The sequence below is a fragment of the Jiella mangrovi genome (assembly GCF_017815135.1).
Lineage (GTDB): Bacteria > Pseudomonadota > Alphaproteobacteria > Rhizobiales > Rhizobiaceae > Jiella > Jiella mangrovi.
Map to the genome: position 1 here is coordinate 1 of NZ_JAGJCF010000022.1, position 55,183 is coordinate 55,183.

Genomic DNA, 55,183 nt, shown 5'->3' on the forward strand with positions numbered 1-55,183 from the left:
CAGCCTCATGCAACTGTTCAGGTTTCGAAGACGGCGCGGGAAGGGGCCATGCCAGGCACCGGTCTGCCTTGCGGACGACCAGGATTCTCTCGGCCTCCTTCCCGCCTCCCACCATACACCAATTCGAACACACAGGATTCTCGGGACGGGGCCCGAGAATGACGAAGCGTCGAATGCTGCGCCTTATCGATCAAGTCGTGGCCGGCCTTCGAGGATCGTGTCGTGCACACCGGCGTCCATTCGGACGCCCGCCTCGCTAGGCGGCGGCCGTTTCGGCCACGGACGTCTGCGCCTTCGCCGGCAACAGGACGCCGGCGAAGAAGCCGGCGAGCGCCTCGTGGGCGTTGAGCGGCAGGACATGCGCGACATACTGGTCGGGGCGCACGATAACGAGGCAGCCCTCCTGACGGGAGATGCCGCGCAGCGCGAAGATGTCCCGGCCGGGCGCGTCGTCCCGGCGGAAGGTCTTTTCGTAGTCGACGAGACCAAGCCGCCCCTTGTTCGGCAACAGGATCGGCGGCAGCGTCTCGAGGGCGAGGTCCTTCGCCGCCTGCTGGAAGACCACGCGCAGATCGATCACCGCATCGATGTCGGATCCCGGCGGGGTATGGCGAAGGATCGGGGAGGCGGGATCCGACGCGAGATAGCCGCACAGGGACCGGATCGCCGAGCCTTCCGCGGCCGGATCCGCGGTGGGGGCGAAGGCGAAGAGCCGCCAGCGCGCATCGGCCCGGACGGTCTCGCCGAGTTCCATCGCCTTGGCGTCCGCAAGGCGGATCACCGGGGCGGAATGCAGTCGCTCGCCGATGGGAAAGCCCGGAGCCAGTGACTGCCAGCTTGCATCACCCGTCAGCACCGACGGCTCGTAGGCGACGGACATGCCCGCGGTGTAACGGCCATGCTCGACGAAATAGCGCTGGAACTTCGGCGCTTCACCGGTGTCGGACGCGTCCGCGCTCGCCCGCTCGCTCATGATCTTCGACCATTCCCGGTCGAATTCAATGAGATCGCGCGCCACCGCCTGGCGCTCCTGCGAATAGCTCGAAAGCAGCTCCGGCGCCGAGCGGCCGGTCAGCACCGAGACGAGCTTCCAGCCGAGATTGAAGGCGTCGCCCATCGAGACGTTCATGCCCTGGCCGGCCTTGGGGCTGTGGGTATGGCAGGCGTCGCCGGCGATGAAGATGCGCGGAAGCCGCGCGTCGTCCTCGCTCGTATCGTCGAACCGGTCGGTCAGGCGCTGGCCGATCTCGTAGACCGACCACCAGGCGACCTCCTTCACCGCGAAGTCATAGGGCCGGAACGTCCGCTGTACGGCCTCGATGAGCCGATCGACGGTCACCTCGTCGCGGGCGAGCCGCTCACCCTTTCCGAGCGCGCCCAGCTCGACGTAGAACCGCAGGAGATAGCCGCCCTCGCGGGGAATGATGATGATGTTGCCGCCGCCCGAGGCCTGGATCAGCGTCTTGCAGCGGATGTCGGGAAAGTTCGTGACGGCAAGGACGTCCATCACGCCCCAGGCCTGATTGGCGGAGTCGCCCTTGAGTTCGAGGCCCATGGCACGGCGCACGCCGCTGCGGGCGCCGTCGCAGCCGACCACGTATCTGGCGCGCACGGTGACGGTCTCGTCGCGATCGGCGTCGCGGCCTTCAGCGGTCTCGGCGACCCGCTTCAGCGTGACCGTGACGGGATAGTCGCCGCCTTCCGGATCACGCGTCACGTCGACGACTTCGAGGCCGTAGTCCGGCACCAGCCGCGACGGCGATTTCGCCATCACCTGAAGATACATGTCGTGGACGCGCGCCTGGTTGAGGATCATGTGCGGCATCTCGGAGAGGCCGTCCTCGACGTCCTTGATGCGGCCCGAGCGCAGGATGTGCTCCGGCTTGTCGGGATCGGCCTTCCAGAAGGTCGTCTCGTTCACCCAGTAGCCCTGGCGCTTCACGGTGTCGGCGAAGCCGAAGGCCTCAAACATCTCCATCGAGCGGCACGAGATGCCGTCCGCCTGGCCCTTTTCCATCGGGCCGGGCTTTTGTTCGACGATCCGTGTCGTGATTTCAGGAAAGGCGGAGAGCTGCGCGGCGAGCGTCAGTCCGGCGGGCCCGCAGCCGACGATGAGAACGTCGACGTGGTCGGGAAGCTTTGATGCGGCGGGCCGGCCGGGCGCTGCGGGAGCCTTGTCCGGATCGCCGGGGCGAAAGCCGTCGAGATGGTATTGCATGGATCCTCCCAGAGTTAATATGTGTACTTACTATAGACCTTCGGCGTGGCCAGGGCAAGGTGATACGTGTACATATCATTGCGACAGGGGACATGAGCGAGGGGAATGAGAGTTGCCGGAAGAGAGGAAGGGCTCGGCGAGCCTGGCGTTGCCGGGCCATCTGATCCGCAGGCTGCATCAGGTGTCGACGATGGTGTTCCACAGCCGCGTCGAGGCGGCGGGATACGACATCACGCCGGTTCAGTTCTCCGCCCTCGACGCGCTCGCCCATAATCCGGAGATCGATCAGAAGGGGCTTGCCAAGCTCGTCGCAAAAGACCGCGCCACCCTCGGCTCGGTCCTCGAGCGGCTGGAGCAGAAGGGCCTCGTCGACCGCCGTGTCAGCCCACAGGACAAGCGGGCGAGGGTGCTTGCCTTGACGCCGGAGGGGGAGGCGGTCCTCGCCAAGCTGCTCCCGGTGGTCATGTCCCTGCAGAGGGACATTCTTCCGGGGCTCGACGAGGAGGAGTACCGGCAGTTCATCGCGCTGGCCGCGAAGGTTTCGTCCGTCGCAGCTGCAGGAGAGGGCTGATCGCGCCGGCTGCACATGGTGCGGCACGATGCGCAGATTCCATAGGGTAGAGCGTCCTCAGTGCGTCCATTCTGACGCACGGCGCTCCAGGCTACGGATTTCGGGCCGCAGGCCGCTCGTTCCAAAGGCTTCGCCCGCGCAGTCCCGTAAATCTCACGGCCTGTCGCCGGTCAGCTCTCGCAGGAGTGGATTGGGAAATTGGCGTTTGAGCGTCACGGCATAGAAGGTCTCGGACATCTGAGGGAACTGATCGACTTCCAGAAGCTCGCCGCGTTGCAATTCGTCTTTCACGACGATCGGCGGCACGATGGCAAGACCGACGCCCTCCCGCGCGAGGAGGCGGATCATGGCCATGTCGTCGACCTCGGCGGCGATGCGGGGGCGAATGTGCAGGCGATCGAACAGCGCGTCGAGCCCGGATCGGATGCTGCTGTCGATCGTCGGCAGGACGAGCGGTTGGCGTGAGAGCAGCTCTTCGAAGGTGGATCCGTTGCCGAGCCGTTCCGGTGTTCCGATGAGGCTGACGGGCTGTTCGGCGATCGCGTGGGAAATCCACGGTGTGGCCGCGTCGCGTGGTGGCGAGATCGTCGCGAGAACCACATCGAGCCGGTGTGCCTCAAGGTTCTTCAAAAGGTCGCCGAGGGCGCCCGAACGGATGACGATCTCGACGTCGTTGCGGCCGAGCAGCGGCTGGAGATATCCGATCTGGAAATTCCTGGAGAGCGTCGCCTGCGACCCGACCCGCAGCACCCGGCGCTGGTCGGACGTTCGCCCGCGAAGGGTGTTCACGAGCTCATCCCCGGCAGCGAAGATCGCGTCGGCATGGTCGAGGGCGATCTGCCCCGCCTCGGTCAGGACCAGCGAGCGTCCCTGCCGATCGAACAGATTCTGCCCCAGGCGTTCCTCGAGCTGGCGGATCTGCGTCGACACCGCCGACTGCGACACGTTCAGGCGCTCGGCCGCGCGGGTGAGATTGCCGTCGCGGGCGACGGTCCGGAAATAGCGGAGGTGGTGAAAGTTCAGTTCGCTCATACCGTTCTGTTAAACAGAACGATATCGCAATGACAATGTATTTTTCTTAAAGCGCAGCGGAGCTTACGACACCGGGCAGATCTCCGACTTTCAACAAAGCGAGCTGTCCATGACCTATGATCTGGCTTTGGCGATCGGCCCCGCCGCTCTCCTTCTGGCCGCAACTTTCGCCTTCTGTCTTCCGGGGCGCCGCCAACCCCTCGTCGCCAGAACCGCCGAGGCGGCGACGATCCTTGCCTTCGGCGCATCGGCCGTCTCGGCCATCCTGTTGATCGCCCATGGCGCAAACACCGGTCCGGTCATCGGCCTTGGCGGTATCGGATACTCGGCGCGGCTCGATCTGGTGAGCGCGACGATGTCGATGCTCGTCGCCTTCGTCGGCTGGATCGTGATCCGGTATTCGGCCTCCTATCTCGACGGCGAGGCGCGGCAGGGGGCTTTCCTCGGCTGGATGATGACGACGCTCGCCACCGTGCTGCTGCTCGTTCAGGCCGGCAATCTCGTTCACTTCGTCCTCGCCTGGATCGCCACCAGCATGTGCCTGCACCGGCTGCTCCTCTTCTACGGTGATCGCGTTCAGGCCCGGCGCGCCGCTCGCAAGAAATACATCATCGCGCGGATCGGTGACGTCGCTTTGATCGGCGCGGCCCTCCTGCTCTATGGCGGCTACGGCACGCTGGACATCGCGTCGATCCTGTCCGCTGCAAAGGCTGGCGATGCGCCTTCCGGCATCGTCTGGGCCGCGGGCTTGCTGGCGCTCGCGGCGGTGCTGAAATCGGCGCAGTTCCCATCCCATGGCTGGCTGACGGAGGTGATGGAAACGCCGACGCCGGTTTCGGCGCTGCTGCATGCCGGTGTCGTCAATGGCGGCGGGTTTCTGCTCATCCGCTTCGCCGACGTCATGCTGCTTTCTCCGGGCGTCCTGGCCGTGCTGGTCATGATCGGCGGCTTCACCGCGCTCTTCGGCGGCCTTGCGATGCTCTCGCAGTCGGGCGTGAAGAACTCGCTCGCCTGGTCGACGATCGCCCAGATGGGGTTCATGACGATGCAGTGCGGGCTCGGCCTGTTTCCGCTGGCGCTCCTGCACATCGTCGCGCACTCGCTCTACAAGGCCCATGCCTTCCTGACGTCGGGAACGGCCGTCGATCTGGTGGCTTCGCTTCGCCGGCCGGGCCCGATCGCCATCCCCAACGGCCGGGCGGTGCTGCGGGCCTTTGCGCTGGCGCTGGCGATCTATGCGGTGATCGGTTTCGCCTTCGGCTTCGATCACAAGTCACCGCAGGCGATCGCCCTCGGCGCCATCCTGATCTTCGGCGTCGCCTATCTGCTCGCCCAGGGTCTGGCCGATGCCGCGCCGCGGGTGCTGACCCGGCAGACCGCGCTCTATGCCGTCGGCGCCTCCGTCAGCTACTTCGCGCTGCAATCTGCCGCCGAGTGGCTGGCCAAGGGCGCGCTGCCGCCGACGCCGGCGCCCGGTGCCCTGGAATGGGGGCTGATCGTCCTCGCCGTTCTGAGCTTCGGCGTCGTCGCTGTGGCGCAGGCGATGTTCCCGCTCTGGTCGGATCATCCGGCGGCCGCGGGCCTGCGGGTGCATCTGACCAACGGCCTTTATGCCAATGCGCTCTTCGATCGGCTCATGGACAACTGGTCGACGGGCGATGCTCCCCTCGGCGCAAAAGAGGAGACCGCGCTGGACGAAGACCTCGTTCCGGCCGGTAAGATCGGCGACGGCGCGCTCGAAGCGGCCGCGGACGCAGCCGCGCGGCAGATCCCGCCGCTGTGGCCGCTGTCGTCGTCCGTCGCCGTCAACCCGTTCCTCGGGCAGACGACACAGACGCTCGCGGAGACCGGCGCGCGGCTTGCCCGCCTGGGCGACACCCCCGTCACGATGAAGCGGTCCTGGTATCGCGACAGGATCGCCGCGGGCACGATCGGGGAGGGGGACCTCGCCGCGGCGCTTCAAGCTTCACCGCATGCCAATGCTCCGGCGAACGTCATGGCGCTGAGGGCAGCCGCCGCCAAAGAGCGGCCCGAGCCCGGCGCGCTGCCGACGATCGCCGAACTCGCGGCGCGGGCGACGGCAGTCGACTGGCCGGGGATCATCTCGGACCGCTTCGGCCTCTGGGCCGGTGGCTATCTCGATCAGGGCCAGGCGTTGTGGGCGGCGCCGCGGGGCAGATCGGCCTGGGCGGCGTGGTGCGCCTACGCGACGCACGATCTGACGCCCGAGATCATGGGGCTGAAAGGCTTTGCGGCCTTCGTCGCCGATGCGCCGGAAAGACCCGGCGAAGCAGTGGCGCGGGCCGCCCGGCGGCTCGGCCTCACCGATGCGGCCCTCGACAGCTATTTCCACCAGTTGCTGCTGTCCCTCGGCGGATGGGCGCAATATGCCCGCTACGAGCTGTGGCGCGCCGAGCTGGCGGGAGGCACGGATTCGACGCTGCTGGACATGCTGGCGATCCGGCTTATGTGGGAAGAGGCGCTGCTGGCCCGGCACGAGGCGGCGATCGGCAGCGAATGGGCGGCCGTCCGCAGCGTTCACGAGACGCCGATCGTTCCCTCGCAGGACGACGTCGTCGACGAGATCCTGCAGGAGGCCGCCGAGCGCGCTGTCCAGCGTGAACTTGCCGGCACACTTGAAAGCGTCACCCCGATCGCTCGCGAAAGCCGCCCGGCGATGCAGGCCGCCTTCTGCATCGACGTTCGCTCCGAGGTCTTCCGGCGGGCGCTCGAGGCGGTGAGCCCATCGATCAGGACTCTGGGTTTCGCCGGTTTCTTCGGCGTCTCGACGAGCCACCGGCGCTTCGCCTCGGACGTGGTGGAACGGCGGTTCCCCGTCCTGCTCAACCCTGCCGTCGGCTCGGCGTCTGGCGGGCAGGACGACGCCGACGACGATCTCGCGACCCGTTACAGGGCGCGGGCGAAACGCGCCTGGGGCCGGTTCAAGCTGGCGGCCGTTTCGTCCTTTGCTTTCGTCGAGGCGACGGGGCCGGTCTATGTGGGCAAGCTGTTGCGCGATGGTCTGAACCTTCACCACCACGCGGCGCCGAACGATCCGGCGCCGCGTTTCGAGCCCGAACTCGACCTCGAAAGCCGCATCGCCGCGGCGGAGACCGTCTTGCGGGCTATGTCTTTGACCGACGGTTTCGCCCGGATCGTCCTCCTCGTCGGGCATGGCGCGCATGTCGTGAATAACCCTCATGCCAGCGGGCTGCATTGCGGGGCCTGCGGCGGCTATTCCGGCGACGTCAACGTGCGGCTGCTCGCGGGCCTATTGAACGATCCGAAGGTGCGCAGCGGCCTCGCCGCGCGGGGCCTCGTGCTGCCGGACGACACCCTGTTCGTCGGTGCGCTGCACGACACGACGACGGATCGGGTGACGATCTACGAAGCCGACGTCGCTGCCAACGACCATGCCGCCGATCTCGTCCAGATCCGCAAATGGCTCGACGAGGCCGGCAGGCTCGCACGCGGCGAGCGGGCTCTGCGGCTGCCGGGGGCGTGCCATGAGGGCGACATTGAGCTGCGCTCGCGCAACTGGGCGGAGGTGCGTCCCGAATGGGGGCTCGCGGGATGCAAGGCCTTCGTCGCCGCGCCCCGCAACCGGACCGTCGGTCGCAGCCTGGAGGGGCGCGCCTTCCTGCACGACTACGGCTGGCGTCAGGACAGTGAGCGCGGCTTCCCGGTGCTCGAGCTGATCATGACCGCGCCCGTCGTCGTGGCGAGCTGGATCAGCCTGCAATATTACGGCTCGACGGTCGCGCCCGAGACCTTCGGCGCGGGCAACAAGCTCCTCCACAACGTCGTCGGCGGCATCGGCGTCTTCGAAGGCAATGGCGGTCTTTTGCGGGCCGGATTGCCCTGGCAGTCGATCCATGACGGCGAGGCCTATGTCCACGACCCCTTGCGGCTTTCGGTCTGCATCGAAGCGCCGCGGGAGGCGATGAACGACATCCTGGCGCGCCACGAAGGCGTCCGGGCGCTCTTCGACAATCGCTGGCTCCACCTCTTTGCCCTCGACGAACGGGGACGGCTCGCATGGCGCTATGCTGGCGGGCTCGAATGGGAGCCGGTGGAGACTTCGGCAATGGCCGCTGATCTGGAGGACGTCGCATGACCATCCGTCAGACAGGATCCCGGCTTTCGCTTCTCGCCGGGCCGGGCGCCGGCGATCTCCCGTCGGTCGTCGACGTGACACTCCCCGCCCGGACGCGCGAGCGCCCGGGCAGGATCGCGGGCAGCGCCGATGCCGGCTCGCTGGAGCCGCAGCAGCGGCAAGGGAGCTTTTGAGATGGCGCCGCCGGCTCACTATTCGCTTCAGGGCAAGCGCGCCGCACTCGCCACCATGCATGGCAAGGAGCGGGTGATCGCGCCTTTGCTCGAAGGAGCACTGGGACTTCATGTCAGCGTGCCGCAAGGGGTCGACACGGATCGGTTCGGCACGTTCAGCCGCGAGATCGAGCGGACGGGAAGCCAGCTCGATGCGGCGCGCCGCAAGATCCTCGCCGCTTTCGATGCCGACCCCGATGCGGATGTCGCGATTGCCAGCGAGGGCAGCTTCGGCCCGCATCCCGTCTATTTCTTCGCGGCGCTGGGGAGCGAGATCGTGGTCCTTCAAGACCGCCGATCGGGCCTCGAACTGATCGGTCGCCAGGCCGACCTGAAGACCAATTTCGGCCATGTGACCACTCGCTCGGTTGACGACGCCGCAGCTTTTGCCGAGCGGATCGGGTTTCCTGAGCATGGGGTGATCGTGATCGGCACGTCGGGCGGCGACCCGGCACCCGAGCGATATCTTCGCAAGGACGTGTCGAGCCTCGAAGAACTGGCGGCGAGCGTGAACGAAGCCATCGCCGCATGCGGGGAGGCCCATGTCGAGGCCGATATGCGCGCCCATCGCAATCCGACGCGCATGCGCGCGATCAGACGGGCGACCGTCGACCTCGTCCGTGTTTGCCGGTCGCTCTGTCCCCGGTGCGCGCGCCCCGGCTTCGTCGTTACCGAGACGCTTGCCGGCCTGCCCTGCGACTGGTGCGGCACCGCGACGAATGCCGTTCGGGCAGAGGTCTCCGTTTGTGCCGGCTGCCGGTATCGCGCCGAGAATCCCGTCGCGGCGGCGGTGGCCGATCCAGGCCATTGCCCACGCTGCAATCCGTAGGATCTGTCGGAAGGAGACCGAGATGGAAACGCAGGATCCCCATGAACTGGTTTTGAAAGACGTCGACGATCAGATCGACTGGGTGCTGGAAAATCAAAGAATGAGCGCGTGGCTGCGACAATCGCTGCGAAGCGCAAGGGATCGCGATCCTGTCGATATTCTGAACGATCTGTATCTCCTCTCTTACCTCCTGAAACGAAGAGCCGATGCACAGATCGCGAAGAGCTTGTCGTTACAGGGTGCCGCAATGAGGAGGCACAAGGCGGGCTGAAGTCGGCGTACGGAGGAAACATAGCCTCGCAAGACGGCTAGGGTGCCCAAACGCCGCGCCGGGTGCTCGATGGATCAGCTTGCCGTGTGGCGCTCGACGAGGGAGGCGGTTCGAACGACGCTGGCCTCGTCGAACGCGGCGCCGGCGATCTGAAAGCCGATCGGGAGGCCTCCGTCATCGAAGCCGCAGGGGACCGTGATGGCGGGCAGACCCAGAAGGTTCCAGGGATAGGTGAAGCGCCAGGAGGTTTCGAGCACGGCCTCGGTCTTGCCGCCGAGAACGACTTCCTTCTGTCCGATCCGCCAAGCGGTGATCGGCATGGTCGGGCCCACGACGACATCGACATTTGCAAAGACTTCCCGGAACCTGCGGCCCAGCAGCGTCCGGTAGCGTTCGGCTTGCAGATAGTCCGAACCGGTCACCAGCCGGCCCATCTCGACCAGCAGCCGGACGTCCGGCGCATAGGCATCGACGCGGCCGGCGGAAAGATGCGGCAGATGGTAGGCGGTCGAAGAGGAGAGCTCGATCGCGAAGATCGCGCCGAGGCCATATTGGAGTTCGCGAACCTCAAATTCCACGACGGTGGCGCCGAGCCGGCCGAGCAGTGCGATGGTGTTTTCCACGGCGCGTTCGACCTGTGGATCGAGCGCCTCGAAGAAGTGGTTGCGGCACACACCGACGCGAAGGCCTTTGGCATCCTGCGTCAGAGCTGCGGAAAGATCGGTCGGGCCGGCTTCGGCAGAGCCGGCGTCCTTCGGATCGTGACCGGACATGATGTCGACGAGGAGGGCTGCGTCGGCGACGTTCCGGGCGAGAGGGCCTGCGTGATCCAGCGACCAGGAATGCGGCACGATGCCGGATCGCCCGATCCGCCCGAAGGTCGGTTTGAAGCCGACATTGCCGCAAAGGCTCGCCGGGATGCGGATCGAGCCGCCGGTGTCGGAGCCGGTGGCGGCGAGACAGAAGCCGGCGGTGACCGCCGCTCCCGAGCCGCCGCTCGACCCGCCGGGGACGCGTGTCTCGTCATAGGGATTGGTTGTCGGCGGTGTCTCCATGCCCCAGGCGAATTCGTGCATCCGCGTCTTGCCGATGAGGATCGCGCCGGCCGCCCGCAGCCTGGCAACCGCCGCCCCGTCCTCCAGCGGAAAGGCGATCTGCGCCGCTGTGCCGGCGGTCGTCGGCATGTCGGCTGTCAGGTAGTTGTCCTTGATGGCGATGGGGATGCCGTGCAGTGGACCGGTCGAAGCGCCGGAACGGGCGGCGTCGTCGCAGCGGCGTGCCTGATCGAGCGCATCGCCGGCGATGTGAACGAAGGCCTTGAGCGCTCCGTCGCGGGCTTCGATGTTTTCGATGCAGCGCGCGACGAGATCGGCCGACGACAGACGGCCGGCGCGAATGGCGGCGGCGACTTCGGTGATCGGAGCTTTCAGGGCGTCATCCGGCGTCATCGGTTAATTCCCTTCGAAGGACGGGCCGGAAGATGACCGACGGGTGCGTGTCCTCAAGGTCGAGCGTCCGCAGAAGGGCGATCTGTCGGCCGATGACCTCATAGGCCTGCCGCACCTCGCGCAGCCGGTCCGCGCGGATCAGGGTTTCGGGATCGCGGCCTGTCTGGTCGTCGCTCATCACGTCGTTTGCGTGGGTCGTGCCGGTCGGATCACTCATGGACGATCGCTCCCGCCGCCGCCCGGCCGCTCGGGCGGCGATTTCAAAAGCAGCTCCATGACGCTCGAAGGAAAGGCGCTGGGCGACGTTCGCTTCGGCATTCCCTCGACGAAAGGCATCAGCTGCGAGCGGGCGACCTCAAAGACCTTGCGCAGGCGCGCGACCGGATCGGGATCCTCGTCGACCCGGAGATCGACGGTCGCATAGACCTCTTCGCCGAAGACGATCAGGCCGGCTGCCTGCTTGCCGCGCTTGTCGCCGCCGACGGCCTGCGCCGCCTCGAGACATGTCATCAGCCGCTCGGCGAGACTGTCGGCGGGGTGCGCCTCGAAGGTCTTCGCGAGGGCGTCGATCACCTGCGGACCCGTCAGCATGTTGCCCTGGGCGCTGAAGTTCGTCCCGTTCCGCGAACCATGCCACGCGGTGCAACTCGCGCCGGTCCACACGGCCGATCGACCATTCGCGTCGACGACGCCGACCTGGCGCAGGTCGGCCTCCGGATCGCTCTCCAACGCGCCTGCCAGCGCCGCTTCTGCAGACGAACCGGCAGCAAGGGCGTCGAGGATCGTCGTCGCCAGATAGGGATTGACCCAGGACTGGGTGGTGACCGCGCCGATGCCCGGCCGGACATAGGGGCAGATCGCCCCGACGGCGGGAACAGCCGATGCCACCGCGACGCCGAGTTCTCCCGTGCGATCACATCGCGCGACGATCGAGAAGGTGTTGGCTTGGATGCCTGTCATGCCGCGTCTCCCGGTGCAAAAAATCTAGATCCGCAGGTGCTCTTCGAGGGTTGCGGCCGTATCGGCATGGGCCGCATCCCCGCGCGCGACGATCTCGCCGATCTTGAGGATGGCATAGCGATCGGCGACGGACAGCGCGAAGGGCAGGTTCTGCTCGACGAGAAGCACGGCGACACCGTTCTTTTGCTTGGTGGCCTTCAGGACCTCCGCCATCTTGGCCACCATGGTCGGCTGCAGGCCCTCTGAAATCTCGTCGATCAGCATGATCTTCGGCCGGGCGATCAGCCCGCGCGACAGGAGCAGCATCTTCTGCTCGCCGCCCGACAGCGTGCCGGCGCGCTGACGCAGGCGCTCCACGATCCGCGGGAAGGCGGCTTCGACGTCTCCCATCCGGTCCTCAAGCAGATCGTCGCTCTCGACGCCGAGCCGCAGATTTTCGGCGACGGTGAGGTCCTGGAAGATCGCGTATTCCTGTGGCGTATAGGCGACGGCTCGCCGGGCGATCAGATGCGGCGGACCGTTGGTGATGTCCGCCCCGTCGAGCGCCACCGTTCCGCTGGAAGCGCGCACGAAGCCCATGATGGTCTTCAAAAGCGTCGATTTGCCCATGCCATTCTTGCCGAGGATGACCAGGATCTCGCCGGGGTCGATCGAAAAGGACACGTCCCTGACGACGGGCGCGGCGTCGTAGCCGCTGGTGAGGCCAGCGACTTCGAGGACGCTGTGGGAGGAACCGTTCAGTAAAGCGCTCATGCCGGCGCCTCCGTCTCCTGGCCCGAATAGACCGCCTTGACGAGATCGGAGGAGACGACCTCCTCGACGCTGCCGTCGAGCAGCATCTTGCCCTGATGAAGGACGACGATCCGGCTGGAGATCTCGCGAACGAAATCGAGATCGTGCTCGATCAGGAAGACGCAAAGCCCGTAATCCTCGACGAGCCGGGTCAAGACGCTGCCGATCGCGGTGCGCTCGGCCTTGGTCAGGCCCGCCGTCGGCTCGTCGAGCAGAAGGACGCGCGGTTCGGTGGCGAGCACCATGGCCAGCTCAAGGCCTCGCTTCATGCCATGGGAAAGGTAGCGGGTCTCGAGGCCGAGCTGCCGGTCGAGCCCGGTCGCCTTGAGGATGTCGAGGGCAGGCTCGGGCAGGGCGACCTTGTCGCTGCGCTCGAAATAGCGGGCGCCGTCGATGCGGTAGCGGGCCAGGCGCAGGCAGTCGCCGACAGTCAGGCTGTCGAACAGGCTGGTGTTCTGGAAGCTGCGGCCGACGCCGAGCGCAACGATCTTCTGCGGCGATTTCCGCCCGATGGTCTCGCCGCCGATCGTGACCTCGCCGCCGCTGCGCTCGCTGCCATTGCTGATGCAGCGCATCAGCGTGGTCTTGCCGGCGCCGTTCGGCCCGACGATCGACAAAAGCTCGCCCCTCCTGCCCTCGACCTCGATCCCGTCGAGAACCGTGAGGCTGCCATAGCGGCAGGTCAGCGCCTCGATCCTGATCGGGGACGTGTCGGCCGCAAGGTTTTCTTCCAGCCCGCGTCCCTTGGCCGGGACGAGGGTGACGGTTTCCCGGTGCATGTGCGCCGCGGCGCCGTCCTTGCCGTGTCGCTTGTAGCGGCGCCAGGCACCGGTGACGAGCGAGGCGATGCCGTTTGGCAGGAGGATGATCACCACGACGAATGCGACGCCGACGATGAATTTCCACAGGAAGGGAAGGCTGCCCGACAGATAGGAGGAGGTGACGTCGATGCCGATGGCGCCGAGGATCGGCCCGATCAGCGTCGCCCGGCCGCCGAGCGCGACCCAGATCAGCGATTCCGTTCCGAGCAGAAAGCCGGCAAGTTCCGGCGCGACGACGTCCGTGAAGGCCGCGTAGCCGAAGCCGGCGACCGCTCCGATCGCTCCGCAGACGACGAAAAGCCCCGTCTTGATGCGCGAGACGGGGATGCCGAGATAGGCGCAGCGGTCCTCGTTCTCGCGGATCGCGATGAGAATGCGGCCGAAGTCGCCGCGCACGAAGAGCCAGGCGAATGCGGCGACGACGACGAGAAGCGCGCCGGCAATGACGAACCATGTGGCGAGCGACCAGTAATAGGTCGGAAAGCCCGAAAGCCCGCTGCTCGATCCGGTGAAGGTGCCGCCGGCAAAGATGATCTGGACGAGGACGATCGGCAGCGCCAGGGTCATGATCGAGGAGTAGAGCGGTGAGGCGCCGTGATAGAAGGACAGAAGTCCCACCAGCCACGCCACCAGCGCCGCCGAAACGATCGCGATGACGAGCGCTGCGGCGAACCATCCCGGGCCGAAGCCCCAATGGGTGAACACCAGTGCGCAGGCATAGGCGCCGATGCCGTAAAAGGCGGACTGGCCGAACGTCAGGATCCCGGTGTAGCCCCAGACGAGATCGACCGTCAGTGCGAGCACGCCCAGAAAAAGGGCGCGGATCATGACGTTGGTCAGGTAGATGCCGAGGAAGTGCGGTGCCGCCACGACGACGGCTAGTGCGAGCGCGGCCACGATCGCCGTCGCCCAATAGGACGAAAGCGAGCGCCCTGCGCGTTCGGAGGCGATGTCAACCACGCGACAGACCTCCTGGCCTGATCCGCAAAATCACCGCCGCGAGGACGACGATCGTGATTCCGCCGATGATCGGGCTGACGAAGGTCGATACCAGAACCTGCGCGCCTCCAAGCAGAAGGGAGGCGAGTGCGAGACCCGGGATGGCGACGCCGGAGACGAGCACCAGCATGAAGGAGTTCACCAGCCAGGGAAGGCCCATGTTCGGATCGATGGAAAGAAGCGGGGTGATCAGCGCGCCTGCGGCGCAGGCGAGCGCGGCGCCGAGGCCGAAGGTGACGGCACGCACCCTGACGCTGTCGATGCCAAGGCCGCGCGCAAGGTTCTCATTCATGATCACAGCGCGGGCGTTCAGTCCGAAACGGGTATAGTAGAGAAGCGCGGTGAGGGCGGCTCCGAGCGCCAGCGCGACGACGACGAGGACGAGACGCCAGGACGAATAACCGACGGAGAGAAGATCGGTGGTCCCCGAGATCGGGCTTTCGGCGAACTGCACGCCGCGCCCGAAGATGAAAGTTATGATCTGTGCGATAACGATGCCGAGCCCCCAGGTGGCGAGGATCGCGTCGAGCGGCCGGTCGTAGAGCGGGCGCAGGATGACGCGTTCGACGACGATGCCGAGGAGGAAGCCGACGACGGCTGCCGCCGGGATCGTCAGCCAGGCGTTGAAGCCGGCATTCGTGACGACGTGGGCGGAGTAGCCGCCGACCGTCAGAAAGGCGCCGTGGGCGAAATTGATCAGCTTCATCACGCCGAGAATGATCATCAGACCGGCCGCGATGATGAAGAGCATCGACGACGTCGTGACGATGTCGAGCAGCAGGGTCGCCATGGTGGGTTCGATCCTTGCGCGAAGGGGGGCGGGCAGGTTGTCGAGGCGAGGCGGGAACGTTCTCCCGCCTCGCCCTTCTTCGGCATCAAAGGTTCGGGCACTGGTCGCCCGGATCGACGTCCTTGAAGGTGTTGATGACCTTCACGCTGCCATCGTCCTTGACCTGGCCGAGATACATGGTCAGCGGCGTGTGGTGCTGCTTGTCCATCTTGATGACGCCGCGCGGCCCCTTGAAGGAGACTTCGGGCAGCGCGTCGACGACGGCCTGTGGATCGGTGGAGCCGGCCTTCTCGACCGCCGCCTTGTAGAGATAGATCGCCTCGTATTGCGGCACCGAGAGGTCGTTCGGCGTCTTCAGGCCGGAGCCGAACTTCTTTTCCATCGCGGCGAGGAACTTCTTGTTCTCCTTGCTGGAGATGCCTGTCAGGTAGGACTGCGAGATGAAGATGCCGGAGGCATCCGAGCCCATGCTCTTCGCGGTGCCCTCGTCGACGGCGAGGTTGCCGTAGGGAATGGTGACGCCGGCATTGCGCAGCTGCTTGGTCAGCGTGACGTTCGGGGCGCCGCCGGCCGTCGAGGTGATCAGCGCGTCAGGGTTCTTCGACTTCAGATCGGAGATGATCGCGGTCCAGTCCGAGCCGTCCATGGGCAGATATTCTTCGCCGAGGACCTTGCCGCCGCTTTTCTCGATGTACTGACGGGTGAACTCCAGCATGCCGCGGCCGAAGGCGTAATCGGAGCCGATGAGGTAGAAGCTCTTGGCGCCTTCCTCCTTCATGAAGTGATCGACGATCGGGGTGACCTGCTGCTCGGGGACCCAGGCATCGACATACATCCACGGGCTGCAGGAATGACCCTCGTAGAACGAGGTGTAGATGTAAGGCTTGCCGGCGCGGTTGACGATCGGCAGGCCGGCATTGCGGGCGGCGCTCGTCTCCATCGAGATCAGCACGTCGACGTCGTCCTGGAACACCAGCGAGTTGAAGGCGCTCTGGGCGCCTTGCGCGCCGCTGCCGTCGTCGGCGACGACGAGTTTGACCTTGCGGCCGAGAATGCCGCCATTGGCATTGATCTCTTCGGCCGCCAGTTCGCTCGACTGGACGACGGAGGGCGCGACGACGCTGTTTGCGCCGCTGAGGCCGACCGGGATGCCGATCTTGATCGGATCTTCCTGCGCCGCAGCGCCGGAGGTCATCGCTGCGAGCAGCAAAACGCTGCCTGCCAGATGGGTGAGTTTCATGACGTCGTTCCCTGTTTGCGAACCGCTCGTTGTCAGTGCCAGTCGGGGCGAGCCTCGGTTCCCAACATTTCCCCGTAAAGATCCGTCCGGCGATCGCGGACGACCTGGTTGAAGGCGTTCCAGTTGCGCTGCCGGCGCGCCTGCGAAAGGTCGATCCGGGCCGTGATCTCTTCCGGCTCGTCCTTGCTGGCTGGACCCGCGACGGGCCAGCCATTGTGATCGACGATCAGGCTCTGGCCGATGAAGGGCTGGCCGCGCTCGGTGCCGACGCGGTCGCAGGCGGCGACGACCATCGAGTTGGAATGCGCCGCGCCCATGCAAAGGATGTTGGCCATAGCCGGAAGATGGCCCGGCTGCTTTTCCATGGGCACCCAGTTGGTCGGGACGCAGACGATGTCGGCGCCCTGCATGGCGAGGAGGCGCCAGGCTTCGGGAAACCAGCCATCGTAGCAGATCAGCACGCCGAGCCGGCCAAAGCGCGTGTGGAAGACAGGAAAGCCGAGATCGCCGCGTTCGAAGAAGAGGGCCTCGGCATTCCACAAATGGGTCTTGCGATAGGTGCCGATGATGCCGTCCGGCCCGATGACAACGGCGCTGTTGTAGAGCTTCACGCCCTCACGTTCGAGAAAGCCGGCGACGAGGGTGACGTTGGTTTCGGCGGCAAGTTTCGTCCAGGCGGCGATGGTCTCGCCCGTCGCGACTTCCTCGGAAAGTTCGTAGGCCTCAGCCCGGCTTTCCAGGACGTAGCCGGAATTGCAGAGCTCCGGCAGGACGATCAGTTGCGAGCCTTTCGCGGCGAGCGTTTCGACGAGCGCGATGCTCGCCGCGAGGTTCCGCTTCTTTTCGCCGATGCGCGGCTCGAACTGCGCGCATGAAATCTGGATCTGCGCTTCCTGCACCATGGACACCCGCACTCCCGATGTCTGCGCCACGGGGGTCGTCGCAAGCCGCTCCGGCTGCTCTGCGCGACGGCGCTCACATCCGGAACCTACCCGATCTTTCCCGCCATTCAAGTGACTTGAATGAATTTGTGAAAAGAATCTGAGCGAGCCTAATTTTTGCGCAAAATGGCCGCCATGTGCTCATCAAAAGGTGGATGGCCCGGATTGCGGGCAACCGTCGCTCTGGCCGACCATACTCGATGGCCATTTGGGGAGGTCAAAAGGTCGGGGGCGTGTTGACCCACAGTATCCGCGCCACCTGATCGCCATCGTTGCGATACTCGTGGGCTTTCTCGGAGCGGAAGGCGAAAGAATCGCCGGCAGAAAGCTCGTAGGCCGTCCCTTCGACGGTGAGAACCACCTGTCCTTCAAGAACGAAACCCATTTCCTCGCCGACATGGCTGAAGGCGCCATCGGTCGATCCACCGGGATTGACGATGTGGATGTTCGCCTCGAGGAGGTTCTGGCGCGACGAGGGCGGGAGGCGCTCGAGCATGATGCCGGCCCCGAAGCGCGACTGGCCGATGCCGATCAACGGACGCTCGCCGGCACGATGGACGACGGTCTCGCGGTCGTCCTCCTCGCTGAACAGGAAGGTGATGTTGATCCCGAGCGTGTCGACGAGCTTGCGCAGCATCGTCATGGTCGGGTTGACCTTGCCGGTCTCGATCTTCGACAGCATGCTTTCCGAGCAGCCGACGGTCTGGGCGAGCTGCTTGAGGGAAAGACTGTGGAGTGTCCGCATATGGCGGAGCTTCATTCCGAGATCGGCCGGTAAGGTGCCGCTGCTTTCATTCATTCGATCGTAAGCCCTGGTCGGTGCCGGCTAGATGGCTGCGGCGCCTCATCCCACGCCGCCACATGGACGAGGCCCCGAAACGCACCGAGGTCGTCCGGAGAGCCTGTCGAGCATATCTCAGCTTGCATAGAGGAGAAACAACCCCGTCGGGATTGATGTCGATCAACATCCCTGTCGGCGCAACGCGTGCGGTGCCGACGGGGGCTGTCATCGGGATGGTGCGATCATCGCCGCAGAAGGTTCTCCTTTGCCAGATCCACCACCTCGTCGCCGCGTCCGCTCATCACCGCGCGGATCATCCACAGGCCGAAGCCTTTGACCTGTTCGGCGCCGATCGTCGGCGGTATCGACAGTTCCTGCGTCGCCGTGACGACGTCGAGCACCGCTGGCCCGTCATGGGCGAGGAACGTCTCGACGGCCCCCGGCAGATCGCCCGGATCCTCGACGCGCGCACCATGTATGCCGATGGCCCGGGCCATCGCCGCGAAGTCGGGATTGTCGAGCCTGGTGCCGAGTTCGACGAAGCCGGCCGCCTTCATTTCCAAAGCCACGAAGCCGAGCGTGCCGTTGTTGTAGATGACGATCTTTACGGGGAGCTTTTCCTGGGAAAGGGTCAGGAGGTCGCCCATTAGCATGGCAAAGCCGCCGTCGCCGGAGAGCGAGATCACCTGACGCCTCGGCTCGCTCGCAGCAATGCCGATCGCCTGTGCCATGGCATTGGCCATCGAGCCATGGATCAGCGAGCCGATCAGCCGGCGCTTGCCGTTCATCTTGAGATAGCGCGCTGCCCAGATCGTCGGCGTGCCGACATCGAAGGTGAAGACGGCATCGTCGGCCGCCTGCTCGTCGAGAAGGCGAGTCAGATATTGCGGATGGATCGGCTTGCGGCCGGGCGTTCCCTCGGCAAGCTCGTCGAGCGAGGCGCGGACCTTCTTGTAGCGTTTGACGCTGTCGTCGAGATGTTTGCGGTCGGTCTTTTCGTCGAGCTTCGGCAAAAGGGCGGCGATGGTTTCGCCGACGTCGCCGACCACGCCGACATCGAGCCGCGCCCGCCGGCCGAGCTGCTCCGGCGTGATGTCGATCTGGGCGATCCTGATGCCCTTCGGAATGAACTGCTTGTACGGAAAATCGGTGCCGAGCATCAGAAGGGCGTCGCAGTCGTGCATCGCCTCATAGCCCGAGGAAAAGCCGATGAAACCGGTCAGTCCGACGTCATAGGGATTGTCGTATTCGACATGCTCCTTGCCGCCGAGGGCATGGACGATGGGGCTCTTCAGCGTCTCGGCGAGGCGCATCAGCCCGGCATGGGCACCGGCGCAGCCCCGGCCGCAGAACAGCGTGACCTTGCCGGCGCCGTTCAGAAGATCGGCCAGTCGCTCGACGGTCTCCTCGCTCGGCACGACCTGCGGCGCCACCGGCAAAAGGCCGGCCAGAGGTGACATGGCCCGCTCGGGCGCGGGCTTCAGCGCGACGTCTCCGGGAATGACGACGACCGCGACACCCCGCTTACCGACGGCTGCGCGGATGGCGTTTTCCAGCACATAGGGCATCTGGCTCGTTTCGGAGACCATCTCGCAATAGACGCTGCACTCCTGAAACAGGTTCTGCGGATGGGTTTCCTGGAAATAGCCGCCGCCGATCTCGGAGGAGGGGATCTGCGCCGCGATGGCGAGCACCGGAGTGCGGCTGCGCTGGGCATCGAAGAGGCCGTTGACGAGGTGCAGGTTGCCCGGCCCGCAGGATCCGGCGCAGACTGCCAGCTCGCCGGTCAGCTGGGATTCCGCCGAGGCGGCGAAGGCCGCGACCTCTTCGTGGCGCACATGCACCCAGCGGATCGTCTCACGCTGACGCAGCGCCTCGGTCAGGGCATTCAGACTGTCGCCGACGACCCCGTAAATTCTCTTCACGCCGACTTCGTGAAGCGTATCGACGATCAGATCCGCCACGTTGCCCTTGGTCATCCCGGTTCTCCAGAAAAGCGCGTGCCGCCGCCGCGACATTTGATCTGGACGTCAAACTAGGAGCGGCGGCGATGAGAGCAATTCGGGCGGGTAAAGGCAGGGATGTCAACCGAAGCGGCCTTCCTGTCGAGGGCAGGGAGCGGTTTGCATGGCCGATGATGAAGGCCGGCGGCGGCCATGCCGCCACCGTCGCCGGGTTCACTTCACGGCGAGGCGGTCCGAGGATTTATCCACGAACTCGACGGTGGTGACCGAGGGCTGGACGAGCTTTGCCAGGGCGGCCGCGTCCCAGTTGGTCAGGCGCACGCAGCCATGGCTGCGGCTCTTGTCGATGCGGCTTGGATAGGGCGTGCCGTGAATGCCGAAGGTCGGCTTCGACAGCGCGATCCAAGTCGAGCCGACCGGTCCGTTCGGGCCTGCCGGGATGGTCAGCGGGCCTGTATTGTCGCCCTGGGTGAAGTTCCTGGCCGGATTGTAGCTGTAGGTCGGGTTTTCCGCGACGCCGGTGACCGTCAGATGCCCGCTCGGCGATGGCGTATCGTCCGAGCCGATCGTCGCGGGGTCGAGCAGGACAATGTTGCCGTTTGCATCGTAGGCGATGAGTTCGCCGCGCTCCTTGTCGATCACGATGCGGGCGACCTTCGTCGTCGGGGCCTGCCCCACATCGGCGACGAGGATCCTGGTCCCGGCCGCGCGTAGATCAGCATTCGGGTTCATGGCGAGGAGCAGATCCTCATCCATGTGAAAGCGCTCGCCGAACATTTCTGCGGGGGACTGGTAGCCCAGCCATTCCATCTTCGCCAGCTCGCCGTAGTCATCGGGGATACGGTCGACATAGCGCGTCGCCGCGTCCTCTTCGGTGATGGTGTAGGTCTTGATCGCCTTGCCCTGATCGACGGTCAGGATGACCCAGAGATCGGCGTCGATCTCGCCGTCCTCGGGAAGACCACGCATCGCCTCATAGGCCGCGATCGCCTTGCGGGTGTTCTCGCCGTTGAAACCGTCGATGACACCGGGGGAGGCGTGCGCGCGATCGAGAAGGATCTGCAAGCGGATCAGGAACGGGTCCGGATGCTTTTGCTCGTCCGCGGTCTCGAGACTGGCCTCGTCGGGAAGATCCGTCGAATAGGACGGCGACGTGATCTCAAGATCGGGAGCGTCCGATACGGGAACGTCCTCACTTGTCAGCATGGCCGCGGCCGCGCTCGGCGGTGCGTCTGTGGAGCCGGTCCGCGTCTGGTCGAGCGTGTCCAGCGGGCTCTCGTCGGCGGCATGGACATCGGGGACCGTGTCGTCGCGTCTGGCGGTGGCGGCCACGGCGTTCGCCTCACGAACCGACGCCTGCCAGGACTGGAACGTGGCGGCCTCGATCGCTTCTTGCGAAAGGGGGCGCCACTCGCCTGCAAGCGAGACATGGGGCATCGTTGCCGCAAGCAGGCCTGCTGCGGCGAGGGACTTGATTTTCATGGAGATGCGCCTCGAAAAGGAGTAGAACCCGTACTCGCAGACCGTGTGAGACGACGTTTTGTCTCGCAAATTCAAGAATATAAGAATATGCTTAAAATAATATGAACGGATGTGTTTCGACAATTGGCCGGGAACCTGTCAGATGCGCTCGGAGGAAGGCTACGCCAAGCGGGGTCGCTCGAAGCTAGGGCCTCAGTTCGTTCTCCTTTTTCTATTTTTGATCGTGATCGCCGGCGCCGTCTGGATCTCCAGTGACGATACCGAGGTCTCGTCGCCGGAAGTCCCGCGTCCCATCGCGCCGACGCAGTAGATGAGCTCCACCGGATTGCGCTGATCGGCGGTCCCTGCGCTCGCCGAAACGTTTGTGACGCGGCGTCTGGCGCGATGGTCTTTGCCGAAAACGGGCGGCCGCAAGGGGCGGTCTGTCAGCGTCGTCCTTCTCGCAATGGCGATCTGTGAGAGGAACCGGGAAGCGCACCGAGAAATCCGTCACCACAGCCATACGACGACGGCTGCCATGGAGCCCGTCAGCGCGGCGCCCAGAACCGTTCTGTCCAGCCAGATGGGACGTTCCCACTGGCCGAAGATCTGAAGCGCATCCTGCCGGTCCCAGACGAGGTCGCCGATATTTTCCTTGGCGGGACGGCGTGTCGCGGCGCTGATCGCAAAGTGAAGCGCGATGGCGGCAAGCATGATGATGCTCGACATGATCGTATAGTGAATGTCCGGCAGTCCAAGACCCGACCACACGTCCGTCACTTCCTTGGCAATGAAGATCGGAACACCGACGAGGAGGCCGAGGACAATCGTCCAGAAGGCGCCGTTGCCATTCAGCCATGGAACGAACAGGCCGAGAATATAGACGACGATGATCGGCGGCACGACGTAGCTGAGCGACGACTGGAAATAGCCGAATAGGCTTTCGAACCCGGCGATCGAGGGCGCGTAGATCGCGCCGATGACCATGGCAACGCCCGTCACGATCCGCCCGAGCTTGACCATTGTCTCTTCGGAAATCTCAGCCGACGGGAAATAGATGCATTTGCCGCAATGCCTCCGCTGCGACGATGCCGGCCGAGACGGCGAGGTTCAGCGAGCGGGTGGCCGGTGCCATCGGAATCTTGAGGCGCGCATCGACGACGTCGTGAACGTCCTGAGGAACGCCGGCACTTTCCCGGCCGAAGACGAGCCGATCCGTCGCCTGGAAGGTGAAATCGGTGTAGATGGTCTCGGCCTTCGTGGTCAGGAGGACGAGACGGCCCGGCCGGTTTTCGAGATCGCGCAGGAATGCGGTCCAGTCGTCGTGACGCCTGAGGGCTGCCATCGCCGCATAGTCCATCCCGGCTCGCTTCAAGGCGCGATCAGACGAATCGAAGCCGGCGGGCTCGACCAGTTCGACGGTCAGGCCGAAGCAGGCGGCAAGGCGCAGGATCGCACCGGTGTTGCCGGCGATGTCGGGCTGAAAGAGGACGAGGGAGGGGCGCTGATGGCCCGCCGGCGGGTTGCCTTCGTTTTCCATGTATCTTGCCATATTGTGCCGTCGGAGCGTACGGCGCGGTTTCGGACGGACGAGTGATCATTCGACATGCCCTTCCAGGCCTTTCCCGACAAGGCACGACGGTTTCTGGCACGCGCGCGGCGGGTGGCGACCGGCAGATCGATGCGTGCGTTCGGCGGCCGGCCGAAATCGGCTCGCCTGGCGCCAGGCCGGCTTTCAGCGCGGCTTGGTGCGCGAACGAGCGGTCTCGTGGAAGGGGGCGCAGAGCGGCTTCCGCGCCTGCGGCTGTTTGCGAGGATCAGATCGAAGCTCCCGAGATTTTCGGGCAGGGCAGCACTGACGAGGGTTTCGGACAACGTTCGGTCAGCACTCGGCGCTTTCGCCGCCAAGGCCCGTCTTGCCGGGTTGAGAGCTCGCGCTGGCGTCCTGAAAGGAGCTGCCAGACTCAAGGGTCGCGGAGGTGCAGCCCAAGCCGAAGTGCCGACACGCAGACCCGGCAATGCGTCGTCGGAGGCGAAGCCGGCGGGACCTCCCTCCCGCAGTCCTGCATGGGATGCCCCGACGATCGCGGGGGCCGCGCCAGCCGCGCGGCGGTTCGACGGTCTTGCGGTCCTTGGTCCGGCGACGCGCCTCATCTTTGTTGCGCTGCTGATCGCCATGGGCTTGTTCGTGCTGTTCCTCAATACGGATCGGGGTGTTTCTATCGGCGAGCGGCTGAAGCGCGCCGCGGAGACCGGAGCCGTCTTCAGCGAGCCGGCCGCAAGCTCTTCCGCAAACCGCAGCGCCCTTGATGCCCTGCAGCCTTCGCCGGAGGGCGAGGCGGGGGAGGGCCCGAAGGTCGCCCCGCTTGCCTCGGACCGCCTGCTCATGCCGCCAGCGACGAAAATCGCGGAGGATTTCGTGCGCCTTGCCACCGTCAGTCCCAAGCGGATCTGCCGGGCGATCGATCCGGGCCAGCGGCTCATGAAATGGAGCGAAAGCCCGCTGATGCGCGGCCAGTGGGAATGCTACGCGACCGCGACGGCGGACGGGGAGCGCGTGACGAGCGAGAGGGATCTCGAAGATGAGCCCGCGACGGAAGATCCCGATACGGTGATCGAGCCGTCACTGCCGACAGAGCCGCAGCTCTTCGTGATGGCGCGCGGGGTTGCGCGCGACACACTCACGAGCATTCGCATCAAACTGGTTGCCGACAGCGGCGCGAAGGCGAAACGGGGCGCCAAGCGGTTGGCGGAACTCACCGCGGCCCTGTTCGACGTTCTGCAATGGAGCCCGCCGGGCGGGCTTCTGGAGAAGCTGCGCAACCTTCAGGATTTCGAGATCGACCAGGCGGGCACGCGACTGCGGTTCAAGCGCGAGCTGAGCGCTGGATGGCAGTACAATCTGATCGTGATCTTTCCCAACGCGATCAAATACCGAAAAGGATCAGCGTTTCAGGGGCCTCAGCCGGAACCCAGTCCCCTCCCGCAGCCGCCCGGCGATCCGTCAGTCGACGCGCCTGCCGGCGACCGCTGACGGCAACTGGCGCCGCCGGCCGAAGGTCGTTTTCCTGGTGGCCGTGCCCTTGCGGAGGCCTGCGCCTTCCACATGCAACGGCTGGTGCTGGCCTTTGTCGCGCTTGACCGGCACGTCGATTGGAGTGGCAGCCTCGAGGCCGAGAAGCTCGCGCGCGGCCGGCTTCGTCAATCCGTCGTAGACGCGTCTGAGGGCGGCGAAGGCCGTGGCATCGTGGCCGGCGGTCCGGTGGACCATCAGGACGAGCGTCATGGCGTCGGCGGTCGTCAGGTCGAGAAGTTTGAGGGCGGCGGCAAGGAACGTGCCATCCTCGCCCTCGACGAGAGTGACGGCCGTTTGCGCCGGGAGCTTCAGGGTCGAGGCGATCGCCCGGGCGGCGCCTCCGGGATTGCCGTTGCGGGCTTCGTGCAGCAGGGCTGGGAATGGCGGTGTGCCGGGTTCCAGCCGAAACACCGCCGTTTCGCTCGTCTGCGCGCCGGGCTGCGCGGGGCGTGGCTTTGCGCGGACAAGCGCTCTCAATGCATCGCGGGCGGCGGCAGCATTCTTCAGGGGTGGTGGGGCTGTTTCCTTGCCGGCCCCATCAGAGCGCTGGACGTTCGGCTCCACGCTTTGACGTGGGAGATGAACGCGGGCCGCCTCGGCCGGCGGCACGGCTTCTTCCGCCGCTTGCAGCGAAAGGACATCCGTCTCAGTCAGGCAGGGGCTCGAAAACAGGAAGGGCGCTGCGATCTCCGCAGGTTCGTTCAGGAAAAGCTCGACGACGGGACGCGGCACATCGGGAGACTTCGCCAGCGAGATGGCGATCTGGCGCTTCGTTTCGGTGGACAGTTTCGGCCATGTCGAGGCGATGAGCCGAGCAAAATCCGCAGCATGGGCGGGGCCCGGCCGACGCATATCGAGAAACCCCGCGACGGCAGCCGTCGCGATGGTATCAAAGGCGCTCCGGCCCTGACGGGTTTCGAGTGAACGGAAGAGGCGCGGCATCTTGTCGACCATGTCGCTCCAGCGAAGCTGCGTTTCCCGATCGGCGCCCGAACCGCTCCATCGCCAGATCGAAGCCAGCCGGGGCTGGCGCCAATTGATCACAGCTAGAGATGGAAAGTGCCCTTGGCATCACGAAACGGCAATTTGAAAGTCTTTGGATAGGTTTACGCAAGATTTCTTAGCAAGTTGTTAACCCTCGGGATGTGTTCTCTGAGCTTGTAGAGGCAGGTTCATTTTCGCGGCGGCGCGACGACGCCAGAGGAAGGGGGATTGGGGAAAAATGGGCGCTATTTTGAGCTTCGAACGAAAGAAATTCGGTGACGACCCATCGCCGCCGACAAGGAATCAGCAGGGCGGTACCGCCGAGATCGTGATCTTGCCCTGTATTCGCTACGAACGCCGCGCGGCATCCGAGGCCCATCGCGACGTCCATGGCAAAGGCACTCGCTCCGCAATGTCCGGCGAGCGGTGCTCGAATTCGATCAGCCGCGACCCAACCGCCGCCTGAGGCGACGCGGGCACTTTTTCGCGCTTCGAGCATCCGGCTCGTCGTGCTGGCATGTCGCCCCGGGGACAGGCTCTCGGATGTGTCCGGCAAATCCCCTGATCGTCAGCCTCCGCTGGCGGCCGGCGACTTGCGGCGGATCGAATTCGTCGAGATCGCGTCGTCGGTCGGCGAGGGATCGCATCCGATCGAAGAGACGAAGGCATCGACGCTCGGTCGTTTGCTCTCCTCGTCGACGAGGACGCGGATCGTCATGTATCCCTCGCTCATTTCGACCTCGACGGGGATCTGCGCTTCCGGCGCATCCTGGACGGCTGCCTTGTCGACGAGCTGTTCCGGCGTTCCCACCATCAGATCGAAGGCATTGTCGACCGCCGAGCGGTCGTTGATGCTGTAGAGATTGTCCCCCCGGCGGTCGTAGATCGAGGCCGACCAGAAGGCGGGATCGTTTTGCAAGGCGTGAATCCTGACCGGGCCGTCGACCAGGGAAAAGCGACAGCCGGCCGTGATGAAGGCCGGATCGACAAAGGCGAACTCGCCGTTGGTCGAGCCGCCGGATTCTCCAGGCTCAGCAGGGCTTTCCAGCGCCTCGACGCGCACGAGCCGATCCGTTTCGCCAAGCTCTGCCAACCGGCTCCAGCCGTTGCGACTGGCAACGTCCGGCATCGAGAATATGACGGCGATATGCACGAGACCGGCCCCGACCAGTCCGACCATGACAGCCAGAAGGAGCTTACCCATCGGCGCAACCCTCCTGCCGAATCGTCGGCAAGGACAGGCTGGAGGCGCCGCTCGCCGCGCTCGCGGGGGTGTCGTAAAGGGCCAGAACGAAAATCATCGGACCCTTGCCGGAGGTTGCCAGCCAGTTGCCCGCTCTCGCTGTCGGTCCGATGGCGATCTCGAAGGAGTTGTCGTCCCGTCGCATGAGATTGTTGGAGGTCAGCCAGCCCGATCGACCCGCGCCCGGGCGCACGAGCCGGCCGTCCGGGAGATAGGTCGCGAGGGTGAAGATGCGGGCGGGCGGCGTCGAGCCAGCGATCCTGTAGGTGCATTCGCGCCGCAGCGGCCGTCCCTGGTCGTCGCTGTCGCTGCGAAACTGGATGCCTTCGCCGATGCCGAGGGTGAGGTTGCCGACCATGGCGAGACGGGCCTTGGAATAGGGGTCGGCGTCGGGCGCCCCGGCAGAAGGGGTTGCCCGCCACTGACCGACCGAGACGGTGCCGATCTCGCCGGAGTGATCGACCGCCCATTTGGCCGACCAACCCCCAAGAGAAAGGGCGATGCCAAGCGCAATCATGACGAGGACGGTGAAACGCATCGGTTCGATTATATCAAGGATTGGAGTGGGGCTGCTATCGGACGGGAGCCGCGGCGGCGGTATCGACGCTGGTCGTTTCTGCGGCCGAGGCGAGCTGTTCGGGGGCCAGCGGCTTCATCGTCTCGAGGCGGTCCGCGATGTCGGACAGGACATGCTGGGCCTTCTTGCTGAGGACTTCGGTGCTATTCGCTCGCGATCCATCCTCTTCGGTCGTCGCCACCTTGCCGCTCGATGCGGGGAAAGGATCGTCGATATAGGGGATGGGCTTCAAGTCGATGTTCTTGTGCGCCGCCTCCATGAACCGCTGCCACGTCAGGGCCGGAAGCGAGCCGCCGGTGAGCTTGTTGGTCGGCTTGAAGCTGTCGTTGCCGAACCAGACGGCGCCGACATAGTTGCCGGTGAAGCCGACGAACCAGCCGTCGCGATAGGACTGGGTGGTGCCCGTCTTGCCGCCGACGCGGGTCATCGTCAGCTGGGCCTTGCGCGCGGTGCCGCGTTCGGTGACGCCGACGAGCATCTCGTTCATGTAGCCGGTCGCCTTTTCCGACAGAATGCGCTTGCGCGCGGGCATGTCGCGCCGCGCATCCCACACGACCTCGCCGGTCGGACCGAGCAGCTGTTCGATCGCGTGACGATTGGAGTTCATCCCGCCATTGGCAAAGACGGTGTAGGCGGTCGCCTGATCCATGACGGTCACCTCGCTGGTGCCCAGCGCCATGGTCTTGTCGCCTCTCAGCGGCGATTCGATCCCCATGGCCTTGGCGGTCTTGACCGTGTTGTCGAAGCCGACCTTCTGGTAGAGCTTCACCGCCGGGACATTGAGCGAGCGGGCGAGCGCGTTGGCGAGGGTGACGCGGCCGGAGAAGGAGCGGCCGTAGTTCTGCGGCGACCATTTGCCGATGGTGATCGGGCTGTCGACGATCGTATCGGACGGCTTCATGCCCTCCTGCATGGCCGTCGCATAGACATAGACCTTGAAGGACGAACCGGGCTGGCGCAAAGCCCTGGTCGCGCGGTTGAACTGGGAGACGCCGTAGTCGCGGCCGCCGACGATCGCCCTGACGCTGCCGTCGGAGGCGAGCACCACCATTGCCGCCTCGCCGACGTCGTAAGTCTTGCCGTACTGGCGAAGATTGTATTCGACCGATTCGTCGGCGAGCTTCTGAAGATCGAGGTCGATGGTCGTGCGGGCCGTGAAATTGCGCTGCTTCAGGCCCTTTTCCTTGGCGATGCGCTGAACCTCGTCGAAGGCATAGTCGAGGAAATAGTCGGGCGAGGGGGTGGAGGAGCGGTCGATCGCGGTCGCGGGATTGCGCCTGGCGGCGATCACCTGGCCTTCGGTGAGGAAGTTCGCCTGGACCATATTGGTCAGGACTTCGTTGGCTCTGGCCCTGGCCGCGGGAAGGTTGATGTGCGGCGCGTATTTGGCCGGCGCCTTGAAGAGGCCGGCCAGCATCGCCGCCTCGGCCAGCGACACGTCACGGATATTCTTGCCGAAATAGAACTCGGACGCCGCCGCCGCGCCGAAGGTGCCGCCGCCCATATAGGCCCGGTCGAGATACATCGCGAGGATCTGGCGCTTGGAGTAATGCGACTCCAGCCACAGCGAGAGAAAGGCTTCCTTGATCTTGCGATCGAGGCTGCGTTCATTGGTGAGGAAGAGGTTCTTCGCCAGCTGCTGGGTCAGCGTCGAGCCGCCCTGGACGACGCCGCCGGCCTGGGCATTGACCGTCAGGGCGCGGACGAGGCCGAGAAAGTCGATGCCGAAATGATCGAAGAAGCGGCGATCCTCGGTGGCAAGCAGCGCCTTGATGAAGCTGTCGGGCATCTCGTCGATGGGGACGGCGGCTGCGCGAAGGATGCCGCGCCGTCCAATCTCGTCGCCATGCTTGTCGAGGAAGAGGACGGAATAGTCGCTCTCCTGGGGCAGACCGTTTTTCGTCATCTTGATCGCGGGCTGGGCCAGGGCAAAGAGGAGGATGAAGCCGGCAAGGCCGAGCGTCAGACCCTCGCAGGCGACCTCCACCAGTGCCCGGTTGAGACCGCGTACCCGGAACTTTCTGAAGAAGATCGTGACGCCTTCCCACCAGGCGAGGAAGGAATGAAAGGCGCGCCAGAGGCTCGAATCGATCCAGGCGTCGACCTCGATAAGGCGCGAGGGCTGCCGGCGCTTCCGGGGTTTGGTCTCGTCGTTCTGCAAGGCTCGGCCCATGATCGCGCGCCACGCCCGCAGGGGGACCGGCCCTCGCGGCCTACCCTCCCACGATCGTCGTGGCAATTCCCGGCCGCGACTTGTGCGGCCATCGATGACATCTTACGTCGTCCCCAACGCCCCTTATAGTTCGATGGCACGAAAAAATCTGCAAAAACAAAGCATGGTTTCCGGATGAACGATCGCAGCCCTGATCACGATGACGTGCCCTACTGGAAGGCGAAGTCGCTCGAAGAGATGCCGCCACAGGAGTGGGAGCGGCTGTGCGACGGCTGCGGACGCTGCTGCCTGAACAAGCTGGAAGACTGGGACACCGGCGAGATCGCCTGGACGAACGTCGCCTGCCAGCTTCTCGACGGGCACGCCTGCCGCTGCCGGCAATACGAGACGCGGCACGAGGTCGTGCCGGACTGCGTCGGATTGTCGCCCGACGCGGTGCGCACGCTCACCTGGCTGCCGCCGAGCTGCGCCTACCGGCTGATCGCCGAGGGGCGCGAGCTCTATTGGTGGCACCATCTCGTCTCGGGCGATCGCGAGACCGTGCACCAGGCGGGCGTCTCGGTGCAGGATCGGACGGTCAGCGAAGTGGGGATGGAGCTCGAGGATTACGAGGACCATCTGGTGGAATGGCCGGGGCAGGATGTGGATGTCGCGGAGGCCGACAGGAAATATGAAAAAATTCCTTGACTGCGTGACGGTGATCCAGTAGGGTTCAGTCATCATCAAAAATCTGTCGGCGGCACCGGGCAACTGGGGCCGTTTTTTCGTTTCTGGTGCCGGGTCGCGTTGGAGGCCGCCGGGCACGGGAGCGAACACGGGGCGAGGGGCGAATGGCGGAACTCTTGTCGGACCGGCTCTTCATGCTTCTCCTGCGCGAGGTGGAACGTCTCGAAGACGAGATTGGAGAAAATAGTCCTAACAAGAATTCGACCGAACCTTTCGGCGGCGAAGGCGCCGGGAAGATTGGCGTCTCTGCGGGGCGAACGAGCGCGAAGCCGGCATCGGCAGGCACGAAGGCAGCGTCGACCCGCGCCGGCTTCAAGGAGCGGGCCGATGCGCTGATCCTTTTGACGCGCACCCTCGAGAAGCTTCTGGAACTGCGCGCCGAGGAGTCGGCGGCGGGCCAGGACGACGAAGCCGAAACGCTGCGGCTGCGCGACGAATTCATGCGCCGGCTGCGGGCGCTCGACGCCAGGCGCGCCGGCGGCGCACGCTTGTTTGCGGACGGGGCGGCCAAGGCGGGCAAGCCGGCGACGAAGGGCAGGCGCCGGGCGAAGGGGCCCGCGCCAAAGCCCAGGGATCGGGACCCCGATGGCGGCGCCTGACGAGGAGCCTCTCGCCGGCGCAAAGGGCGCGCCGCTGAGCGAGGCCGACTTCTGGAGCGAAACGGACGATCTGATTGCGCGGCAGAAGGCGCCGGTGCTCATGCAAGCGAGGCTTCCCTGGGCGAGCCTCGCTCGGGCCTCGCAACTGCCGCCGCCGGGCGACTGGCGGCAATGGCTGATCGTCGGCGGGCGAGGCTCGGGCAAGACGCGGGCGGGCGCCGAATGGGTGCGGGCGATGGCGACGGGCGAGCCGCCCTTTGCCGAGAGGGCCCATGGGCGGATCGGGCTGCTCGCCGAGACGCTGGCCGATGCCCGCGAGGTGATGATCGACGGGGAGAGCGGGCTTCTGGCGATCAGCGGGCGTCCGCGCCCGGTCTTCGAGGCAAGCCGGCGACGGGTGGTCTTCGCCAACGGGGCCATCGCGCAGATCTTTTCGTCGGAGGATCCGGACGCGCTGCGGGGCTATCAGTTCGATCTCGCCTGGGGCGACGAGCTGGCGAAATGGGTGCATGGCGAGGCGTGTTTCGACAATCTGCAACTGGCGTTGCGACTGGGCGGGAACCCGCGGGCGCTGTTTACGACGACGCCGCGGCCGATCCCCTTGTTGAAGCGGCTGATGGCCGATCCGCAGACCGCAACGACCCACATGACGACGGCGGAAAACGCCGGCAATCTGGCGCCGGGTTTTCTCGCCGCGATGACCGAACGCTACGGCGGCACGCGGCTCGGACGGCAGGAGCTCGACGGGCAGATTCTTTCGGCAAGGGAGGACGCGCTGTTCGACCTTGCGAAGATCGAGCGGGAGCGCTGCGAGCCGCCGGAAGAGCTGCAGCGGATCGTCGTTGCGGTCGATCCGCCGGCAACGGCGACCGCGCGCTCCGACGCTTGCGGCATCATCGCGGCCGGCCGGGGCGCGGACGGGACGATCTACATTCTGGCGGACAGGAGCCGGCGGCGGGCCAAGCCGCATGAATGGGCGGGCTCTGCGATCTCGCTCTATCAGGCGCTGGGTGCCGACCGGATCGTCGCCGAGGTGAATCAGGGCGGCGACATGGTCGAGGCGGTGATCCGGGCGGCACAGCCCGATACGCCGTTTCAGGCGGTGCGGGCGAGCCGGGGCAAATGGCTGCGGGCCGAGCCCGTCGCCGCGCTCTACGAACGCGGACGAGTGCGCCATGCCGGGCGGTTTCCCGAACTGGAAGACGAGATGGCCGATTTCGGCCCGGATGGATTGTCCGGCGGCCGCTCGCCGGACCGGCTCGACGCGCTGGTCTGGGCGGTGAACGCGCTGACGGGGGGACGTGAGGCGCCGCGGATACGAGGGCTTTGAGGGGCGTTTGCGCGGTTGGCGAGCTTCTTTTGGGGCGGGGTGCAGGCGGAGGCGTTACCCCCCTCTGCCCTGCCGGGCATCTCCCCCACAAGGGGGGAGATCGAGCTCGCTCGGGTCGATCCGCCTCATTGTCGGTCGTTTCGGATCGCGTGGCCGGCGGAGTGGCGGGCGAGGGCGGCGAAATTTCTGATCTCACCCCTGTTGGGGGAGATGCCGGCAGGCAGAGGGGGGCGCCGTAGGGCGAAGCCTTCGAAAGCCGGAGGGCGACCGCAGGCGGCTTGCAGAATTCCAAACACATCGGAGCATTGGCAATGGGACTTGCGCGATCGATGGCCGGCTGGCTCGGCGCGGGCCGGCGGCCGGCCGAGACGGCGGCTGCCGACGGTGGAGCAGGGGAGGCGAAATCCGCCGCGACCGTCTCGGGAACGCTGGTGTTCACCGGCGGGGGCGACGGCATCTGGGCCGAGCGCTCCTATGCCGCTTTGTCGCGGGCCGGCTTCATGCAGAACCCGGTCGCTTATCGCTCTGTCCGGATGATCAGCGAGGCGGCGGCGGCGATCCCGCTCGTCCTTTATGATGGCGCGGAGGAGGTGAGCGAGCATCGCTTGCTCGATCTCTTGAGGCGACCCAACGGGATGACGGACGGCGCCGCCTTCGTCGAGGCGATCTGCGGGCATCTGCTGTTGTCCGGCAACGCCTATGTCGAGGCGGCGCTGATCGAGGGCGAGGTGAGGGCGCTGCACTTGCTGCGGCCGGACCGGGTGCGGCTGATCGAGGGCGCGGACGGTTGGCCGGAAGCCTACGAGTACCGCGCGGGAACGCGGGTGAGGCGGATTGCGGCCGAAGGGCCGGGCGGCGAGCCGGCGACGCTGTTGCAGCTTCAGCTCTTCCATCCGCTCGCCGACCATTCCGGCTATGCGCCGCTCGGCGCCGCGCAGAACGCGCTCGATCTTCACAACGCCGCCGCGCGCTGGAACCGGGCGCTGCTCGACAATTCGGCAAGGCCGTCGGGCGCGCTGATCTACAAGGCGGAAGGCGGTGGCAATCTCTCGCCCGATCAGTTCGACCGGCTGAAGGCCGAACTCGAGAGCGGCTATGCCGGCGCGGCCCGGGCCGGGCGTCCGCTGCTTCTGGAAGGCGGCCTCGACTGGAAGGCGATGGCGCTGACGCCGAAGGACATGGACTTCATCGAGGCACGGAACGGCGCGGCGCGGGATATCGCGCTCGCCTTCGGCGTGCCGCCGATGCTGCTCGGCATCCCGGGCGACGCGACCTATTCCAACTATGCCGAGGCGAACCGGGCGCTCTACCGACTGACCGTCCTGCCGATCGTCAAGCGCATCTGCGGGGCGCTGGGCGGCTGGCTCGGCGGCCATCTCGGCGAGTCGGGCCTGACGCTCTCGATCGATCTCGACCAGGTGGAAGGACTTTCGGCCGAGCGCGAGGCGCTGTGGGCGCGGGTCGGCGCGGCGGACTTCCTGACGAGAAGCGAAAAGCGGGAGGCGGTCGGCTATGGCAGGGATGGCGACGATGCTTGAGACGCGCGGCGTTGCGGCGGCGACCCTTGCGGACGCGCGACCGGTTGCGGCGGGGGCGATCCGGGCAGGGGCGATGGCGCCGCCGGCGCGATTTTCCGGCTATGCGGCGATCTTTGGGGCGACCGATCTCGCGGGCGACCGGATCGAGCCCGGCGCCTTCGCCGCCTCTCTGATCGGCCGGCGCGCGAGCGAGGTACGCATGCTCTGGCAGCACGATCCGGCCCGGCCGATCGGCCGCTGGCTGGAGATCTTCGAGGATCGTGTGGGCCTGAAGGTCGCCGGCGAGTTCGCCCTCGAAACCGAGGGCGGGCGGGAGGCCGCAGCGCTTGCCGCCGCCGGGGCGATCGACGGGCTGTCGATCGGCTTTCGCACCAAGCTCGCAAGACGCGATCCGGGCGGCGCCAAGCGCCGGCTGGTGACGATCGACCTGTGGGAAATCTCGCTGGTCACCTTCCCGATGCAGGACCGGGCCCGGCTGACGGTCATCGCCTGACTTCGACGCGGTCCGCTCGCCGACCTTTCGGCGAAACGCCAGGGGCATTTCGAAAACCAGACGCAACACCAGGAGAAAGACATGGACGAGACCGCGCTTGCCGGCTTCGAGACGAAGACGGTCACCCCCGAAATCCGCGGGCTGCAGGACGAGATGCAGCGGACCTTCGAGAGCTTTCGCGAGGCCAACGACATGCGCCTCGACGAGCTCGAAAGGCGCATGACGGGCGACGTCGTGACGAGTGATAAGGTCGACCGCATCGCGGCGGCGCTCGACGCCCAGAACCAGAGGATCGAGCGCCTTGCGCTGAAGGAAATGCGCCCGGCGCTCGGCCAGGACAGGGCCCGGCGCGGCGAGCCGGCGAGCGAGCACAAGAGCGCCTTCGAGCGCTATGTCCGCGGCGGCGACGAGACGGCGCTTCGGCGCTTTGAAGAAAAGGCGATGTCGAATCTGACCGGTGCCGATGGCGGCTTCCTCGTCCCCGACGAGACCGAAACCGAGATCGGCCGCAGGCTGGCGTCGATCTCGCCGATCCGCTCGATTGCCGCGGTGCGGACCGTCTCCAGCGCGGTTCTGAAGAAGCCCTTCGCGATTTCCGGCGCCGAGAGCGGCTGGGTGAGCGAAGCCGCCGATCGCGAGCAGACCGCCGCGCCGCAGCTCGCCGAACTCTCCTTCCCGACCATGGAACTCTACGCCATGCCGGCGGCGACGGCGACGCTTCTCGACGATGCCGCGGTCGATATCGATCGCTGGATCGGCGAGGAGGTCGAGCAGGCCTTCGCAGCCCAGGAGGGCTCGGCCTTCGTCAATGGCGACGGCGTCAGCAAGCCGAAAGGCTTCATGACCTACGCCAAGGCCGACGAAAGCGCCTGGGCCTGGGGCAAGGTCGGCACGATCTCCACCGGCGCAAACGGGGCGTTTGCCGAGGGAGAGGCCGCCGACGCGCTGATCGACCTCGTCTATGCGCTGAAGGCGGGCTACCGCCAGAACGCCAGCTTCGTGATGAACAGGAAGACGCAAGGATCGGTTCGCAAGCTGAAGGACGAGGACGGCAACTATCTGTGGCTGCCGCCGGCTTCGGCGGGCGCGCGGGCGACGCTGATGGGCTTTCCGATCGTCGAGGCGGAAGACATGCCGAACATCGCGACGGGCAATTGCGCCATCGCCTTCGGCGACTTCCAGCGCTTCTACCTCGTCGTCGACCGGCAGGGCGTGCGCGTGCTGCGCGACCCCTATTCCGCCAAGCCCTACGTCCTGTTCTATACGACGAAGCGCGTCGGCGGTGGCATCCAGGACTTCGACGCGGCCAAGCTGCTCGATTTCTCCGCCTGATCGCAAGACGAGCGATCGCCACCCATTCGAAAGCCCGGCCACGTGCCGGGCTTTTGGCTCTTTCGGAGACAATTCATGACGACGATCGATCTTGGCGTGACCGCCGAGCCGCTGACGCTCGAAGCCGCCAAGGCCTGGGCACGCATCGAGCGGGACGACGAGGACGCGCTGATCGCCGATCTCATTCGCGCCGGGCGCGAGGCGATCGAGCGCGAGACCGGCCTGTCGCTGATCGCCCGCAGCTTTCGTCTTTCTCTCGACCCGGTACCCCGAAACGGCTGGGTCGAGGCGACGCGGCGACCGCTGGTCTCGATCGATGCGGTCACGGCCTTTGATGGGGCGGGCAGTCCGGTCGTGTTCACCGCGGCCGAGGCGATCGTCGAGCGGCCGCGCGGATCAGACGGATACCGGCTTTCGGGCGCCGCCGTCGATCAGGCTGTGAACGGCGTCGAGATCGAATTTTCCGCCGGCTTTGCGGTCGGGAAATGCCCGGCCGATCTCGTGCTGGCCCTGAAGGCCATCGTCGCTGCCAGCTACGAGGCGCGGGCGCTGGTCGAGCCGGGGATGCAGCCGGCGCTGCGCCCGGCGATCGCCGATCGGCTGCTCGCGCCCTATCGGCCGGTGAGGCTGTGATGGCGCCCCTGTTTCTCGATCCGGGCCTTTTCAACCGCCGCGTCGCGCTGGACGAGCCCGTCGTCGTTCCGGATGGGGCAGGCGGCGGCGAGACGAGCTGGCAGGAGATCCGCGAGCTTTCCGTGCGGATCGAGCCGCTTTCCGTCCGCTCGCGCGAACGCTTCGATCAGCGCGAGGCGAAAGTGACGCACCGGGTTCTCGTTCGAACGAACCCGGTCGTCGCGCGCGGTCTGTCGTTTCGGACAAGCGGCCGGCGGCTCGTCATCCACTCGGTGCACGACCCGGACGAAAGCGGGCGCTACCTCGTCTGCCGCTGCGAAGAGGAGCGTTGAGGAATGAGGCTGCAGGTCACGGTGGCGAAGGGCACGCTGCAACGCAGTCTGCGGGCATTCGTCGAGCGGCGGGCCGCGCAGCGCGATAGGCGCGAACCGACGTCTGGGCCGACGCGATTTCCTGCCACTTCCGGGTTCAAAAATTCGCGGGAGATCCAGGACATGATCGACGATCCCTTCGAGGATGGGGTCCCGTTGCGGAGGCCGGACGCAACGAAAACGTAAGGTAGCGAAAAAGTTAAAATTGCCGGCGTTGACCGGAGCGACAGCGCAACCATTTCAGGTTATGTTTCATGGCGTCGTTCAAAGTGAACGCTGGCTTTTACGGAAATGGCATCGTGAACAGGGGCGAGAACCATGGCGCATCCGAGCGCTGAACTCCAGCAGTCGATCTTTTCCACTCTGACGTCCGACCCTGCGCTGACGGCGTTGCTCGGCGGGCCGAAGGTCTTTGACCGGCGGCCGGAGCGGGCGAACTTCCCCTATCTGACGCTCGGCCGGACGGCGGTCGTCGACTGGTCGACCGGCACCGAGGACGGGGCCGAGCATATCCTCACCCTGCATGTCTGGGCGAAGGGTGGCGGCAAGGCCGAGACCTACGCGATCATGGACAAGGTGGCCGAAAAGCTGAACGACACGGCGCTGGCGCTGGAGGGGCACCATCTGGTGAACCTTCGGCTGCAATTTGCCGAGGCGCGGCGGGAGGAAGACTCCTCGACCTATCACGGCATTCTGCGGTTTCGCGCGGTGACCGAGCCCTTGGCCTGAGCCGAGGCCGGGCCGACCACGAGGCTCAGGGCGTTTTTCCGGCCTCGCTGCTGCGAGCATTCTTGATGACATCACTTCAGGGCGGTCCTTCGGGGCCGCCCTTTTTCGTTGCCGCTGCGAGATGACGGCGGATGAACGCGAAGATGGGACGAACCGATGAGCGCGCAAAAAGGCAAGGACCTCCTTCTCAAGATCGACGAGGAGGGGGACGGCAGTTTCACGACGATCGCCGGGCTTCGCAGCCGGCGGATCGCCTTCAATGCCCAGACCGTCGACATCACCGATTCTGAAAGTGCCGGACGCTGGCGCGAGTTGCTCGGCGGCGCCGGCGTGCAGCGGGCGGCGCTTTCGGGCTCAGGCATCTTCAAGGATGCGGCGTCGGACGCGACGCTTCGGCACGTGTTCTTCGAATCGCGGGTTGCCGCGTTTCAGGCGGTGATCCCCGATTTCGGCAGGGTGACCGGGCCGTTCCAGGTGACGGCGCTGGAATATGGCGGCGAGCACGATGGCGAGGTCACCTTCGAGGCGACGCTGGAATCGGCCGGCGCGCTCTCCTTCGAGGCGATCTGACCATGGCGGTGAACCGAAAACGCGGCGAGGTATCCGCCACCATCGACGGCGAGGAGCGGCGGCTCTGCCTGACGCTTGGAGCGCTGGCCGAACTGGAGGACGCGTTTGCCGCCGACAATCTCGGCGAACTCGCCGACCGGTTTCGCGGGGGGCGGCTCTCGGCGCGGGATCTGACGCGGATCATCGGCGCCGGCTTGCGCGGCGCGGGCGCCGAGGTGAGCGATGCCGAGGTCGGCGCCATGCATATCGATGGCGGGGCCGCGGGGGCGGCGGCGACCGCCGTCGAACTCCTGGCCGCGGCTTTCGGCAGCGATCAGGAGGTGGCCGGAACGGGCGCTGCAAACCCTCGCGAAGCGGCGCTCTGAGCGCCGAACGTCGGGCCGAGGGCGAAGCCGTCGCGTTGCCGGTCGCCTTTCCTTGGGACGAGGCGATGGCCATCGGTTTCGGCGTGTTGCGGTTGTCGTCCCGGGATTTCTGGAGGCTGACGCCGCGCGAGCTGGCGGCCGTCTTGGGCCCGCGCTCGCCTGCCAGTGCGCCATCAGCCGGAGAACTCGCGGGTTTGATGCGGCGGTTTCCCGATCGACGGCGAGGTGATCGCGTCTGATCGAACCGCCGGCGCGAGAGGCTCGCTCTCCGTGCTGCCGGACAGCTCGCCCCAAGGGGCGAGACCGATTTCCGTAGACCTTTCAAGTACAGGACGAGACCATGGAAGAGGACGAGACCTTCACCGTCGCGATCCGCGCCGATACGTCCGGGCTCGACCGGGCGCTGTCGGATCTTTCAAGCCGCGCCGAACGGTTCGGCTCCGCGCTGACAACTGCCCTTGCCGGCGCAGTCACCGGCAGCCGCTCGCTCGACGGCGTTCTGAAGCAGCTGGCCGCGAGGCTCTCGACCATTGCGCTCGATGCCGCGCTGAAGCCGCTCGGCGAGCTGGCTTCGAGCGCCATCGGCCAGATCACCTCGGTGTTCGGCGGCGGGACGGGAGGTGGCGATGGCAGCGTCCTGCCTTTCGCCAAGGGCGGGGTCGTCGCATCGCCGAGCTTCTTTCCGGTCGGCGGCAAGACAGGGCTGATGGGGGAGGCGGGGGCGGAGGCGATCCTGCCGTTGTCGCGGGGCGCGGACGGCACGCTCGGCGTCGCGGCGCCGCAGGGGCGTGACGGCTCGACGATCGTCTTCAACGTATCGACGCCGGATGCGCCGAGCTTCAAGCGGGCCGAGGCGCAGATCCAGGCAATGCTGGCGCGCGCTGCGACACGTGGGCGAAGGGGCCTTTGACCATGGCGATCATCGCCTTCAGCGAAGAGCGGTTTCCGCTGCGGATCGCGTTCGGCACCAGCGGCGGGCCGGAGCGCAGGACGGACATCGTCCGGCTTTCGACCGGTTTCGAAAAGCGCAATCAGCGCTTTGCCCGCTCGGTCCGACGCTACGACGCGGGCTCGGGGTTGAAGAGCCTTGCCGATCTTGCCGCGGTGCTCGAATTCTTCGAGGCGATGCGCGGGCGGATGACGGGGTTTAGGTTTCGCGACCCGCTCGACCACGCCTCGGCGCGGCTCGGCCTTCCGGTCTCGCCGCTCGACCAGGCGATCGGAACCGGCGATGGCGAAGGGCGGGAGTTTGCGCTGATCAAGGCCTATGGCAGCGGCGAGGGCGCCTATATGCGGTCGATCGAAAAGCCGGTCGGCGGCAGTGTGCGCGTCGCGGTTGGCGGCGTCGAGACCGCTGCGGGCGTTGTCGTCGATCCATCGAAAGGCGTGGTCATCTTCGATGCGCCACCCGCCGAAGGGGCAACGATTACGGCCGGCTTCGAGTTCGACGTCCCGGTCCGCTTCGACACCGACCAGCTGGCCATCAACATCGCCGCCTTCGAGGCCGGTGACATTCCGACCATCCCGCTGATCGAGGTGCGGCCATGAGAACGCTGTCTCCAGATCTCGCTGCCGCGATCGAGCAGCCGGTCACGACGCTTGCCAATTGCTGGCGACTGACGCGGACGGACGGCGTCGTCCTCGGCTTTACCGATCACGACGAAGCGCTGACCTTCGAAGGGACGACGTTCGAGGCCGCGACCGGGCTCACGGCCTCCGAGGCAGAAGCGACGCTCGGCCTCGGCGCGGCGACCGCCGAGGTCGAGGGGGCGCTGTCCTCGGCTGCGATCGAGGAAACGGATATCGCCGCCGGCCGCTTCGACGGCGCGCGCATCGAGACCTTCGTCGTCGACTGGCAGAATGTCGACCGGCATGTGCGCATCGACGTTTCGGATCTCGGCGAGGTCAAATGGGGCGAGATCGCCTTCACGGCGGAATTGCGAAGCATCGCGGCCAGGCTGGAGGCCGTGCGCGGCCGCCTCTATCGAAGGCGCTGCGATGCCGTTCTGGGTGACGAGCGCTGTCGCTTCGACCTGTCGCAGCCGCCCCATAGGGTGGAATGCGCAGTTCACTCCGTGGGCGACGGCTGGATCGAGATCGACGGGGCGCTCGGCGCCGATCCCGATCGCTACGCTTCGGGACGGTTGACGATGATCGATGGCGATGCCGGCGGGCTTGGCTCTGATGTCGCTTCGGCGGCTGCGATGGCCACCGGACGTGTGCGAATATTCCTGGCCGAAACCATCGTCCCCGCGATCGGCGCAGGCGACCGGCTGAGCCTCGTGCAAGGCTGCGACAAGCGCTTTCAGACCTGCAAGGAACGCTTCGGCAATCATCTGAATTTCCGGGGTTTCCCGCACATTCCCGGCAGCGATGCCACTCTGCAGGTCGCAAGGACGGGGAGTTTCCACGACGGCTCGCCGGTCGTGCCATGAGCGAGGAAACGCGTAGACGCGCGCTCGCCATCGCCCGGCGCTGGCTCGGGACGCCCTATCGGCACCAGGGCTCGACGCAGGGCGTCGGCTGCGACTGCCTCGGCCTTCTGCGCGGCATCTGGCGCGAGCTGCATGACAGCGAGCCCGAAGAGCCGGGCGCCTATGCCATCACATGGAGCTTGCGGGCCGGGCCGGACCGGCTGTTGGCGGCGGCGGAGCGGCATCTCGTGCCGATCGAACCGGCCGAGGCCCTGGAAGGCGACGTCCTGCTGTTTCGCTGGCGCACCGGCGCGCCGGCCACGCATTGCGCCCTCGTCGACGGGGGCGGGCGCATCATCCATGCCTATCAGGGCAGCGCCGTCGTTTCGACGGCCTTGCCGAGAAGCTGGCGCGCGCGCATCGCCGGCGCCTTCCGTTTTCCGGAGTGAACCGTGGCGACCATCGTTTTTCAGGCGGCCGGGGCCGCGTTCGGCACCATTCTCGGTGGCCCGCTCGGCGCCGTGATCGGCCGTGCGGCCGGCGCGTTGGCCGGGTCCATCTTCGACGGACAGCTGTTTTCCGAGACGAAGCGCTACGAGGGGCCGCGGCTCGAGGCCGGGCGCGTCATGACCGCCGACGAGGGCGGCGGCGTGGCGCGCGTCTACGGCGCGGCACGGGTTGCCGGGCAGGTGATCTGGACGACGCGTTTCGAGGAGAAGAGCGAAACCGAGCGGCAGGGCGGCAAGGGCGGTGCGCCGACCAGCGAGGTCACCACCTACAGCTATTTCGGCAATGTCGCCGTCGGGCTTTGCGAAGGGCCGATCGCGGCGATCCGCAGGGTCTGGGCCGATGGTGAGGAAATGGACCTGTCGGAGATCGACGTCAGGGTCTATCTCGGCGACGAGGAACAACAGCCTGACCCGCTGATCGAGGTGAAGCAGGGCGCCGGCAATGCGCCGGCCTATCGCGGGCTCGCCTATCTCGTCTTCGAGCGGCTTCCTCTCGAACAATACGGCAATCGCATCCCGCAGATCTCCTGCGAAGTTCTGCGGCCGGTCGGCCGATTGGAAGAGCAGGTCAGAGCCGTCACGATCATCCCAGGCGCCACCGAGCACGGGCTCGATCCCGAACGCGTGCGCGAGAAGCTTTCCGAGGGCGAGGACAGGCTGATCAACCGCAACGTCCTTCATGGCGACAGCGACATTTCGGCCTCCGTCGATGAAATGCTCGCGCTCTGCCCCAATCTCGAGCGCGCGGCGCTCGTGGTTTCGTGGTTCGGGGACGATCTGCGGGCCGGCCATTGCTCGATGCGCCCGAAGGTCGAGATCTCGAAGCGGCGCGAGAACACCAATTGGCGGGTCGCGGGCCTCAGCCGGGACAATGCCAGGACGGTCTCGACCGTCGATGGCAGCCCGGCTTTTGGCGGGACCCCGAGCGACGGCGGCGTGATGCGCGCGATCGCGGCGCTCAAGGACCGGGGGCTGAAGGTCACCTACTACCCGTTCCTGCTGATGGACGTGCCGCCCGGCAACGGGCTGCCGGATCCCTATGGCGAGCAGGAGCAGGCGGCGTTTCCCTGGCGCGGGCGGATCAGCCTCGACGTCGCGGTCGGGCGAGCGGGAAGCGCCGACGGCACGGCCGACGCTCGCACGGCGATCGCGGCCTTTCTCGGTACCGCCGGGCCCGGCGATTATTCGTATTCGGGCGGCCGCGTGACCTATCACGGGCCGTCCGAGTGGTCCTATCGCCGGATGATCTTTCACCAGGCCCGCCTTGCGGCGGCCGGCGGCGCCGACGCCTTCGTCATCGGCTCGGAGCTGCGCGGACTGACGCGCATCCGCGACCATGAGGGGCGCTTTCCTTTCGTCGAGGGTCTGATCGAGATCGCCGAGGGCGTGAAGCAGATCATGCCCGGCGCGACCGTGACCTACGCGGCAGACTGGAGCGAGTATTTCGGCTATCAACCGTCGGACGGCTCGGGCGACGTCTTCTTCAATCTCGATCCGCTCTGGGCCTCGTCGTCGATCGACGTCATCGGGATCGACAACTACCTGCCGATCACCGACTGGCGCGATGGCGATGAGGAGCCCGAGGCCGCCTCGATCTATGATCGGGACGGGCTGAAGGCCGGGATCGCGGCCGGCGAGTATTTCGACTGGTTCTACGAGAACGAGGAGGCGCGAGCGGAAAAGGACCGCACGCCAATCAGTGATGGCGCGTACGGAAAGTCCTGGGTGTTCCGGCCGAAGGACATCGTCTCCTGGTGGTCGAACCGGCATTTCGACCGGCGCGGGGGCATCGAGATCGAGCAGCCGACGGACTACGTCCCGATGGCGAAACCGATCTGGCTGACCGAGCTCGGCTGCCCGGCGATCGACAAGGGACCCAACCAGCCCAACCTCTTCGTCGATTCCAAATCCGCCGAAAGCGCCATCCCCCATTTTTCCCGCGGCGGCCGGGACGATCTCGTGCAGCGGCGGTTCCTCGAAGCCCATCTGGAACATTGGAGCCCGGGATCGGCGGGCTTCGACGAGGCCGCCAATCCGGCCTCGCCGCTCTATGGCGGGCGCATGATCGATCCCGCCGCCATACATCTCTGGACCTTCGACGCACGGCCGTTTCCCGCCTTTCCAACGCTCACCGAGGTTTGGAGCGACGGCGAGAACTGGCGCCGGGGGCATTGGCTGAACGGCAGGCTCGGCAATGCGCCTCTGGACGCTCTGGTCGCCGCGATCCTGGAGCGCCATGGGATCGAGGCGCATGATCTGTCGGGGCTCGAGGCCTCGCTTGCGGGGTGGGTCGAGACGGGGCCGACCTCGGCGCGCGATACTCTGGAGAGCCTGTTCAGCCTCGTCGGCGCGGTCGCGCATGCCGAGGATGGCCGGTTCGTCGCGCGCTCGCTGGAGCGCCTTCGCCCCAAAGCCACGATCTCGGCTTTCGTCGATGAGGAGGACGCTCCCTTCGTCGAGCTTCGGCGGACCGAGGCCACCGCGACGGTCGATGCCGTCGCCTTGTCGTTCCTCGACCCATGGCGCCACTATCAGCCCGGCAGCGCCGAGGCGATGCGCGCGAGCGTCGCCGCACCGCGAAGGCAGCTCATCGGCTTGCCGGCCGTGATGGACGAGGCCGAGGCGGAGGCGTTTGCCGCCTCGATCCTCGCCGAAAATGGCTCGGTTTCGGAGACGGCGAGCTTCGCCGTTCCTGCCAGCGACCTCTCGCTCGCGGTTGGCGACGTCTTGCGTCTCGACGGACGCGATGGCGAATGGCTGGTCACGCGGATCGAAACCGGGGCGTCCAACCGGGTCAGCGCCAGGCGATTGCCGGTGCGGCGTGGCGGTGCGGCGGCCGGTGGCACGATACCGAGTGTCGCTCAGCTCCGCCCGGTCCTCGCGTCGCAGCCTTTCGCGGCCTTTCTCGATCTTCCGCTGCCGCCGGGGGGAAGCGGCTTCGAGGGCGCGCGTGTCGCCGTCAGTGCTTCGCCCTTTGCGGGCTACGAGGTGGCGAGCCTCTCCGACGATGGCACGTTGAAGTCGAGAGCGCGCGTGGCGCAGCCGGCAGTTCTCGGCCGGCTTGCCGGCGCACTCCGCCCCGGCCCCGAGGGACGCATCGATCCGGCAAACGACCTGATCGTCGAGTTGCCGCGCGGAGCGCTTTCGTCTGTCTCGCCGGCGTCGATGCTGTCAGGTGGCAATCTTTGCGCCGTTCGCTGCGACGATGGCGGCTTCGAGGTGCTGCAGTTCGAGCGGGCCGAAGAGATTGCGCCGGGACAATTCCGGCTCAGCCGGCTTTTGAGGGCGCAGGGCGGGACGGAGGACGCCATGGCGGCCGGAGCCTCGGCGGGCGCCGTCTTCGCACTTCTCGACGGGGCGAGTGCCGCGCTTTCCCTTGCCGAGGGGGACGTCGGACGGCAGCTGGAGTTTCGCGTTCAGCCCTTCGGTCGCGCCCGGGACGACGCGGCGGTGCTCTCCGAGAGCGCCGCCTTGGGGGGACGCTCCGTGCGGCCGCTTTCGCCAGTTCATCTGAGGGCAGCTTTTGCCGCCGATGGCGACGTTTCGATCGCATGGGTGCGCCGCACCCGGACCGGCGGCGACAGCTGGGCCGCGCGCGAAGTCCCGCTGGGGGAGGAAGCGGAACGCTATCATGTGCTGATCGAAGCAGAGAGCGGGATCAGCGCGACGATCGATACGAGCGAGCCGCGTCTTTCCCTGTCTGCGGCGGCGCAGGAGCAGCGTTTCGGTGTTCTGCCGGATGCCTTGGCAGTCTCGGTCGCGCAGGTCAGTCCCGTCTGGGGCGCGGGAACGTTTCGCAAGGCGACGTTCCGGCGGCCTGGCTGAGCCGGCGGCAGCGTCCGCTGGAAAACGACGTGTTTGGTAGCAAGTCGGACATCAGGCAATGAGCTGCCGGATGAGCCGAGGCGTGAGTGTCGAATAGTCGGTGATCTCTACCGTCGCCCGCGCTCTTGCTTCGGCGTCCGGCGCATAGCCGAAGTCGACCAGGACAGAGGGAATTCTCGCGGCGAGCGCGGCGTCGATGTCGGCGGCTGAATCGCCGATCATGATCGCGCGCTCGCGCACACCGCCGGCGCGCTGGATCGTCGCCTCGATATGGGCCGGATGCGGCTTGCGGGCGGGCACGGTATCGGCGCCGCAGATCGCGGCGAAGCGGTGGGCGAGGCCGAGTGTCGCAAGGAGGAGGCGAGCCAGCTCCTCGCGCTTGTTGGTACAGACGGCGAGCCGGAAACCGTCACCGGCAAGAGCATCCATCGCCGCGACGACGTTGGGATAGGGCCGCGACTTGTCGGCGATATGCGCCTCGTAGTGAGACAGGAATCGCTCGAGCGCGCTCGCCATCTCAGGTTCCGTCAGGACGCGGCCACGACGCTCGTAGGCCGCAGTCAGCATGGCGCGGGCGCCGTGACCGGCATGGGGCCGCACGACGGCCAGAGCATCGGCCTCGAGCCCGGCGGCACCGAGACAGTGGTTGAGCGCGTCAGCCAGATCCGGCGCCGTGTCGACCAGCGTCCCGTCGAGGTCGAAGATGACGAGACCGGCATCGTTCAAGGTCATGATCGGCGTCCAATTCGTCGGTGAGGCAGCTCAAGAGTTCCGCTGCGCGAGCAGCCTGTAGGCGCAGGCTTGCGCATAAAGCCCGACGGGGCGTCCAGCGCAAGCCGGCCTCCGAGGTGAGACCGCCAGCCGTTCACGAGCCGGAGCAGGGCGCCGGGTCTATTCCGTCCTCCCGGCAGATCGTCGATCGAGTGAGCTGCGCGATCCCAATCCCCGTTCTTCGAGGCATCAGTCTCGCCGGGCCCCGCCAGCGTGCCTGCGGTCTTGTGTTCCGATCCTTTGCGAGGAGATGACCATGACATTCGAAACCTGGCTGCAGAGCCGGCTGACCGCGCACGGCTTTGCGTGCGGGCCGATCGATGGGGTGGTCGGTCCGATCACCCGCTCGGCCATTCGTGCCTTCGAGACAGCGAGGAACCTGACCGCCGACGGCATCGCCGACGAGGCGGTCGTTTCGGCCTTGCGGCAATCGGCGAGTAAGGTCGACCCGGAGACCGCAGAGGCCGTGAAGGACCGTCTGGTCTCGGAGGCCGAGATCCAGACGATCGACCTTGCCGATCTCAAGACTAACAGCTGGCCGCGCCAGTCGGGTGTGCCGGCCTATTACGGCGCGGTCGGCACGCGCCAGACCCGGGTCGAGATCCCGTTCGACATGGCACTCGCCTGGTCGAAGACGACGCGGATCAGGACGATGACCCTGCACGAAAGGGTCGCCGCCTCGGCTAGCCGGGTGCTCCAGACCGTGGCGGCGACCTATTCGGCGGAGGAACGCCAGGCGCTCGGCCTCGATCTCTTCGGCGGTTCCCTGAATGTCAGGCGCATGCGCGGCGGCTCGGCCTGGTCGATGCACTCCTGGGGCATCGCGATCGATTTCGACCCCGAGCGCAACCAGCTCAAATGGGGCGCGCCGAAAGCGCGCCTGTCCCATGCCGACGCGCTGCCGTTCTGGAAAGCCTTCGAAGCGGAAGGCTGGCTCTCGCTTGGCCGCGCCCGGAACTACGACTGGATGCATGTCCAGGCGGCGAGGCTCTGACGGCGGCCGAAACGGCTTCACACTCACCGACGACGACGCGAAGAGGATGTCCGATGAATTTTTCCAAAGTTGCCAAGGCCATCGCCGCGACTGTCGCGACCATCGGCGCGACCGGAACGACGGTGTTTGCCACAGTGCCCGAAGGCGTCGAGATGCCCTGGTATGCGTGGCTTGGCCTCGGCCTGTTCAACGCGCTGCTCGGCTTCGGGGTGGTTTACCTGTCGCCGAAAAACACCACAGACGCCGACGATCTGACGCAATGATCTTCGTCCATTTTCGCAAGAAGGCGCGAGCGAGGGTGTCGGAGTGGTTCTGCGCCGTGAACCTTGCGCTCTTCGGCCTGACGCTGCTTGCGCCCGGCGCGACATTCGAAGCCCCCGCCTATGCGGCTTTCGAGGCCGTGCTCGGCGAGGTCCTGACCGGCGCCCTGGCGCTCGGCCTCGGCGCCGTCTGGATGGGCGGGCTCATCGTCAACGGCTGCCGGCAAAATCTTACCTCTTCGGTCCGGGCGACATGCTGCTTTGCCGGCGTGATCGTCTACGGCCTCATCTCCGTGGCCTATGCGATCGGCGCGGCAAGGATTGGCGTGCTGATGCCGGCCGTCGCGGGTAATGCCGCCATCGCGGTTTTGGCGCTGTTCTGCCTCTACTGGATCGGCGAGGAAAAAGGCTGCCGCGACCATGTTTGATACGAATGCCCTGCCAGAGTGGGTGCTGTGGATCGGCGGAGGGGTCGGTGTCGCGGTCTCGACGATCGTTCTGAAACTGGGCCTGAAGAGCGGCGAAGCGGCCGGCGACCGGACCGAGCCTGTCCGCCTCGATGGAGCCCTTGTCGACAGCGTCTCGGTCAGGCAACTGGCAGGCTCCGTCGAGGGGCTCTCGCTGACCATGCGCGAACTCGACAAGAGGCTTGGCGAGCGGGCGCGGGAAACCGGCCACAACGCCGCACAGCACGCCGAAACACTTGGCGATCTGATGCACGACCTCAGCCGCGAGGTGCAGGAACTCAGGCTGGAACTGCGCCAGATCCGCGCCGAGCTGAGCCGGGGCTGATGCGCGCGCCGTGGCAAGTGTCGATGTCACGCGCTGCGGCTCGAATCCGCTTCAAAAACCGGCCATCTTTGCCTATGTCAGAGGCACATGCCCAGGCTGGGTGAAGGAGCGAGGTAACGACATGGCCTTTGAAAATCGCGGACAAGACTTCGAGTCGCGCTATGTGCACGATCAGGAGCTGCGGTTCCGCATCGAGGCGCGGCGCAACAAGCTGCTCGGGCTTTGGGCTGCGCAAAAGCTCGGCTATAGCGGCGACGACGCCAGCCGTTACGCGCAGGACCTGATCAATGTCGCGTTCCAGACGCCAGGCGACGACGGCATCTTCCAGAAGATCCGCGCGGATTTCGACGGTGCCAAGGTCGAACAATCGGATCACCAGATCCAGCGCCACATGAGCGAGTTTCTCGCCGAGGCGGAGACGCAGCTTCGCAACGACTGACCGGGCGAGCGGGAGCGATCCGTCCTCCCGCCACCTTCAGCCATGCGGCAGCCGGCTCATGAAGCGCCCGAAGGTCAAGAGGCCCTCGGGCCAGGGGCCATGTCCGCTGTCGGCATTGATATGGCCGATTTCCCCGGCATCGATGAACAGCGATCCCCAGGCTCCGGCGATGTCCTCTGCCGCCTCGAAGGACGAGAACATGTCGTTGCGGCTGGCAACGACGAGGCTCGGAAAGGGGAGCGGGTCGCGGGGATACGGCCCGAAGGTGCGAAGATGCTTCGGCCGGATCGCATCATTGGCGACGTCGGGCGGCGCGACGAAAAACCCGCCTGCGATCGGGCGCTCGCATTTGCCAAGCGCCTGAACGGCAGCGGCGACACCCAAGGAATGGGCAACGAGGACGACAGGGCGCTGGCAGCCGTTCACCGCATCGGCGACGGCGTTCGTCCAGTCCTCCACGACGGGTTTGGACCATTCCTTCTGACCGACGCGGCGCGCGGTGGAAAGCTTGCGCTCCCAGCGGCTTTGCCAGTGGTCGTCCGGGGATCCCTTGTAACCGGGAATGATGAGAATATCAGCTTCGGCAACTCGCATGCTTCGCACATGCGAAGTGACGGCGTCGAAGTCAACCTCATCCAGTGAGGCCATTTACCCGCGGGACGCTTGACGCGAGATTTTCCGTAGCGGAAATTGCTGGTGTCGCCATCGCGGACATGACCGGGCGAGTGCGGTGCCCTGCCCATCGTCCATAAACCATGATGACAGCCGGCGAGGCGGGACGTCGTCTCGCTCATGATATGGAAAGGCCGGATGGCAGACTGTATCTGTGTGTCTGCCTTTTCATCCAATCCGGTCGAATCATCACGGATGTCCCGTTCCATGGTCCCCTCGCCGACAATCATCCCGATCATCATGGCTGGTGGCGCTGGCTCGCGGCTCTGGCCGGTTTCCCGCGATTCGATGCCCAAGCAGTTCATCGAACTGCTCGACGGCGGCCTCTCGGCCTTTCAGGCGACGATCCGCCGCGTCGTGGGCAAGGGGTTCGGCAGGCCGATCGTCGTCACCAACAACGACTTCCGCTTCATCACCGCCGAGCAGTTGGCGGCGCTCGGCGTCGAGGCCGAGATCGTCCTCGAACCGGAGCGGCGCGACAGTGCGGCCGCTGTCGCCGTGGGCGCGCTGCTGGCGGAGCGACAGGCCATCGGTGGCGGCACCTGCCTGCTGCTCGCCTCAGACCACGTGATCGGCGACGAGGCGGGCTTCCTGAATGCCGTGCGCGAGGCGTCGAGCGTCGCGGCGACCGGGCGGATCATGACACTCGGCATCACCCCGGACCATCCTTCGACGGCCTACGGCTATATTCATCCCGGCTCCGAGGATCTCGGCCAGGGCGCCCGCTCGATCGAGCGCTTCGTCGAAAAGCCGGATCGCCAGACCGCCGAGCGCTACATTGCCGAAGGCTATGTCTGGAACTCGGGCAACTTCGCATTCGCCACCGAGGTGATGCTGCAGGAGCTCGAAACATACGCTCCGGGCGTTCTGGCCGCCGCCCGCGAGGCCGTCGACAAGGCGGTTCTCGATCTCGACTTCGTGCGCCTTGACGCTTTGTCTTTCGCGGCCTCGCCGACGATTTCGATCGACTATGCGGTTATGGAAAAGACCAAGCGCGGCGGGGTGCTGGCGGCGGAATTCGGCTGGTCGGACATCGGTTCCTGGGATTCGCTCCACGCCGTCAAGGACAAGGACGAGAACGGCAACCGGCTCGAAGGCGACGTGGTTGCGATCGACACCACCAACAGCTTCGTGCGCTCCGAAGAGGCGCTGACGACCGTCGTCGGGCTCGACGACGTCGTCGTCGTCACCACCCATGACGCGGTTCTGGTCTCCTCGATGCAGGCCGCCCCGAAGGTGAAGACGCTGGTGGCCGAGCTGAAGCGGGCCGGCCGTCGGGAGGCCGGCGAACACATGCGCATCCACCGGCCCTGGGGCTGGTATCAACGCATCGACATCGGCGACCGGTTTCAGGTCAAGCATATCTGCGTCAAGCCGGGCGGACGCCTCAGCCTGCAGCGCCACCATCACCGCGCCGAGCACTGGGTCGTCGTTCACGGCACGGCGGAAGTGACCATCGACGGGGCGGTGAAATTCTATCACGAGAACGAGGCGGCCTATCTGCCGATCGGATGCGTCCATCGTCTCCACAATCCCGGCAAGATCGATCTGAAGCTGATCGAGGTGCAGGTCGGCAGCTATACCGGCGAGGACGACATCGTGCGCATCGAGGATGTCTACGCCCGCAGCTAGGGCGTGGAGGACCGACACGCGACGCGGGTCAGAGGTCCGGAACGAAAGGGAGCCGATGTCGAGCCTGAAATTCGGCACAAGCGGATTGCGCGGTCTCGTCAGCGACCTTGCCGGCTGGCCGAGCTATGCCTACAGCCTGGCCTTCCTGCGTTATCTCGGTGTCGCCGAGATCGTCTGCGGTCGGCGCGCATTGCTGGTCGGCCGTGATCTGCGATCGAGCAGCCCCGAGATCGCGGGCCTCGTTCTGGCCGCGGCCGAGGCCGGAGGCTTCGAGCCGGTCGATTGCGGGGCGCTGCCGACGCCGGCGCTGGCGCTGGCGGCGCTGGAGCATCGGGCGCCGGCCATCATGGTCACCGGCAGCCACATCCCCGACGATCGCAATGGCCTGAAGTTCTATTTGCCGACGGGCGAGATCGGCAAGGCCGACGAGGCCGGCATCCTCGAAGCCTTCCTTGCCCTGCGGGAAGACGATCTCCTGGAATTCGAGGCGCTTGCCGAGTGGAAACGGCCGGCCGTAAGTTTCGATGCGACGACGCCCTATGTCGAACGCTACGCGGCTTTCTTCGGCCCGCACGCGCTCGAAGGGCTGACCGTCGGCATCTATCAGCACTCCTCGGTCGCACGCGACATCCTGGTCGATGTCCTCGCAAAGCTCGGTGCACGGACAATCACCTATGGCCGATCGGAATCCTTCATTCCGGTCGATACGGAAGCACATCGGCCGGAAGACATCGCCCTTTTGCGGGAATGGGCCGGGGAGGGGCGCTGCGATGCATTCGTCTCGACCGATGGCGACGCCGACCGGCCGCTCGTTGCGGATGCGGCGGGCCATGTCCTGCGCGGTGACGTGATCGGTCTGCTGACGGCCCGGCATCTCGGCCTGTCGACGATCGTGACGCCGGTCACCTCGAGCTCGGCGATCGAGCGCTCGGGCATCGCGTCCAGTGTCCGCCGCACGAAGGTCGGCAGTCCCTTCGTCATCGCCGGCATGGAGGAAGGCGGCCGGGCCGGCGAAGCCGGCATCGTCGGCTTCGAGGCGAATGGCGGTCTGCTGCTCGGCTCAGACATAGAGCTCTTCGGGCGGTGGCTTGCGGCCCTGCCGACGAGAGACAGCGTCCTGCCGATCCTTGCCGTGCTCGCCGAGATCGCCGCGACGCAAAAGACGCTCTCGGCGATCGTCGATGGGCTCGAGGCGGGCTTCACGGCCGCCCACCGACTCAAGGAAGTCGAGGCGACCGCGAGTGGCCCGTTCCTCGCCCGGCTGGCGGAGGACGAGGCGTATCGCCGGGCGTTTTTCCGACCGGTCGATGACGTTGAGGACGTCAACCGCGTCGACGGCGTTCGAACGACGCTGGCGAGTGGCGAAACCGTGCACTATCGCGCGTCCGGCAACGCGCCTGAGCTGCGCTGTTACGTGGAAGCGGCGAGCGAAGAGGCGGCGACGCGGCTTCTCGAATGGGGGCTCGGCGCGGCGCAAGCGGCGCTCGATCGTTCCTGATAGGGGCCCGAAGAACCACCGGGATCCGCATATGAGAAACCCCGCCGGGATGATCTGCCGACGGGGATCGAATTTCGGTGACCGGCAAGCCGCAGCTTGCCGCGCCAGAAAGACCGGACGGATCAGGCGGCCGAGCCCCGCAGATGCGCACGCAGCATCCAGGCGAACTTGTCATGGGCCTCGATGCGAGCCGTCGCCATATCGTTGGTCGCCCAATCGCCATGCTGATCGGCGACCTCGGCGAGAGCCGACAGCGTCGAGGACAGGGTTTCCTGGTCCTTGAGCAGGGTCTCGATCATGGTCTTCGCGTCGGTCTTGCCGTCATGCTCGGAGATCGCGCTGCGCGACAGGAAAACGCTGTAGCGGCCCTCGGCATGGGCATCCATCGCCTTGATACGCTCGGCGAGGAAATCCTGACCCTCGAAATGGTCCTCGTAGATCTTCTGGAACAGCTCGTGCAGCGGGCCGAAGGCCATGCCGGTGACGTTCCAGTGGAAGTTCTGCGCCTTCATCGTCTCGACCGAGGTCTCGGCCAGAGCCTGCGTCAGGCCCTCGACGATTTCTTCCTTGGCGGTGGGTTCCATTTTTGCGGCCACGAGGGTCATGGCGATCTCCTTCGATACTTTTCTCAAATTCGCAGAACGCCTTCCGACGCTCGGTTTTCCTGTTTCTAGAATAATTCTAAAAAGGATGGAAGCGGTCAGACATGATTTTGTCGATTTTTCCGAACGGGCCTCGCGCCCGAAACGCGCAAGTCACCGAAAAAAACCGGCCTTGTGTCGGGGTGTGGACGGGACGAATGGACAGTCAAAGGACGGGGCGGAGCGGCAATCTGGCCGAGCGGTGCGTGCCATCGAACTCCTCCGTCGGGTTCACAAGCGCGAGGAAACGGCCTCGGCCAGGAAGCGCAGCCAGTGGCGCCCGACGGGCGCGACGCGCCAGGCGATCAGTGCGGCGCCGGCCTTGCGTTCGCCGTCGCGCCAGGCCGAAAGCAGGCGAAGCAGCCAGATCTCGTCTTCCGAGGGATGCCTTGCGCCCGGCCGGTAGAAGGCGAGGTCGCGATTGGCATGTTCTTCGAGCGCCCGAAAGAAAATGGTCGCGAGATGTTCCACGGTGGGCGCGGCCTGTGCCGTGAGAACCAGGCAGGCGCGCTCGACATCGGGCCGCGGTGCGAGGCGGCTCTTGAGCGCGAACCAGCGCAGACGGTTCAGCCGATCACGATCTTCTTCGCCAAGCTGCGGGACACGCTGCGCCACGGTCGGGCACTGGAAGCTGCCTCCCGAGCGCAGGGGAAGAACCACTCCGCCGGTCTCAACCGGTTGTGCATAGGCGAATGCTGCGCTCATCATGCCGTCCGTCGATGGTCCGCTTCAGCAAGCCCCGAGGGACTGTCAGTCTGGACCCATTCTAAAACTTGACAATTCTCGTCAGTCTTTATAGCAGGCCGAGCCGAAGGGCAAAAGGGCAGATCGGCGCTTCGGCTGGCATTTCTGCCAGGTAGTAACCGCCGCCCGGGTCCGCGCTCAGCTCAGGCCATCACTCGATTGGGGAAGTTCGTGGCGAAACGATGGGCCAAGGCGCCGTCGCCATGCATCGGTGTCTGCAAATTCAGCGGCGAAGGCGGCGGCTGCATCGGCTGCTTCATGACCAAGCCGGAAAAGAAGCGCTTCAAGCGCCTTGAGAAGAAGTCGAAGAAGAAGGCCTTCTTCCGCATGCTCGTCGATCGTCTGACCGAACGCGGCAGACTGTCGCGCTGGGAGCGCGTCTATCGGCGCAAATGCGACAAAAAGGCCGTCCCCTGTCCGCTCGAAAAACTCTGACTTGTATCAGTCTGCGGTGCCCAACCTCTGATCGTCACGCATGAGTAGACGAGGCTTTGCCGGTTCTCGACGTTCGGTGTCTCGCCGCCGCGAAGCCTGATGCCAAATGCTGCGCCACCAGGCTTTGCCTGCATTTCCTGCCTTGGTGGCTTAACCAATCCTTCAACATTTGATTGCCGCGAGTGGGATGAAAAGCGACAGATAAGGAAATTTGGTCGATAATAGGCTTTGGGCAGGCCTGGTCGGAGGATGAAGACCTCCATGCATTTTCGGATATTCGATTGTTGGCGCTTCGTCGCAGCAATACTGATCATGACGTATCATTTCGTGTTCTGGGCGCCTTACGGTGTCGAGACGGGCGTTTCGATCTTGTATCGCCTGCTGCCCCTGCTCGACATGTTCTTCATGATCTCGGGCTTCTTCATCACCATCCGTTACCGCGATCGGGTCGGCGACCTTGCGAGCTATGGCCGCTTCATGCGCGCTCGCGCGGCTAGGCTTCTGCCCCTCCATTACGCGATCACCGCCTTCTTCGCCGTCGTCGCACTCGCCGCCTTTGTCGTCGATGCCCCGCATTACCCGTGGGCGCGTGACCTCGCAGCGCTGCCCTTTCACATTTCGCTCTTGCATGCTCACGGTTTCACCGACGGGCTTGCTCTCAACTATCCGTCCTGGTCGATCAGCGCCGAGTTCTTCTGCTACGCCTTGTTTCCGGTGGTCTGCCTGACGCTGCGCTTCGGCGGGCTGGGCGGGCTTCTTGCCGTGATCGCGATGTGGATCGGCTGTCTGGAGCTGGCATCGGCGCAGGGATGGTTTCCCTCCGGAAGCTGGACGACTGCCGATTCGATGGGCGCCTATCGTGCGCTGGCCGATTTCCTGATCGGCGCGGCAGTCGCCACCGTCGTCGCGCGACGGATCGTCGATGTTCGAAGTCACGTGCCGGGACTGATCGCCACCGGGCTCGTCCTCGCCGCGATGCTCGCCGGCTTCCACTACGCCCTCGTCATGCCGCTGATGGTGGCGGCGCTGACGCTGACGGCGCTGGCCGAGATCGCACGGCCCGAATCGACGCGCTCTCTGCAGCCGTTGATGCCGCTGACGCGCGTCGCTTTCAGCATCTATCTTCTCCATCCAGTGATGGAGTTCATCTTCCTGGAAGTGATCTGGTATCACTGGCTGCGGCAGACGGGTTTCGTCGACTTCTACCTCTACTGGATGTTGCCGATGATCGCGACGATCGCCGCCGCCGTCCTGTCCGGCAAATATCTGGAGCCGGCCTGCGCGAAGGTGCTTCTTCCCGCAAGGCCGGATCCATCAAGTCCCGCCGCTCGGCTGGCTGCGGTCTGACGATCTTTCCGCGGCCACGCGAGC

General features: G+C 65.9%; 55 protein-coding genes and 2 pseudogenes. 34 read left to right on the top strand and 23 right to left on the bottom strand.

Annotated features, from left to right (window positions below; translation table 11 throughout):
* Window positions 1-256 precede the first annotated feature (256 nt).
* Window positions 257-2,218: an FAD-dependent monooxygenase gene (locus J6595_RS20135; protein WP_209597112.1), complete on the bottom strand. Its 1,962-nt coding sequence runs from the start codon at window positions 2,216-2,218 to the stop codon at window positions 257-259.
* 112 nt (window positions 2,219-2,330) lie between these two features.
* Between J6595_RS20135 and J6595_RS20140 the strand changes: the two genes are divergently transcribed.
* Window positions 2,331-2,789 (top strand): MarR family winged helix-turn-helix transcriptional regulator, encoded by a 459-nt coding sequence (locus tag J6595_RS20140; RefSeq protein ID WP_209597114.1) that lies wholly within the window; start codon window positions 2,331-2,333, stop codon window positions 2,787-2,789.
* A 153-nt stretch (window positions 2,790-2,942) separates the two neighbouring features.
* On the opposite strand, the gene J6595_RS20145 is transcribed toward J6595_RS20140, so the two are convergent.
* A complete protein-coding gene (locus J6595_RS20145) occupies window positions 2,943-3,821 on the bottom strand; it encodes a LysR family transcriptional regulator (protein WP_209597116.1) in 879 nt (292 codons plus the stop codon).
* 109 nt (window positions 3,822-3,930) lie between these two features.
* Between J6595_RS20145 and J6595_RS22675 the strand changes: the two are divergent.
* The 5 genes and pseudogenes from J6595_RS22675 to J6595_RS20170 form a co-directional block, all read left to right on the top strand.
* A pseudogene (locus J6595_RS22675) lies at window positions 3,931-4,950 on the top strand (proton-conducting transporter transmembrane domain-containing protein); the annotation flags it as partial.
* Window positions 4,951-5,511: 561 nt separating this feature from the next.
* Window positions 5,512-7,938 (top strand): YbcC family protein, encoded by a 2,427-nt coding sequence (locus tag J6595_RS20155; protein WP_245198942.1) that lies wholly within the window; start codon window positions 5,512-5,514, stop codon window positions 7,936-7,938.
* On the top strand, window positions 7,935-8,111 hold the full coding sequence (locus J6595_RS20160; protein ID WP_209597117.1) for a hypothetical protein: 177 nt from the start codon (window positions 7,935-7,937) through the stop codon (window positions 8,109-8,111). Before J6595_RS20155 ends, J6595_RS20160 begins: the two co-directional genes overlap by 4 nt.
* A 1-nt stretch (window position 8,112) precedes the next feature.
* Window positions 8,113-8,979: a DUF6671 family protein gene (locus tag J6595_RS20165; protein WP_209597119.1), complete on the top strand. Its 867-nt coding sequence runs from the start codon at window positions 8,113-8,115 to the stop codon at window positions 8,977-8,979.
* Window positions 8,980-9,001: 22 nt separating this feature from the next.
* Entirely contained in the window at window positions 9,002-9,250 is a 249-nt protein-coding gene (locus tag J6595_RS20170; protein WP_209597120.1) for a hypothetical protein, read from the top strand.
* A 176-nt stretch (window positions 9,251-9,426) separates the two neighbouring features.
* Here J6595_RS20170 and J6595_RS20175 read toward each other — a convergent pair.
* From J6595_RS20175 to J6595_RS20235, 13 genes and pseudogenes are all read right to left on the bottom strand, one after another.
* A pseudogene (locus tag J6595_RS20175) lies at window positions 9,427-10,698 on the bottom strand (amidase); the annotation flags it as partial.
* The gene (locus J6595_RS20180; RefSeq protein WP_209597124.1) at window positions 10,685-10,915 is read right to left on the bottom strand and encodes a hypothetical protein; all 231 of its coding nucleotides are present in this window, start codon (window positions 10,913-10,915) and stop codon (window positions 10,685-10,687) included. The pseudogene J6595_RS20175 and the gene J6595_RS20180, both read right to left, overlap by 14 nt.
* Complete coding sequence (locus tag J6595_RS20185) at window positions 10,912-11,658, bottom strand: DUF1028 domain-containing protein (protein ID WP_209597127.1); 747 nt, start codon at window positions 11,656-11,658, stop codon at window positions 10,912-10,914. Before J6595_RS20185 ends, J6595_RS20180 begins: the two co-directional genes overlap by 4 nt.
* A 24-nt stretch (window positions 11,659-11,682) precedes the next feature.
* Window positions 11,683-12,411: a branched-chain amino acid ABC transporter ATP-binding protein gene (locus J6595_RS20190; protein ID WP_209597129.1), complete on the bottom strand. Its 729-nt coding sequence runs from the start codon at window positions 12,409-12,411 to the stop codon at window positions 11,683-11,685.
* Entirely contained in the window at window positions 12,408-14,099 is a 1,692-nt protein-coding gene (locus J6595_RS20195; RefSeq protein WP_245198943.1) for a branched-chain amino acid ABC transporter ATP-binding protein/permease, read from the bottom strand. The genes J6595_RS20190 and J6595_RS20195 overlap by 4 nt, the downstream gene beginning before the upstream one ends.
* Window positions 14,100-14,223: 124 nt before the next feature.
* Complete coding sequence (locus tag J6595_RS20200; RefSeq protein WP_209597131.1) at window positions 14,224-15,060, bottom strand: branched-chain amino acid ABC transporter permease; 837 nt, start codon at window positions 15,058-15,060, stop codon at window positions 14,224-14,226.
* 85 nt (window positions 15,061-15,145) lie between these two features.
* Complete coding sequence (locus J6595_RS20205; protein WP_209597133.1) at window positions 15,146-16,300, bottom strand: substrate-binding protein; 1,155 nt, start codon at window positions 16,298-16,300, stop codon at window positions 15,146-15,148.
* Window positions 16,301-16,332: 32 nt separating this feature from the next.
* Window positions 16,333-17,202, bottom strand: a complete 870-nt coding sequence (locus tag J6595_RS20210; RefSeq protein WP_209597229.1) for a nitrilase family protein — start codon at window positions 17,200-17,202, stop codon at window positions 16,333-16,335.
* 256 nt (window positions 17,203-17,458) lie between these two features.
* Entirely contained in the window at window positions 17,459-18,040 is a 582-nt protein-coding gene (locus tag J6595_RS20215) for a cupin domain-containing protein (RefSeq protein WP_245198913.1), read from the bottom strand.
* Window positions 18,041-18,264: 224 nt separating this feature from the next.
* Window positions 18,265-20,001, bottom strand: coding sequence for a ubiquinone-dependent pyruvate dehydrogenase (gene poxB / locus J6595_RS20220; RefSeq protein ID WP_209597135.1), 1,737 nt, complete (start codon window positions 19,999-20,001; stop codon window positions 18,265-18,267).
* A gap of 198 nt (window positions 20,002-20,199) precedes the next feature.
* Entirely contained in the window at window positions 20,200-21,468 is a 1,269-nt protein-coding gene (locus tag J6595_RS20225; protein ID WP_245198914.1) for a L,D-transpeptidase family protein, read from the bottom strand.
* A gap of 489 nt (window positions 21,469-21,957) precedes the next feature.
* Window positions 21,958-22,470, bottom strand: a complete 513-nt coding sequence (locus J6595_RS20230; RefSeq protein WP_209597137.1) for an SLC5/6 family protein — start codon at window positions 22,468-22,470, stop codon at window positions 21,958-21,960.
* Window positions 22,471-22,486: 16 nt separating this feature from the next.
* The gene (locus J6595_RS20235; protein ID WP_209597139.1) at window positions 22,487-22,987 is read right to left on the bottom strand and encodes a tRNA (cytidine(34)-2'-O)-methyltransferase; all 501 of its coding nucleotides are present in this window, start codon (window positions 22,985-22,987) and stop codon (window positions 22,487-22,489) included.
* Between the two features lie 141 nt (window positions 22,988-23,128).
* Between J6595_RS20235 and J6595_RS22785 the strand changes: the two genes are divergently transcribed.
* On the top strand, window positions 23,129-24,481 hold the full coding sequence (locus J6595_RS22785) for a DUF6030 family protein (RefSeq protein ID WP_280891560.1): 1,353 nt from the start codon (window positions 23,129-23,131) through the stop codon (window positions 24,479-24,481).
* On the opposite strand, the gene J6595_RS20245 is transcribed toward J6595_RS22785, so the two are convergent.
* Window positions 24,452-25,477 carry a hypothetical protein gene (locus J6595_RS20245; protein ID WP_209597143.1) on the bottom strand — a complete coding sequence of 342 codons (1,026 nt, stop codon included), beginning with the start codon at window positions 25,475-25,477 and terminating at the stop codon, window positions 24,452-24,454. The genes J6595_RS22785 and J6595_RS20245 overlap by 30 nt on opposite strands.
* 268 nt (window positions 25,478-25,745) lie before the next feature.
* On the opposite strand from J6595_RS20245, the gene J6595_RS20250 reads away from it, so the two are divergent.
* A complete protein-coding gene (locus tag J6595_RS20250) occupies window positions 25,746-25,973 on the top strand; it encodes a hypothetical protein (RefSeq protein WP_209597145.1) in 228 nt (75 codons plus the stop codon).
* 102 nt (window positions 25,974-26,075) lie between these two features.
* On the opposite strand, the gene J6595_RS20255 is transcribed toward J6595_RS20250, so the two are convergent.
* Genes J6595_RS20255 through J6595_RS20265 form a run of 3 tightly spaced genes read right to left on the bottom strand, consistent with a single transcriptional unit; the run spans window position 26,076 to window position 29,500 of the window.
* A complete protein-coding gene (locus J6595_RS20255; RefSeq protein ID WP_209597147.1) occupies window positions 26,076-26,711 on the bottom strand; it encodes a DUF1254 domain-containing protein in 636 nt (211 codons plus the stop codon).
* Window positions 26,704-27,288, bottom strand: a complete 585-nt coding sequence (locus J6595_RS20260; protein ID WP_209597149.1) for a DUF1214 domain-containing protein — start codon at window positions 27,286-27,288, stop codon at window positions 26,704-26,706. The genes J6595_RS20255 and J6595_RS20260 overlap by 8 nt, the downstream gene beginning before the upstream one ends.
* Before the next feature lie 34 nt (window positions 27,289-27,322).
* A complete protein-coding gene (locus J6595_RS20265; protein WP_209597151.1) occupies window positions 27,323-29,500 on the bottom strand; it encodes a transglycosylase domain-containing protein in 2,178 nt (725 codons plus the stop codon).
* A gap of 174 nt (window positions 29,501-29,674) precedes the next feature.
* Between J6595_RS20265 and J6595_RS20270 the strand changes: the two genes are divergently transcribed.
* The 17 genes from J6595_RS20270 to J6595_RS20345 all read left to right on the top strand — a co-directional run bounded on the left by J6595_RS20270 (window position 29,675) and on the right by J6595_RS20345 (window position 44,934).
* Window positions 29,675-30,187: a YcgN family cysteine cluster protein gene (locus J6595_RS20270; RefSeq protein WP_209597153.1), complete on the top strand. Its 513-nt coding sequence runs from the start codon at window positions 29,675-29,677 to the stop codon at window positions 30,185-30,187.
* Window positions 30,188-30,330: 143 nt separating this feature from the next.
* On the top strand, window positions 30,331-30,825 hold the full coding sequence (locus J6595_RS20275; RefSeq protein ID WP_209597155.1) for a hypothetical protein: 495 nt from the start codon (window positions 30,331-30,333) through the stop codon (window positions 30,823-30,825).
* A gap of 100 nt (window positions 30,826-30,925) precedes the next feature.
* A complete protein-coding gene (locus J6595_RS20280; RefSeq protein WP_209597236.1) occupies window positions 30,926-32,155 on the top strand; it encodes a DNA-packaging protein in 1,230 nt (409 codons plus the stop codon).
* Between the two features lie 311 nt (window positions 32,156-32,466).
* Window positions 32,467-33,693: a phage portal protein gene (locus J6595_RS20285; RefSeq protein WP_245198916.1), complete on the top strand. Its 1,227-nt coding sequence runs from the start codon at window positions 32,467-32,469 to the stop codon at window positions 33,691-33,693.
* The gene (locus J6595_RS20290; protein ID WP_245198918.1) at window positions 33,686-34,186 is read left to right on the top strand and encodes an HK97 family phage prohead protease; all 501 of its coding nucleotides are present in this window, start codon (window positions 33,686-33,688) and stop codon (window positions 34,184-34,186) included. Before J6595_RS20285 ends, J6595_RS20290 begins: the two co-directional genes overlap by 8 nt.
* Before the next feature lie 81 nt (window positions 34,187-34,267).
* Window positions 34,268-35,518 (top strand): phage major capsid protein, encoded by a 1,251-nt coding sequence (locus J6595_RS20295; RefSeq protein ID WP_209597157.1) that lies wholly within the window; start codon window positions 34,268-34,270, stop codon window positions 35,516-35,518.
* A 75-nt stretch (window positions 35,519-35,593) separates the two neighbouring features.
* Window positions 35,594-36,151: a head-tail connector protein gene (locus J6595_RS20300; protein WP_209597159.1), complete on the top strand. Its 558-nt coding sequence runs from the start codon at window positions 35,594-35,596 to the stop codon at window positions 36,149-36,151.
* Window positions 36,151-36,483, top strand: a complete 333-nt coding sequence (locus J6595_RS20305; protein WP_209597160.1) for a phage head closure protein — start codon at window positions 36,151-36,153, stop codon at window positions 36,481-36,483. Before J6595_RS20300 ends, J6595_RS20305 begins: the two co-directional genes overlap by 1 nt.
* 357 nt (window positions 36,484-36,840) lie before the next feature.
* Window positions 36,841-37,251 carry a DUF3168 domain-containing protein gene (locus J6595_RS20310; RefSeq protein WP_209597162.1) on the top strand — a complete coding sequence of 137 codons (411 nt, stop codon included), beginning with the start codon at window positions 36,841-36,843 and terminating at the stop codon, window positions 37,249-37,251.
* A gap of 156 nt (window positions 37,252-37,407) precedes the next feature.
* On the top strand, window positions 37,408-37,821 hold the full coding sequence (locus J6595_RS20315) for a phage major tail protein, TP901-1 family (RefSeq protein ID WP_209597164.1): 414 nt from the start codon (window positions 37,408-37,410) through the stop codon (window positions 37,819-37,821).
* Window positions 37,822-37,823: 2 nt separating this feature from the next.
* On the top strand, window positions 37,824-38,186 hold the full coding sequence (locus tag J6595_RS22680) for a gene transfer agent family protein (protein ID WP_245198920.1): 363 nt from the start codon (window positions 37,824-37,826) through the stop codon (window positions 38,184-38,186).
* Between the two features lie 35 nt (window positions 38,187-38,221).
* Window positions 38,222-38,425: a rcc01693 family protein gene (locus J6595_RS22685; protein ID WP_425342190.1), complete on the top strand. Its 204-nt coding sequence runs from the start codon at window positions 38,222-38,224 to the stop codon at window positions 38,423-38,425.
* Window positions 38,426-38,526: 101 nt separating this feature from the next.
* On the top strand, window positions 38,527-39,096 hold the full coding sequence (locus J6595_RS20325; protein WP_245198924.1) for a phage tail tape measure protein: 570 nt from the start codon (window positions 38,527-38,529) through the stop codon (window positions 39,094-39,096).
* 2 nt (window positions 39,097-39,098) lie between these two features.
* A complete protein-coding gene (locus J6595_RS20330; RefSeq protein WP_209597166.1) occupies window positions 39,099-39,734 on the top strand; it encodes a DUF2460 domain-containing protein in 636 nt (211 codons plus the stop codon).
* Complete coding sequence (locus J6595_RS20335) at window positions 39,731-40,621, top strand: DUF2163 domain-containing protein (RefSeq protein WP_209597168.1); 891 nt, start codon at window positions 39,731-39,733, stop codon at window positions 40,619-40,621. The genes J6595_RS20330 and J6595_RS20335 overlap by 4 nt, the downstream gene beginning before the upstream one ends.
* Entirely contained in the window at window positions 40,618-41,049 is a 432-nt protein-coding gene (locus tag J6595_RS20340) for an NlpC/P60 family protein (RefSeq protein WP_209597170.1), read from the top strand. The genes J6595_RS20335 and J6595_RS20340 overlap by 4 nt, the downstream gene beginning before the upstream one ends.
* Window positions 41,050-41,052: 3 nt before the next feature.
* The gene (locus J6595_RS20345) at window positions 41,053-44,934 is read left to right on the top strand and encodes a baseplate multidomain protein megatron (RefSeq protein ID WP_209597172.1); all 3,882 of its coding nucleotides are present in this window, start codon (window positions 41,053-41,055) and stop codon (window positions 44,932-44,934) included.
* 51 nt (window positions 44,935-44,985) lie between these two features.
* On the opposite strand, the gene J6595_RS20350 is transcribed toward J6595_RS20345, so the two are convergent.
* Window positions 44,986-45,666 (bottom strand): HAD-IA family hydrolase, encoded by a 681-nt coding sequence (locus J6595_RS20350; protein WP_209597174.1) that lies wholly within the window; start codon window positions 45,664-45,666, stop codon window positions 44,986-44,988.
* Between the two features lie 295 nt (window positions 45,667-45,961).
* On the opposite strand from J6595_RS20350, the gene J6595_RS20355 reads away from it, so the two are divergent.
* The 5 genes from J6595_RS20355 (at window position 45,962) to J6595_RS20375 (ending at window position 48,190) form a co-directional block, all read left to right on the top strand.
* Window positions 45,962-46,699: a peptidoglycan-binding protein gene (locus J6595_RS20355; protein WP_245198926.1), complete on the top strand. Its 738-nt coding sequence runs from the start codon at window positions 45,962-45,964 to the stop codon at window positions 46,697-46,699.
* 53 nt (window positions 46,700-46,752) lie between these two features.
* Window positions 46,753-46,962: a hypothetical protein gene (locus tag J6595_RS20360; RefSeq protein ID WP_209597178.1), complete on the top strand. Its 210-nt coding sequence runs from the start codon at window positions 46,753-46,755 to the stop codon at window positions 46,960-46,962.
* Window positions 46,959-47,387, top strand: coding sequence for a hypothetical protein (locus J6595_RS20365; RefSeq protein WP_209597180.1), 429 nt, complete (start codon window positions 46,959-46,961; stop codon window positions 47,385-47,387). Before J6595_RS20360 ends, J6595_RS20365 begins: the two co-directional genes overlap by 4 nt.
* Window positions 47,380-47,751, top strand: a complete 372-nt coding sequence (locus J6595_RS20370) for a hypothetical protein (RefSeq protein WP_209597182.1) — start codon at window positions 47,380-47,382, stop codon at window positions 47,749-47,751. Before J6595_RS20365 ends, J6595_RS20370 begins: the two co-directional genes overlap by 8 nt.
* A 121-nt stretch (window positions 47,752-47,872) precedes the next feature.
* A complete protein-coding gene (locus J6595_RS20375; RefSeq protein WP_209597184.1) occupies window positions 47,873-48,190 on the top strand; it encodes a DUF1476 domain-containing protein in 318 nt (105 codons plus the stop codon).
* A 36-nt stretch (window positions 48,191-48,226) separates the two neighbouring features.
* Here the strand turns inward: J6595_RS20375 and J6595_RS20380 are convergent, their stop codons facing one another.
* Complete coding sequence (locus tag J6595_RS20380) at window positions 48,227-48,784, bottom strand: RBBP9/YdeN family alpha/beta hydrolase (protein ID WP_209597186.1); 558 nt, start codon at window positions 48,782-48,784, stop codon at window positions 48,227-48,229.
* 273 nt (window positions 48,785-49,057) lie between these two features.
* On the opposite strand from J6595_RS20380, the gene J6595_RS20385 reads away from it, so the two are divergent.
* Both J6595_RS20385 and J6595_RS20390 read left to right on the top strand, forming a co-directional pair.
* Complete coding sequence (locus J6595_RS20385) at window positions 49,058-50,494, top strand: mannose-1-phosphate guanylyltransferase/mannose-6-phosphate isomerase (RefSeq protein WP_245198928.1); 1,437 nt, start codon at window positions 49,058-49,060, stop codon at window positions 50,492-50,494.
* 55 nt (window positions 50,495-50,549) lie between these two features.
* Window positions 50,550-51,992 (top strand): phosphomannomutase, encoded by a 1,443-nt coding sequence (locus J6595_RS20390; protein ID WP_209597188.1) that lies wholly within the window; start codon window positions 50,550-50,552, stop codon window positions 51,990-51,992.
* 122 nt (window positions 51,993-52,114) lie between these two features.
* Here the strand turns inward: J6595_RS20390 and J6595_RS20395 are convergent, their stop codons facing one another.
* Window positions 52,115-52,597: a Dps family protein gene (locus tag J6595_RS20395; protein WP_209597190.1), complete on the bottom strand. Its 483-nt coding sequence runs from the start codon at window positions 52,595-52,597 to the stop codon at window positions 52,115-52,117.
* A gap of 267 nt (window positions 52,598-52,864) precedes the next feature.
* On the bottom strand, window positions 52,865-53,338 hold the full coding sequence (locus J6595_RS20400; protein WP_209597192.1) for a hypothetical protein: 474 nt from the start codon (window positions 53,336-53,338) through the stop codon (window positions 52,865-52,867).
* A 210-nt stretch (window positions 53,339-53,548) separates the two neighbouring features.
* Here J6595_RS20400 and J6595_RS22790 point away from each other — a divergent pair, with 210 nt between their 5' ends.
* Together J6595_RS22790 and J6595_RS20410 are read left to right on the top strand one after the other, a co-directional pair.
* Window positions 53,549-53,812, top strand: a complete 264-nt coding sequence (locus J6595_RS22790) for a DUF1289 domain-containing protein (protein WP_209597194.1) — start codon at window positions 53,549-53,551, stop codon at window positions 53,810-53,812.
* Window positions 53,813-54,073: 261 nt separating this feature from the next.
* A complete protein-coding gene (locus J6595_RS20410) occupies window positions 54,074-55,159 on the top strand; it encodes an acyltransferase family protein (RefSeq protein ID WP_280891548.1) in 1,086 nt (361 codons plus the stop codon).
* The last annotated feature ends 24 nt before the right edge of the window (window positions 55,160-55,183 follow it).

Excerpts from the sequence above, each read along its gene's own strand:
- J6595_RS20335 (WP_209597168.1), top strand. The coding sequence starts at position 39,731 with ATGAGAACGCTGTCTCCAGATCTCGCTGCCGCGATCGAGCAGCCGGTC.
- J6595_RS20255 (WP_209597147.1), bottom strand. The coding sequence starts at position 26,711 with ATGGGTAAGCTCCTTCTGGCTGTCATGGTCGGACTGGTCGGGGCCGGT.
- J6595_RS20165 (WP_209597119.1), top strand. The coding sequence starts at position 8,113 with ATGGCGCCGCCGGCTCACTATTCGCTTCAGGGCAAGCGCGCCGCACTC.
- J6595_RS20280 (WP_209597236.1), top strand. The coding sequence starts at position 30,926 with ATGCAAGCGAGGCTTCCCTGGGCGAGCCTCGCTCGGGCCTCGCAACTG.
- J6595_RS20375 (WP_209597184.1), top strand. The coding sequence starts at position 47,873 with ATGGCCTTTGAAAATCGCGGACAAGACTTCGAGTCGCGCTATGTGCAC.
- J6595_RS20325 (WP_245198924.1), top strand. The coding sequence starts at position 38,527 with ATGGAAGAGGACGAGACCTTCACCGTCGCGATCCGCGCCGATACGTCC.
- J6595_RS20295 (WP_209597157.1), top strand. The coding sequence starts at position 34,268 with ATGGACGAGACCGCGCTTGCCGGCTTCGAGACGAAGACGGTCACCCCC.
- J6595_RS20215 (WP_245198913.1), bottom strand. The coding sequence starts at position 18,040 with ATGAATGAAAGCAGCGGCACCTTACCGGCCGATCTCGGAATGAAGCTC.
- J6595_RS20275 (WP_209597155.1), top strand. The coding sequence starts at position 30,331 with ATGGCGGAACTCTTGTCGGACCGGCTCTTCATGCTTCTCCTGCGCGAG.
- J6595_RS20200 (WP_209597131.1), bottom strand. The coding sequence starts at position 15,060 with ATGGCGACCCTGCTGCTCGACATCGTCACGACGTCGTCGATGCTCTTC.
- J6595_RS20250 (WP_209597145.1), top strand. The coding sequence starts at position 25,746 with ATGGGCGCTATTTTGAGCTTCGAACGAAAGAAATTCGGTGACGACCCA.
- J6595_RS20305 (WP_209597160.1), top strand. The coding sequence starts at position 36,151 with ATGGCGCCCCTGTTTCTCGATCCGGGCCTTTTCAACCGCCGCGTCGCG.
- J6595_RS20195 (WP_245198943.1), bottom strand. The coding sequence starts at position 14,099 with ATGATCCGCGCCCTTTTTCTGGGCGTGCTCGCACTGACGGTCGATCTC.
- J6595_RS20225 (WP_245198914.1), bottom strand. The coding sequence starts at position 21,468 with ATGAAAATCAAGTCCCTCGCCGCAGCAGGCCTGCTTGCGGCAACGATG.
- J6595_RS20190 (WP_209597129.1), bottom strand. The coding sequence starts at position 12,411 with ATGAGCGCTTTACTGAACGGTTCCTCCCACAGCGTCCTCGAAGTCGCT.
- J6595_RS20410 (WP_280891548.1), top strand. The coding sequence starts at position 54,074 with ATGCATTTTCGGATATTCGATTGTTGGCGCTTCGTCGCAGCAATACTG.
- J6595_RS20355 (WP_245198926.1), top strand. The coding sequence starts at position 45,962 with ATGACATTCGAAACCTGGCTGCAGAGCCGGCTGACCGCGCACGGCTTT.
- J6595_RS20260 (WP_209597149.1), bottom strand. The coding sequence starts at position 27,288 with ATGCGTTTCACCGTCCTCGTCATGATTGCGCTTGGCATCGCCCTTTCT.
- J6595_RS20350 (WP_209597174.1), bottom strand. The coding sequence starts at position 45,666 with ATGACCTTGAACGATGCCGGTCTCGTCATCTTCGACCTCGACGGGACG.
- J6595_RS20245 (WP_209597143.1), bottom strand. The coding sequence starts at position 25,477 with ATGGTCGACAAGATGCCGCGCCTCTTCCGTTCACTCGAAACCCGTCAG.
- J6595_RS20210 (WP_209597229.1), bottom strand. The coding sequence starts at position 17,202 with ATGGTGCAGGAAGCGCAGATCCAGATTTCATGCGCGCAGTTCGAGCCG.
- J6595_RS20330 (WP_209597166.1), top strand. The coding sequence starts at position 39,099 with ATGGCGATCATCGCCTTCAGCGAAGAGCGGTTTCCGCTGCGGATCGCG.
- J6595_RS20170 (WP_209597120.1), top strand. The coding sequence starts at position 9,002 with ATGGAAACGCAGGATCCCCATGAACTGGTTTTGAAAGACGTCGACGAT.
- J6595_RS20290 (WP_245198918.1), top strand. The coding sequence starts at position 33,686 with ATGCTTGAGACGCGCGGCGTTGCGGCGGCGACCCTTGCGGACGCGCGA.
- J6595_RS20135 (WP_209597112.1), bottom strand. The coding sequence starts at position 2,218 with ATGCAATACCATCTCGACGGCTTTCGCCCCGGCGATCCGGACAAGGCT.
- J6595_RS20205 (WP_209597133.1), bottom strand. The coding sequence starts at position 16,300 with ATGAAACTCACCCATCTGGCAGGCAGCGTTTTGCTGCTCGCAGCGATG.
- J6595_RS20370 (WP_209597182.1), top strand. The coding sequence starts at position 47,380 with ATGTTTGATACGAATGCCCTGCCAGAGTGGGTGCTGTGGATCGGCGGA.
- J6595_RS20230 (WP_209597137.1), bottom strand. The coding sequence starts at position 22,470 with ATGGTCAAGCTCGGGCGGATCGTGACGGGCGTTGCCATGGTCATCGGC.
- J6595_RS22680 (WP_245198920.1), top strand. The coding sequence starts at position 37,824 with ATGGCGGTGAACCGAAAACGCGGCGAGGTATCCGCCACCATCGACGGC.
- J6595_RS20160 (WP_209597117.1), top strand. The coding sequence starts at position 7,935 with ATGACCATCCGTCAGACAGGATCCCGGCTTTCGCTTCTCGCCGGGCCG.
- J6595_RS20360 (WP_209597178.1), top strand. The coding sequence starts at position 46,753 with ATGAATTTTTCCAAAGTTGCCAAGGCCATCGCCGCGACTGTCGCGACC.
- J6595_RS20395 (WP_209597190.1), bottom strand. The coding sequence starts at position 52,597 with ATGACCCTCGTGGCCGCAAAAATGGAACCCACCGCCAAGGAAGAAATC.
- J6595_RS20285 (WP_245198916.1), top strand. The coding sequence starts at position 32,467 with ATGGGACTTGCGCGATCGATGGCCGGCTGGCTCGGCGCGGGCCGGCGG.
- J6595_RS20235 (WP_209597139.1), bottom strand. The coding sequence starts at position 22,987 with ATGGAAAACGAAGGCAACCCGCCGGCGGGCCATCAGCGCCCCTCCCTC.
- J6595_RS20400 (WP_209597192.1), bottom strand. The coding sequence starts at position 53,338 with ATGAGCGCAGCATTCGCCTATGCACAACCGGTTGAGACCGGCGGAGTG.
- J6595_RS20180 (WP_209597124.1), bottom strand. The coding sequence starts at position 10,915 with ATGAGTGATCCGACCGGCACGACCCACGCAAACGACGTGATGAGCGAC.
- J6595_RS20145 (WP_209597116.1), bottom strand. The coding sequence starts at position 3,821 with ATGAGCGAACTGAACTTTCACCACCTCCGCTATTTCCGGACCGTCGCC.
- poxB (WP_209597135.1), bottom strand. The coding sequence starts at position 20,001 with ATGACCAAGGGCAACGTGGCGGATCTGATCGTCGATACGCTTCACGAA.
- J6595_RS22785 (WP_280891560.1), top strand. The coding sequence starts at position 23,129 with ATGCGTGCGTTCGGCGGCCGGCCGAAATCGGCTCGCCTGGCGCCAGGC.
- J6595_RS20385 (WP_245198928.1), top strand. The coding sequence starts at position 49,058 with ATGTCCCGTTCCATGGTCCCCTCGCCGACAATCATCCCGATCATCATG.
- J6595_RS20340 (WP_209597170.1), top strand. The coding sequence starts at position 40,618 with ATGAGCGAGGAAACGCGTAGACGCGCGCTCGCCATCGCCCGGCGCTGG.
- J6595_RS20300 (WP_209597159.1), top strand. The coding sequence starts at position 35,594 with ATGACGACGATCGATCTTGGCGTGACCGCCGAGCCGCTGACGCTCGAA.
- J6595_RS20390 (WP_209597188.1), top strand. The coding sequence starts at position 50,550 with ATGTCGAGCCTGAAATTCGGCACAAGCGGATTGCGCGGTCTCGTCAGC.
- J6595_RS20310 (WP_209597162.1), top strand. The coding sequence starts at position 36,841 with ATGGCGCATCCGAGCGCTGAACTCCAGCAGTCGATCTTTTCCACTCTG.
- J6595_RS20315 (WP_209597164.1), top strand. The coding sequence starts at position 37,408 with ATGAGCGCGCAAAAAGGCAAGGACCTCCTTCTCAAGATCGACGAGGAG.
- J6595_RS20380 (WP_209597186.1), bottom strand. The coding sequence starts at position 48,784 with ATGCGAGTTGCCGAAGCTGATATTCTCATCATTCCCGGTTACAAGGGA.
- J6595_RS20265 (WP_209597151.1), bottom strand. The coding sequence starts at position 29,500 with ATGGGCCGAGCCTTGCAGAACGACGAGACCAAACCCCGGAAGCGCCGG.
- J6595_RS20270 (WP_209597153.1), top strand. The coding sequence starts at position 29,675 with ATGAACGATCGCAGCCCTGATCACGATGACGTGCCCTACTGGAAGGCG.
- J6595_RS20365 (WP_209597180.1), top strand. The coding sequence starts at position 46,959 with ATGATCTTCGTCCATTTTCGCAAGAAGGCGCGAGCGAGGGTGTCGGAG.
- J6595_RS20185 (WP_209597127.1), bottom strand. The coding sequence starts at position 11,658 with ATGACAGGCATCCAAGCCAACACCTTCTCGATCGTCGCGCGATGTGAT.